Origin of the sequence: Bacillus cereus group sp. MYBK108-1 (genome assembly GCF_051917185.1) — a bacterium.
Lineage (GTDB): Bacteria > Bacillota > Bacilli > Bacillales > Bacillaceae_G > Bacillus_A > Bacillus_A cereus.
In genome coordinates, this window is sequence record NZ_JBQAHZ010000006.1 from 1 (window position 1) to 57,671 (window position 57,671).

Genomic DNA, 57,671 nt, shown 5'->3' on the forward strand with positions numbered 1-57,671 from the left:
CCATCTTGATAATGTATTACTGCATTTATTTTGTCTTCTGAAGTAAATTTAGTCATAAAAAAACTACACCTCCAATTGTTAGACTGTGTCTAACAATTGGGGTGCAGTTCAAAACTTAGTTTCTGTTTTTCATTTCACCTCACAACAGTAAGATTTTCCATACTGTTTGCATGATAAATAAATTCCTTGTAAAAAAACACCGCTCATTTATTTCTTATACTCGTAATAAAATAAATAGAATGATTCATAGCCAATAATCATGTTTAAATTTATGAAAAAGGGAGGTAACGGAATGGACCGAAACAATTCATATCATACATATAACGGACCTTCCAAAGCACTGCCTCTCTCCCTATTCGATGTAAAAAATGAATTAAAACAAAAAAGCAAACTTATTCCTTCTGATACCATGTATAAATTAACGAAAGAAGAGCAACTCATCATCAACAAAATAAAAATACAAACAGAACAGCTAAATAAAAATAATGTTACAAGAACACGCGCATACTACCAATTTTACATTCAATATCCAGAAATACATTGGGCACTGCTTGGACATATGGTATCACGTAACGGCGGTTGGAATATGACTGATTTAAAGGGGGATTTATATACGAGAATTTTATCAGAGAAAGATCAATTCATATTTTTTTCTTTTTTAGAAAAAGGGAATTGGCTTATTTTCCAAGATGTATACCCTCAATTTTTACTTTACGAACAAAGTGTAAAGAGATCACAAAAGTTATTTCACCTTCTCCCTCACCTAAATGTTTCTACATTTATGGAAACGATGTGGCACCATTTTTGGAAAACAGGTAACAAAAAAACATTAGCGATTGCCACTATTATTAATGAACAAAACTACTTAGAAAAAAGAGTGATTCAAAATGTACAATTTAAAAAGACTGTACTAAATAGTATTGGATTTAAACTCTTTGATTTCTTTCAGTTTAATCATATCCTTTTCCCATTCTACGAAAATGATAAAAAACAAAAAGTATTACTATTTGGTGATACAATGAAACATTTCACTTCCTTACATGAACGGATATTAATTGGAAAAAGATTGTACTCATTATTATTTCGAGATACACATGTTTTATCTCAAATAATAAGCTGGGCTCAACACCATCCACATACAGGATCAAGGAAAGATTACTGGCCCCATTTATTTTCAAGTGTAAATGAATCTTTTTCCCGTGAGTTTTATAAGCGCCGAATAAAGAAATGCCAGTTGCGAAGTGGCGCTTATCGTATATACAGTCCTTCACTCATCTATGCATGGCAAGATATGAAGCATGAAGAAATTGACAGTGAAGATTGGTTTACCGATTGGCAAGTTGTAAATTACTTAGTTGATAAGGAGGAAAATATAAATGGACAAATTACAGAAGACTACTGCAAAACACTCGAAAAAATTGAACTCGCCATTCTCGCAAAGAAAAATGTCCTCCTCCGAGAAGAAGAATGAGTTTCTAGCATTAGTAGTTACAATCTTTCTCTCTTCTATTATCGGAACTTGCTTAGATGCCTTTTTTGTTCATAAACAAATATATTCCTTTCCGGCTAGGCCCTTCTCATCCACATTTTCGGTTAATATAGCTTTTACATTGTTCGTACTGCCGATTTTAACAGTTATCTTTATACACATTTCAAAAAAATTATCTAAAGTTTCTAGAATTTTATTTATTATTTCAATTGGTATTTGTGCTAGCCTTTTTGAACAGATTGCTGAAAGTTTAGGTTTATTTGTACATAGTGCGAATTGGAACCATACATATTCTTTATTTGGTTATATGATTTTTCATTCTTTTATTTGGAACGTATATAATTGGATAAAAAAATAAAGAGACCATTATAGGTCCCTTCTTAAGCATACTCTTCCGTTATTGCTAATGGTGCCAATGTTTGAAGGCTTTTAGAGCGTAAACGATAGGCAACGACTTTCTTCTTATATTGCTTAATGACATCAACATGTTCTTCATAGCTATATAGCGAAAATCTAATCTCTTTATTCCCTTTCTTCGTATCAATGACTATGGGTGTCCCTTCTCCGTGCGGCGGGAAATAATGTTTATCTAAAAACAAAGCCTCATTAAATTCATGAATAACTTGTAGTTTCATTTCTCCCTCTATATTTTTTCCATCTATCGATATAGAAGTATTTTCCGCCTCAAGCTTTTGATGCAATTCAAATTTACTAATAATTGATTCTACAACAGAAGTGGGCATGCTAGAAACTAATACTTTAATAGCTCCAAAAACAAATAATGTAACTATAAACCATGTTGTCATTGTTATCATCTCCATTACATTTAAAAAATAAATTTCGTTCCATACGGTATTAGTATACTAATGAGTATTCCAGTTACAATCATCGTTACCGAACCGATTGTCGCCTCTTTCTCGCCTTCCTTCACGAGACGGCTCACACCGATAATATGTGATGCACAGCCCATTCCAACTCCTTTTCCAATCGTACTTGTTATACTGAAAAACTTAAGTACTGTTGGTCCGATCATAGCGCCTGTTATTCCTGCAACAACTACAAAACTAGAAGTCATAGATGGAATACCACCAATTTGATCCGCTAATGATAGGGCAATAGGCATCGTTGCTAACTGTGGTAAAGTAGTTAATATAAGTTCCTTATCTATATTTAAAATTCCGCCAATCACTACATTCATACTCGTTACAGCCACTATACCTATCACTACTCCAATAAGTATCGATAAAAAATTTTTCATAAGTATCTTTCGCTCTTTAAATAGAGGTATGGCTAATGCTACAATTGCAGGGCTCAATAAGCTTGAAAGAATGTCTCCTCCATTTTCCCTATACTCATGATGAGAAATACCAAAAATGAAAAATAAACAAATCATAATTGCCGTAACTGTTAACACCGGTAACGTAAATGCAAACGTAAATTTTTTATATAGCTTTGTCGCCAAGAAATAAATTGCTACAGTAATAATAATTAAGACCATTTGAATCGTGCACCTTGTCGATTTTATTTTTTTGTTGTTATTAATAATTGACTTATATACCCTGAAACAATCAAAGTTACTACAGTACTTGCAACTACTAAAAGGAATATAATACTCTCCTTACTGAAAAGAAAAGACCCGTATTCCATGAGCCCTGTTGTCGAAGGGATTAAAAATAACGGTAAAAATACGATTAACTTTTCCGCACCTAACTCAAACCATTTTAACGGTAAAACGCGAGTGGAAAGGAGCAGGAACAGTATTAACATCCCTATTAAACTTCCTGGCATTGATAGATGGAATACTCCTTGAATCCACGTACCCACTAGGCTAAATACATATAGCACGCCTACTTGAAGTAAAAGCGTCACGTACTTCATTTCTTTCCCTCATTTCACTATCACACATCCATATTATGAAATCTCATTTAGCGTGTCGGCAAACCGTTTAATTCCAAGTTGAATTTGTTCTATATTCGCTCTACCAAACGTAAATCGTATATATTCATTTTTCGAACCTAAAACACTGCCCGGAACAAATGCGACACCATTCTGTATAGATTCACCTAATAAGTGATATTCATCAAACTTTCCTTTCACTTTACACCATACATGTATTCCACCCTCTGGCACGAAACATTCAACTCGGTCTCCCAATGTTCCTTCAAGCTCTGCAATTAATACATCTCTTCTTTGCTTCAATTGTCCACGAAGTATCGTAATATGTTTATGGAAATCCTTTGATTCTAAAAATTGATTTGCTACCCACTGCGTAAATACACTATGGCCAAAATCAACTTGTTGCTTTGCATCTGCTAAACGCTCAATTACACGTGTAGGACCAATTATCCATCCAATACGTAATCCTGATGCAACAATTTTTGATAATGAACTTATATAAAGAACATTTCCATTTTGGTCCATTGATTTTAATGTCGGGTTCACTTCTCCATTAAAAGAGATTAAACTATACGGATCATCTTCTACAATTGGTATACCGAACTCAGAAGACAGTTCTAAAATTTTTTTACGTCTCGCTAATGAAAGCACAGTCCCCGTCGGATTCTGATAATCTGGATTCAAAAACACCATACGAATGCGATGCTTTTTGTGCAAATCGATTAAGTCATCTGGATTCATTCCATGCTCATCAACAGGTAAATGAAATATGTTTAAACCGGCCGATTTAAACATTGGAAGCGAAAAACAATACGAAGGATCTTCAATCGCGATCGCATCACCAGGTTTTAATAAACATTGAACGATAAGATTAAGCGCCTGTTGTGCTCCTGACGTAATAAGAATAGAGCTTGAATCTGCTTCAATTTGTTTATATTGCTGAACATGTGCTGCAATTGTTTTTCTCAACATCTCATTTCCAAGTGGATGATCATAACCGAGGTTTTCCATAAATGTTTTCTCCGACAAAATTGTTCGAAATCTATCACTTGGAATTAATTCTGGTGACAGTTCACCGCTTGCTAAATTAATTAAATCATCTTTTTGTGTTTCCGTTCGAATTTGTTGAACGAGTGGTACGTTAGGTAAGAACGATCCATCCTCCACGTACCTACCCCAGTTCGGTATTCGTTTATGTGAGACACCCCATATGTCTGTATTGACCCGTGTTCCGCTTCCCTTTTGCCGTTCTACTACTCCAAGTGATTTTAATTCTTCATACGCAGCTACTATTGTACTCCGGTTCACCTGTAATTCCTTTGCTAACATACGCTCAGAAGGTAACTTACTATCAGAAGGAAATTCACCTGAAGAAATGCCTCTTTCAATATAATCCGCAATTTGTTTATATACAGGTGTCTTATCTGCACGATTTGGTTTCCATTCCATCTAGTTTCCTCCTTTCAAAACGAACTATCCTCATTTTTTACTAACAGTATTCACCGTAAAAATAGTATTAATTAGTCACATTTTCTTATCCGTAAATGGATATATCCAAAATGGTTCTCTTTCTGATTACTCAATAGCTTCTGAAATTCCAACTTCATACTCTCATTTCAGTTCTTTTACAAACTATTAAATCATTACCGCGTACCATGTTACCCCGGCCAGTAGAACAAAAAGAAGAAGAATATAGATTGCAGATAAGTTTTTCACATTTCTTTTTGTAGACTTACCGTAATTCTCCTCCACGTTTCTTGCAACTAGTACAGTCCCAAATAGCGATACAATTACAATAATAACGACTAGTGAAATTGCAAAACTCATTGTCTTTTCACCTCTCTAAGACCCATCTATTTTAATTAAAGAACTTACATAAAAACCTTCCTCTTTAAAACGTCGATAACATACTACCTTTCTTCTCTTATCATAATAGATGTTTGCAAAAAGCGGACCAACCACTTTCATGTTTTTTTGCTCATCCACTTAAAAAATAAAAAGCAACTGATCACTTAGGACCAGTTGCTTTTTTCACACGATAATTTTTCATTTAAAATTAATTCGATTTAAAAGTTTCGCCTTTTCATAATGAAACATCGACTGAGATAACTCAAAAATTGTTCCATTTACAAGATACACTGTATTTTCAATAAGAAGCGCCGGATCACCTTCATTTAATTCTAAAAGCTGTGCATTTTCTTTATTTACTTTTTCACAACTAATAACTTTATCAGCAAAACCAATATTTAATCGTAAATCTTCAATGAAATAACTGTATACAGAGCTTAATGCTATTTCTTCGTTCAAATATGGAATAATATCCTTTTTGAAATAACTTACTTCAATAGAGAATGGTTTAGCATCTACAATTCTTAAGCGCTTCAAAAAATACAACCTAGTTCCAGCTTCGCATTGCATCCGCTTTGCTATCTCTTCGTCCGCATCTATTACTTCCAGCTCTAACACTTTCGTTTCAATATTTTGTGAAACAAGATTTTTCGTTAATCCACGTAAACTTCCTAAATTAATGTAATCTGTTACAGAAGTTTCGCGTAAAAACATGCCACTACCTTGCACTTGAAAAATATAACCTCTATTCACAAGCTGACTAATTACTTTACGTATCGTATTACGGCTTACTTCAAATCGATTCATCAACGCTTCTTCTGTAGGTAGTTTTTTCGTTTCATTAAAAAGCCCATCTCGAATGTTTTGCTCTAACACATCTGCAATTTGTTTATACTTTGCACTCATACACTTTCTCCTAAAATACGCTTTTATCTGTTATAACTCTTCCCCTCTCGTTTCGATCACACGTTTATACCAATGAAACGAAAGTTTCTTCTTACGTTTTAAGTTATCATTATGATCGACAAAAATAAAGCCATATTGCTTTTTATATCCATTTAACCAACTTAAAAGATCAATCACTGACCATGCATAATAACCTTTTAAGTTAATTCCCTCTTCAATTGCACGCTTCATTACTTTTAAATGCGCTTCAATAAATTTAATTCTCGGAACATCTACAATTTCTCCGTCAATGATTGGATCTTCATCACCAAGTCCATTTTCCGTTACATACATCTTTATGTCACCGTAACGCGCTTTCAACATATGCAATCCCTCTAAGAAACCTTCGGGAGATATTTCCCATCCCCATTTTGTATATGTTTTATCATCCATTTTAACTGTTCGATAAAAACCATCAAAAGAAGGGTTACCTGGAGCAAGCGTTGAGTTTTCTCGAGAGTGTTCCTCACTCTTTATATCCATATCGTATCTTTCTACTCGTATTGGTTGATAATAATTCAAGCCAATAAAATCATTTTCTTCTGCATTTTGTTTAATGATTTCTAATTCTTCAACCGTCCAATTAGGAGTCCATCCTTTTTCCTTTAATTGTTGTACAACATAAGACGGATACTCGCCTTTTAAAATTGGATCATAATACCAATACGTTTCATATTCATTCGCATGATTTGCTGCTTGTATATTTTCTTTTTGATCATCCACACTATAAGCTGGTAAGAAAACATGTGTAATCCCAATCTCACCATATTGTTTCAGCTGCTTGTACACCGCAACTGTTTTCGCGTGTGCATAAAATACATAATGAGTCGCTTGAAAATACTTTGGAACATCATTTTGTATTCCTGGTGGATGTGCACCTTTTAAATAACCTAATCCACAAAACATTACGGTCTCATTAAAAGTAATCCAATGCTTAACTCTGTCACCAAATGCCTTAAAACAAGTTTCTGCATATTTTACGAAAGCCTCTGCTGTTCTTTTATTCGTCCATCCACCATCTTTTTCTAACGGTAATGGTAAATCCCAATGATATAAAGTGACAAACGGCACAATCCCGTATTTTAAACATTCATCAATTAAGTTGTTATAAAATTCAATCCCTTTTTCATTTACCTTTCCATCTCCAGTCGGCAATATTCTCGCCCAAGAAATAGAAAAACGATACGATTCTAATCCCATCTCAGCCATTAAGCGAACATCTTCCTTATATCGATGATAATGATCAACAGCTACATCACCATTTGTTCCATTGTATGTTTTGCCAGGAATTTTTGAAAACTCGTCCCAATTCGTAACACCTTTTCCATCTTCATTCCATGCACCTTCTACTTGATAAGAAGCTGAAGCAGCTCCGAATAAAAAATCATGTGGAAACTTCATAGTATATACCTCCTCATTACAACAAATCAAATTCAATCATACATATAAAATTTATAGGTACAAATTTTATATGTATGATTATATCTTATGTTTTTATTTTTTTCTATTATAAAAGTACAATTTATATTGTTGGTTATTGGAAAAGAAATAAGAAGCGATATATTTTATCGCTTCTCACTCTCATCATCTTTATTCTTTTATTAATGACTTATTCGCTCTTATAACTTCTTGATACAATAATGGTGACCACTTTTCATTTATGTAGTCTTGAATTACCCAGCCTACTCTCGCAGGATTCTTTTGTTTTATATGGTTTGCAATTTCAGGATTTATATAAGAGGCATAGTAATATGGACTATTCCATGCTGTACCACCAGAAGACAAGCTTGTAAAATTTATATATAGATGATTTAAATCCTCGCTATTGTTCATCGTTTCATTCATTGTATCTTTAATAGATTTTACTTTCTCATCATAACTCACTTTATATTTATCTTGTACTGTTACATTTACATTTTGATTTACAGTTATGGTAAACGTCTCATTATCTGGCCAATAAAAATTATTATATCCTCCAGATTCATTACTACCACTATATCTTTTTAGTAGTACAATTTTCCCACGAGCATCTCCAAGTTTTATATTTCCTTCTGTTTTTAAAAAGATAGGATCAACAAAATAATTTTTTTCAAACGTACTACTAAATGAATCTTCTGCCCCTTTCATATCCTCATACTCTTTTTTTAAAGACATAATAATCGTTTCACTCGGGTTATCTCTTAAAAATTGTTTCGCTTCGTTTATGAATTCATGCAGTGTTACATAAAGATATAATGGCCCATGATGAAGAACTATCGTATTATCATCTGTTAAACGTCCTCTTATATCAAAAATGCGAGCTCCATGGTCCATTTGATAGCGAAAATCATATTCTTGCGTCATTCCCCATACTTGCTTAATCGGATTTTGCAACTTGAACGTCCCACTATCGTGTGTTCCTGGAATTGAAATTCGTGCTAACGGGATATTATCAGGTATAGGTTGCATCCATTTCGACCAATTTTCAAGCTCATTAACAGAGCTAGCTGCAACTACTCTCTTATCATGTAAAGCAAATACAAATGTGATAAATATTGTACTACATATGAATAATTTCAAAATTAACTTCTTATTGCTCATTATTATCCCTCTCTTTTTCTGTTTTTATATCAAACTTATTGAATATAATATAAGCTAGTTCAGAAAAAATAAATAACATTTCATCAATATGAAATATTGCATAGAAGTAAAGTTAAAAAATCATTCACATATACTAAATTAGAAAATTTAAAGGAACTTCATCTGAAGTTCCTTTTACTTATTTTATGTTCAATACGTATGAACCATCTTTATTCTCATATTTATAGACGTATAAATAATATTTACCTGGCTTTGCATTATAAGTTCCTTTAACTACATTGCCTTCATTTTCACCATATGCTACATAGTTATTTAAATCTGATTCATGATGAAGTACCCATGTCATTCCGATATTTTGTTCATTTAGTAGAGAAATATTAATATTTTCCGGCGAGTCAATTTGGAAAGTAAATACATCTACTCTATCACTATTATGTAGCATTCCTTTCACCGGTGTATGAAAGTTAACTTTATTTGCCTGTCTAGGCTCATTATTTGGTTCATTTTCTGTTACTTGTAATTCATTCCCACCGTTTGGTTTTCTTTGTTCATAGCCTAAGTTTACTAGTATAGACTTCAAATCTGGTAAAACACCAATTTTATCTGCATATGGATCTTTAGATTTTGTTCCTGTGCTCTGGTTGCTTAATATTGCTCTTAGTTCACTAGGTCTATATGGTTGTCCTAAATTTTCTTTAGCAATGCTTTGTACTAAAGTCGCTGCCCCAGCAATAATTGGCGAGGCACTAGATGTTCCGCTAAAGCTTGAAGTATAAAGATTTACAGCACTTCTACTTTGTTCAGCTGTAGTTGTATCTACATTTTCTCCCCATCCGTACACATCAATACGGCTTCCATAATTCGAAAACCACATACGTTCATGAGGGAAAGATGAAGAGCCAGCGCCTACCATAATTGCACCCGAATCTTTAAAATCTTTACTATTACGATTTAAGACTTGCTTACCTTTTCTATCTTTGAACTGGTCTAAATCATTCCACCCATTTGCTCCAGCCTCTATAATTACAATCCCTTTATCTGTACCAGCACGAATTGCATCAAAAATATCTGGTTGTACTTCAACAGGTAAATATTTATCACCATATCCATCAAAGGATGCTTGCGCCTCTAATAATAAAACATCCCCAGCTTCTAACTGATTTACAGCGCTTAATATTGCATCAGCCGTATTATACTGTCCGTTATCTCTTATTTGAGAGATAACCTTTGCTTTCGCTTTTGGCGCAATCCCAATATTCCCGACTTCATTGTCCTCAGAGGATACAATTCCTAGTACAGACGTCCCATGACCGACATGCTGATCTATATTTCTTCCAGACATTAATTCAATATTTTGATGTAATAAATCCTCATGATTTAATAGCCATCCGTATTCCATATCAACAAAAGTAATACCATTTCCATTACCGCCTTGAATTCCCCAGGCGAAAAGCGCATTAATACCGTATGGGGCTGCTTCAAGATAACCTTGTTTTTTAAATCTAGGATTGTTATTAGGATTAAGAGCTACACTTGATGATTGCACTTCAGGTGGCATTATTTTCTCTTGTTTCTTCATATACGCATCTTCTATTAAAGAAGATGCCTTTAACTTATCTACTATTTCTTCTTCATACCCACTATTTTGATTTTGAAGAATATAGTAGTTTAATAGACTTGTAGATACATGATTAGGTGCTTTCACTTCAAGGTTTTGTATTTGTTCCGGGCTTACAGATGTGAATAAACGAGTAAATGTTACATCTGGATATTCTGTCAAAAGATCTTTTATTATTTTATCATTCGTTTGAGATTGTATTTGTTTTTCAATACCATCTTCATATGGCAAATCCAAATCCGCTTTAAATTTTACAATGATTTGCTTATCTGTTTCTTGTTCTATCCCTAATTTACTCTGCTGTTCTATAGAATCAGCATATACACTATTGATAGTGCCTCCTGTTCCTAAAAGTGTTGTAATGATTACAGTTGACACACACATTTTTTGAAATATTTTCATTACATCAATCCTCCTATTAATAATTATTAATCATTATATTAATCTATAATGATTAATTCTATAACGTATTCCCTTTCTACTAAATAGATTATAGTAATCAGAAATATGAACTTCAATGTATTTTCATATGCAATATTTCATATTCTGACTCTACACTAAACGAATATGAAACTTATAGTGATTATTTATTTTATATGTGCTAATATACTTACATTAATATATTAAGCATATACACATTTCAAACTACATTACTTAATCGTTTTACCTTAATTTTTTCTTAGGAGGATTTACAATGAAATTACTAAAAATAAAACATATAATTCCTTTATCTGCGGCCGCAATTACATTCGTATGTAGTCAAAGTACAGCTGAAGCTTCTACCATTCATACAGTAAAAAAGAACGATACACTTTGGGGCATTAGTAAACAATACGGAGTTTCAATACAATCCATTAAACAGGCTAATAATAAAGGAAACGATAAAACCTTTATTGGCGAACAGTTACATATTCCAGGGTCCGTGAAATCAAATGAAATCACTGTTCCTCAAAATGCCAAGCCTGCGAACATTTCTGAACAAATTATTTATCAAGTACAACCGGGAGATTCATTAGAAACGATAGCAAAGCGTTACAATGTCACTGTCCAATCTATAAAACAAATGAACAATACAGTCGGAAACAAGCTTTATACAGGACAACATTTAAAAATCAACTCAAGTATTTCACAAAAAGAAAAAGACTTAATGGCACGCTTAGTTACCGCTGAAGCAGGTGGCGAATCCTATAAAGGAAAAGTAGCAGTAGCCAAAGTTATACTAAATCGTGTAAATGCAAAAGGTTTTCCAAATACAATAACAGGCGTTATTTATGAACCTATTAAATACGGATATGCATTTACTCCTGTTACAGATGGAAGAATTAATCAACCTGCAAGTGCAGAAGCAAAAATGGCTGTAGAAGAGGCTATCTCCACAAATGGAGTAGATTCAGACTGGATTTATTTCTACAATCCAAAAACATCAACGGACAAGTGGATTACGACACGTCAAACAGTAGCAGTAATTGGTAATCATGTGTTTGCTAAATAAGATTTAAAATCATTAACAGACCTCTTCACTTAAAAGGTCTGTTTTTTTCTATGTAAGATGTTATTAATCATATGACATAGTTATTTTTTAAACTGTTTCTTCTTTCAAATAAAAATTTTTGTATTTACTCCACCACTCGTAGAAATTAATAAAGCATCAAGTTCAAAAACTCCCACTTTATTAATAAAAGCTATTTCTTAACTTCATAAAATTGTTATACACTAGAAAAATAAAAAACAAACTATTCGTTAGCAGGTGGAAGAATATGTATGATGTTACGATTATCGGCGCTGGAGTAAGTAGCATTTTTATGGCTTATTCACTAGCTAAAAGTAACAAAAAAGTTTTAATTCTTGATAAAGGTAAAGCGCTAGAAGATCGCCATTGTCCTTTAGACGAAGGAAAAGTGTGTAATTGTACTACATGTGATAAATATTTCGGGTTTGGTGGTTTAGGCAAATCTGAAGGGAAATTTAATTATACAAACGGATTTGGCGGAGAACTTGAGAAAAAAGTCGGTAAAGAGGTTTTTTTACAACTCATGGCTGAAGTAGATGAAATTCTATGTCAGTTTGGTGGAAGTTCGGTTTCAAAATATTCTACTGAAAATTCAAGTCTCACTAAGAGAGCTGAAGCGTGTGGTTTACAAATGCTAACAACAGAAGTAAGACATCTTGGTACTACACTTTCCAGTAACATTTTTCAGCAGCTCTATGAATTTTTACTGACGAAAATAAAGATCCAATTTCATATAGATGTACAACATATTCTGAAACAGGAAGATCATTTTACAATAGATACAAATCAAGGAACAGTTCAAACTAAGCAACTAGTATTTGCAACTGGGCGCTCTGGGGCCGATTGGTTAAAAGAAATGTGCAGTTCCCTAAATATTTCTCAGGAGCAAACACGTGTAGATTTAGGAATTAGAGTAGAAATGAAAGAACATCAATTACGTTCTATATTAAAAGATACTTTTGAAACAAAACTTTCTTATCAAGGTGAGCATTTCACAGCAACTACTTACTGTATGAATCCAAAAGGACGCATCATTCGAAAGTACGAAGAAGGTTTAGTTATGCCTGACGGTCAAAATTTTCGAGAGCAAGGAACTGGCACTTCTAATTTAAATTTCACTTTATTTATTCCTAGCTATTTTCCAACTCTCAAAGAAGCAAATGTATACGCAAGTTCAATTATTAAAGGCATTAACCAAGGACGAGATCGGATTGTTATACAGCGCTTAGAGGACTTACTAAAGAAACAACCTACGGCGGAAAACAGCATGGAACATAGCCGTATACAGCCTACACTACAGGGGGATTATGGAGATTTGAATCAAGAAATTCCTCAATTATATATTGAAGGGCTCAAAGAATTTTTATTACGTTTAGAACAATTTATACAAGAACCTATTGATCAACATACTTTACTATATGGAATTGATGGAAAGTTCTATGCTCCTACGATAAAAATTAATAATCATTTTGAAACTAGTATACATGGGCTATTTTTAATTGGAGATTGTTCAGGCGTTACGCATTCATTATCTCAAGCAGCTGCAAGTGGTCTGTATGTTGGAAAGTACTTATCTGACATTTAATTTCTATCATTAAAATGTCAGTCAAATATTTTCAATTTCAAAACACTTTACTTACATATAGTAAAATTATATTAATAAACCCCCTATCCTTCCCTGCTAATAATTAACCGACAAAAAATCGGGATTTTACAAAATACATATGTAATATAACTGTATATTTAAAACGATTGACATTCAATTCTAATAAATTGAATGTCAACAGTTTTAAAAGTCTCTATCCATTTTCACTTCTATTTGTTCGATATTTTGTAACATCATCATAGTGTTTAATATGGTAGGATGTCTATAAGTCAATTTCACTACAACTATGACTTGTTCTGCCCGTTTCTCAAAAAGAGTTATATTTATGCTACTACGCTTTAAAAATCCCCATTGTATATATATGAATACTTCAAATTATTCCCTTTAGAAAACAAAGTCTAAATGGTTCATTACACTCTAATAGTTATAAAAACATAATATATAACTTTAGTTAAATAAATTATATAAAGAAGGTGTAAAAATGAAGAACAAAATAAATTTACAAATGCAAAATATAAGTTTTGTTATAATAATGGCTTTAGCGGTATGGTTAAAAACATATCTTATTACGCGATTCAGTTTTGATTTAAAAATCGAGTCTTCAACGCAAGAGCTCATTTTGTTTATTAGCCCTCTAGCCGCATCATTAGCATTTGTTGGATTAGCATTATTTGCAACTGGTGAAAAGCGAAATTATATAGCGCTCTGTATTAATTTCTTATTAACAATCGTGCTTGTTGGAAATGTAATGTTCTATGATTTTTATAGTGATTTCGTTACATTACCAGTACTTGGACAAACCTCAAACTTCGGCCAATTAGGCGGCAGTATTATAGAAATATTAAACTACAAAATTATACTCGCATTCGTAGACATTGTTTTCTTCTTTATTTTATTAAAAAAGAAATCATTGGTCTTTAAAACAGAACGTGTAACTCATTCTACGCGCTTGTTATACTTTCTTTTAACGATTGGTGTATTCTTTGCGAATCTACATCTTGCAGAAAAAGAGCGCCCTGAATTATTAACAAGATCATTCGACCGAGTCATGCTTGTCAAAAATTTAGGCTTATATACTCACCAAGTATATGACTTAACACTGCAAGTAAAAGCTGGGTCACAAAAAGCACTTGCTGATAGTAGTAAATTACAAGAAACTGAAAACTACGTAAAAGCAAATCAAAGCGAGCCAAACCCTAATATGTTTGGTGCAGCGAAAGGAAAAAACGTAATTGTCGTCACTCTTGAATCCTTGCAGACCTTCTTAATAGGCGCATCAGTAAACGGGCAAGAAGTTACACCATTCCTAAATGAATTCATAAATGAAAGTTATTACTTTGATAACTTTTTCCATCAAACTGGTCAAGGGAAAACATCTGATTCTGAATTTCTAATCGATACGTCGTTGTATCCATTAAATCGAGGAGCTGTATTCTTTACACACGGTAACAATGATTATACTGCAACTCCAGAAATTTTACGTCAGCAAGGTTATTTCACTTCTGTATTTCATGCGAATAACGCAACATTTTGGAATCGTAATATTATGTACTCTGCTCTTGGTTATGACCGTTACTATAATGAGCTTGATTACAAAATCACACCAGAAACAAATTTAAATTGGGGATTAAAAGATATCGAATACTTTGATCAATCAGTAGATATATTAAAAACTGTTAATCAACCATTCTATGCCCGTTTCCTTACTTTAACAAACCATTATCCATTTACGTATGATGAAGATACAAAATTCATTGAACCATACAACTCTGGTAATGGCGTATTTGATCGTTACATCGTAACAGCACGTTACTTAGACGAATCCATTAAAAAATTTATTGAACGTCTAAAGGCCGAGGGGCTTTACGATAATTCTATTATTGTGTTATACGGTGATCATTATGGCATTTCCGAAAAACATAATCGTGCAATGGCACAGTTTTTAGAAAAAGATCAAATAACAGAATTTGATACTTTAAATTTACAACGTACACCTTTATATATTCATATTCCTGGACAAACAGAAGGTCAAACTATTTCAAAGCCTACGGGACAAATCGATATGAAACCTACTATTCTAAATTTATTAGGTGTTGATTCTACGAATGATATCCGTTTTGGCCATGATATGTTTTCAGATGAATATACTGGCTTTGTTGTTTTACGTGATGGTAGCTTCGTTACAGATAAGTATGCATACAAAAACAACACTTTCTACGACCGTATAACAGGTGAAATTGTAGATTTACCAAAAAAAGAAGCTCAATCCCTCATTAAACGTGCACAAAATGAATTACGAATGTCTGACAAAATTATTGAAGGCGATTTATTACGTTTCTCAGAAAGTAATAAAATTAAAACTGGCGAAGTACAAACTAAAATTAAAGAAACAGAAAAATAATCTATATGAAAAAGGAGCAACTTATTACAGTTGCTCCTTTTTACTTTCTTATAACACATCAGATTTTTTATTCTACGCTTGTTTCTAAAACTACATCCGCAAAAGTATTATCATCACCTATATTTAAAATTACTTCACATTGACGCAATCTCAATTCAAAGAGCATGATAGAATCATGATAGATTTCAGGATTTGATTTCATCTTATGTAATATCTCTTGTTTTTCTTGTATTTCTAAATGCGTGTTTTCTACAGCTTGCTTTAAGGAGTTAAATGGATTCCTAAAGAATATATTAATATCTCGCTCTTGTGTGTTTTCAAACAGCTCAAATTGCAAGAAAAATTTCTTCATAATAGAAGCCGTTACTTCAGTATAATCTTCATTTTCTACATACTGTTTGTATTTGTTATATAGCATAGATTTATTTTTAGGAAGAACTCCAAACAATTTACCGGCACTTTTCAGTAAAAATTGTGCTGGCGTAAATCGACGTAAAATATTTACTTCATCCATTTGTATTCTAGTCGTCATCCTGTCAGTATCTCTGCGCCAGTCATCAAGCACTTTAAAGTCACATTCTAACTGTATTCTATTTTCTCCAAATAGTGAATTAAGCCCTTCACTAAGTTCTTCTAAATACGTTTGACTTTGAAGAAGCTCATTATTAGAAGTTGCAATCCAATTTTGCATAGAAAGAGCCAGATTAGGTAACACAGTTTGTTCTAAATATTTATGCACTCTTTCATTCATTGCTTTATTTAGTTCCGTATCCATGTGCCCGAAATCACTTTCTTCACTAATTAAATTAGAACAGCTCTTTAATATCTTCGGAATATTTTCAGTAAGATCATTTGTAATTTCAGTCTTCATTGAACGATATGATTGTGTAATGAAATGAATTTTTTCCCTCTCAAATGTAGTAAGGTTATTAATGCTACCGTTTAGTTTCACTAGCATATCTTCATTCCAATTAATAGCATCCACCAGATTATTTTCTTTCTCAACACGTTTATCCAAAAGATATGTAATTGTTTTTCGAATGAAAAATAATAACTTTTCAGTACGTTCTGCATCGATATTTTTATGATTAAAGTTAAAATGAATAAACTCAGTTAAATCATTTAATTGTTGACTACTTGTATATAACGAGGAATAAGGGAAAATTCTCGCATACGGGAAATATGTGTTTATTCTCGTTGCCGTATCATGTAATACCCTTTTCACTTCTGCTTCACTGTAAATGTTATCGATTTTATTTAATAAGAAATGAATTTGTAAATTTGGCGTATGTTCTTGAATACTTAATAGAATGTCACGTTCTTTATCAGTAAAAGGTGAATCCGCATTCAATACGAACAGTAATTCGTCTACAGAATTTAAATATTCGAATATCTCATCTCTAGTGTCGTTATTCCTATTAAAGCCAGGTGTCACTACAAATGTAAGTTTATTTTCATTTAAAAATCTGCATGGTAATTTAAATTCAACACACGCTCTATCTCTATATGTTTGATGGTGCTGAGACATCATATTATGGTAATCAGAGACATCTTCCGTTGTTGTAATTGCTGAGTCTGTTATAGCGTTTATTTCTATATGAGCATCATTTTTTAAAACTACTACATTTGAAATTGATTTTTCTAATATATTTTCTCCTAATATAGAGTTAATAAATGTAGTTTTTCCGTTCCCTGAAGTTCCCGTTACTAAAATACGATTTGTTCTTAAATCTGCGAGCTCGTCAACTAACCATTTAAATCGGTGACCTATTTCTATATTCTGCTTTTGTGCCCACTGTGTAATAGATTCAAAAAGGTGTAAGCTGTACTCTAAGCCATTTACATGATTAATAGAATGTGACAGTAAGTTTTCCGCATGTTCTATATTTGCTGAATCTATTTTGGAAGGGAAAATCTCATCCCATGCCAATACAGCTGCAGATGGAAATACAGCATAAGATGGATTGACTACCTTTAACCAATTTGCTAACAGATTTGGTATGATATCGTTTAATTGTCTAAGCGTATATTGACCTTGAATTAATGCAAAGTACGTTTCTTCGTAAAGAGCAGAAACTTTGTTCCATATATCAGACGAATGTATTTCAATATGTAAGAAAAATTCATTTATTGTGTTAAGCCACAATAAGTAATTTTTTTCATTTTTATAACTGTTCCAGAGTGATGAAACCATTTGCGTAAATTGTACTTGATCTACATTATTTAATGTAGCTAATGCATCATAAAAATAGTCTGGTGAAATATGTTTAGTAAACCCTTTATCGATATATCCTTTTAACACCTCAAACCAAGGATACGATTCTATGCGAATTAACTCATTCACAGCAAGCTCTACTGCACTATCAAAATCTTGCTGTTCCTCATAAAAGGAACGGGCAATTTTTGTGACATTCGGATAATCAGGATTTAAAGAAACTGCTTCTTTAATAACACCGAAAGCTGAGTCAAAATTATTTTGCTCAATGTAAAGAGAAAGTAATTGTAGTCTAATTTCGGTCATCAATATTTTATTATCAGTAGTAATAGAAGTATAAATATTTTCAGCAAATGATAACTGATTCAGTTCGAAATAAGCATCCGCAATATTTTTTTGTGCCCATGGTGCTAATTCATTACTAACCTTCTCCCATTTAAAAATAGCTGCTTCAAAATCTTGATGACGATAATAAAATTCACCTTGTGCAAAACGAATATAAGACCCATCAGAAATCTCATTTTTTTCTTCGTTTACATAAGCTTGTCCAAGTACGTCAAGAGTTGGTTTTGTTTCATTCTCCATTAGGAATGTTTCATAATACATCTTTTTTATTAATTGTTTTTCTAATCTCATCTTTTCCCCCACTATATCTTGAAAATACATTTTTAAGATATGTCAATACTTTTTGTATGTATACTTTTTATCTTAACAAAGAATATCTTTTGGAAAATTTCATTTTCCTTTCATTTTTCAAGTTAGATTGAATTTTTATGAGAAAAGTTTCAGTTTTTTTTCAATTACCTTTCAGTTATGAAACAGCATTAAATGTTCCTAATAACCTAATAACACTATAATATTCCACATTATATTATCAAGAAAACCCCATATAAACCATATTATAAAAACAATCTATATTGAATTTATATACATAATTAATTGTGCTGTCAAACAAAAAAAACAACAATAGGAGCCAACAGCTATTCATACCATTTCTTTCTCAAATTGTTTTCCTTTAAAATGTTTCAGTAGTTATGTAATTAAATTCCATTAACCTATATAAATAACTAGTCCAAAAAATATCTATATGCATATCATGTTATAGTAAAGAATTTAGGAGATCCTAAAAGGAGGCATTTTCATGTTTGAAGATAAATCTAAAATAAATTACCCATATGAATTTACTGAAACTACAACAGTTCCTCTAAAGAACCCCATTGATAAAAAATTCAAGAACGGCACAGGTACACATAACTTCCCAATTAAGAAGCACTATAAAGAGCAAGTTCTATACACTGAAAAAATTAATAATAATAAAAATAAGTAATTGTATAGATCTTTATAACAATTAGCTAAATAAGAAGCAACATTCAACCATGCATAGTTATTTAGTTAGTAATGATACAATTCATGCACATTTTAAAAAGTGCTGTATACAGCGCTTTTTTATACATAGATAAATTTAAGCTAACACAACCAAGAAATAAACGGTAAAATTACTCCACCATATTCTCGTTTAACTATTAAATCTACATATGAAAAGGGAGCAACAGTAAATGTTGCTCCCTTTTGAAATATAATTTATTCACTCTACATAACCCTCTTAAACATCTTCTCCAACTCATAAGTAGAATGATGCACAAGAATCGGTCTTCCGTGTGGGCATGTGTATGGGTTTGTTGTTGTACGTAATTCTTCCAGTAAGGCAAATATTTGATCGTTCGTTAAATATTGATTCGCTTTAATGGATGCTTTACAGCTCATCATGATGGCTGCTTCTTCACGTAACTTTTTAATATCCACTTTTTTTAGTTTGACAACTTGCTCCATCATTTCATCGATAATTTCTGTTTCTTGTCCTTTCGGGAACCATGTTGGATGCGAGCGGACGATAAAGGATTGATGGCCGAATTGTTCTAAAAATAGCCCAACTTTTTTTAGTTCTTCTAACTGTTCTTCGACACGTAAAAATTCAGTAAGAGATAGATCAATACGGTACGGTACAAGTAACTCTTGTACTTCTTGTGCTACCCTTCCTACTTTATCACGGAAGTATTCATAATTAATACGTTCCTGCGCGGCATGCTGGTCAATCATATATAAGCCTTTATCATTTTGAGCGAAAATATATGTTCCATGCATTTGTCCAATTGGATAAAGCGGTGGTAAGTCATTCCCGTTCATTTCAATCTCTTTTATTTCCCGAACTTCTTCTTCTAATTCCTCTAGTTCAAAATCCTCTTCATTACTATCCCACGATTTCTCTTCTTGAATTGGTTCTTCGATTATCGGTTTAGTGGATGGTTGCCAACTTTGTTCTTCTCTTATGAGCGACTGTGGTGGTTGCCATTCTTGTTTCGGCGGTTGCCACAGTTGTGGTGGCTGTTTCACAGCCTGCGGTTCTTCTTGTTTTGCATCCATGCCAGTTGGTAAAACAATGTCCGGCATAGATGGTTCTTTCGGCTTCGCATGCTCAAACTGGAACTGTTCTTGCACACTTTCGTCTTTTTCTTTTTTCTTCGTTGTTACGCCTGCATCTGGAATGAGCTGTATTTTTTTAAATGCAGCTTGCAATGTTTCTTCGATCAGCTTTAGCAATTCTTGTTCTTTACTAAAACGAACCTCTAACTTCGCTGGATGTACGTTAACGTCAACTAGCATTGGATCCATTTCAATCGATAAGAAGCCAATTGGATACCGGCCGACTGGCAGTAATGTATGGTATCCTTGCTGAATTGCTTTCATTAGTACAAAGTTTCGAACGTAACGACCATTTACGATCGTTGACATATAATTACGAGATGCTCTCGTTACTTCTGGTAATGTTACATAGCCTTTAATTGTAAAGTCTAAAGATTCAGCTTCAATTGGAACAAGCTTCTTCGCAACTTGAATACTGTAAATCGATGCAAGTACTTGTCTTACATCACCGTTACCTGATGTATGAAGCAATTTCTTTTCATTATGAAACAGTTTTAACGATACTTCTGGATGTGACATTGCAATACGATACACGATATCTGTAATATTCCCGAGCTCCGTATGAATGGTTTTCATATATTTAAGACGCGCTGGAGTATTAAAGAATAAGTTTTGTACTGTAATATCTGTTCCTTTTCGGCTCGCAGTTTTCTCTTGTTTTATAATGTCTCCACCTTTAATTATGAGGTGTGTACCAGGCGCATCACCTGTGCTAGTAATTAATTCTAATTCACTAACAGAGGCAATACTCGGCAATGCCTCACCGCGGAAACCGAGTGTTCTTATGCGAAACAGATCGTTTTCATCTTTAATTTTACTCGTCGCATGGCGTTCAAAAGCGACGATACAGTCTTCTTCTGCAATACCATCACCGTTATCAATGATACGAATTTTCGATAACCCAGCTTCTTCTAAGTGGATTTCAATAGATGTACTATTCGCATCGATAGAATTTTCCACAAGTTCTTTTACGACTGAAGCAGGGCGCTCTACTACTTCCCCTGCCGCAATTAAGTTAGAGAGTTGGTCATCGAGTTTGCGAATTTTCCCCATCTACTTACTCATCCTTTCTTTAACTTTTTCTGTAAGCGATACAATTCGTTCATCGCTTCTAAAGGTGTCATATCAAGTAAATCTATTTTTTTAATTTGCGCCAATACTGCTGTTTCTTTTTGATCTAGCAGAGGTTTGTCTTGTTTCTTCGAAGACTGTTCTCCTCCAAAGAAAGATAGTTGCGATTCTTCTTCAGTCTCTACTTTCGTTTCCTGTATTTCTGCTATTTCCTCTTTTACAACTACAGGTTCTGGAGCAGCTTCTTGTACTTTCACTTCTACTCGTTTTGGAATAATAATTTCTTCCTGTCCTTCTAGCTGTGCTAACACTTCTTTCGCGCGGGCGATTAAGCTATCTGGAAGCTCTGCAAGTTGCGCAACGTGAATTCCGTAACTTTTATCTGCTGCCCCGTCTTGAATTTTATGAAGGAATACTACTTTTCCATTCTCTTCAATTGCTGAAACGTGTACATTTTTCAGTTGATCTAAACTCTCTTCTAACACCGTTAATTCGTGATAATGCGTAGAGAATAACGTTTTTGCACCAATTTGGTCATGAATATGTTCAATAATTGCTTGTGCAAGTGCCATACCATCATAGGTAGATGTACCGCGTCCAATTTCATCGAATAAAATTAAACTTCTTTCTGATGCGTTTGCAATTGCATTTTTCGCTTCTAACATTTCGACCATAAATGTACTTTGACCTGATATTAAATCATCCGCTGCACCAATTCTCGTAAAGATTTGATCAAATACAGGTAATACTGCTTCTGTTGCTGGTACGAAACAACCGATTTGCGACATAACCGTTACAAGTGCTAATTGTCTCATATACGTACTTTTACCAGACATGTTCGGCCCTGTAATTAAAAAGACATCCATATTCTCTGGCATAATACAATCATTCGGTACATACAATTTCCCGTTCAATACTTTTTCAACGACAGGATGACGACCATCTTTAATAAAGATTTCGCGCTTCGTTGTCAGTACAGGTTTTACAAACTGTTCTTCTTCACTAACTGTCGCAAAACTTTGCAGTACGTCTAATTCACTAATTACTTTCGCTAAATGTTGTAATTTCGGAATAAATACTTTTACTTCTTCACGAAGTGCTGTAAATAAATCGTATTCTAGCTGTACAATTTTTTCTTCAGCTTCTAAGATTAACGTTTCTTTTTCTTTCAGTTCATCTGTAATGAAACGTTCAGCATTAGCAAGCGTCTGTTTACGTTCATAGCGACCTTCTGGAAGTGCTGCAAGATTCGCTTTCGTTACTTCAATGTAGTAACCGAAAATACGGTTGTATCCGATTTTTAACGATTTAATTCCAGTAATATCACGTTCTCTTTTTTCAAGCTCAGCAATCCACGTTTTCCCGTTTTTACTCACGTAACGATATTGATCAAGCTTGTCATTATACCCATCTTTAATAATATCTCCATCTTTAATTGAAAGCGGTGGGTTTTCTTGAATACTTCTTCCTAGTAATTCTGTTAAGATTTCACATGGATCTGCACCTTGAATTAATCTCGATGCATAAGCGTTATCTAACAAACTAATTGCTTCTAAAATAGCTGGCACTTGAAGTAATGAACGTCTTAATTGTAATAAGTCTCTTGCATTTACGTTACCAAATGCAACTTTTCCTGCTAAGCGTTCTAAATCATATACTTCTTTTAACTTTTCTTTTAAATCTTCACGTAAGAAGTAATCATTTACAAACGTTTCAACCATTTCTAAACGCTCTTCAATTCTTTCTTTCTGTATAAGTGGACGTTCCATCCACTGTTTTAACATACGACCACCCATAGCTGTTTTCGTCTTGTCCAATAACCATAATAGTGATCCTGTTTTTTCTTTCGTCCGAAGTGTTTCTGTCAGTTCTAAGTTTCGCTTTGAATGTACATCAATTTTCATAAATTGATTCGTATAATAAATTTCTACTGGTTGCAAATGATCTAAAGAACGTTTTTGCGTTCTTATTACATAGTTAAATAAACGTCCAACTGCTTTAATTAATTTTGCTTGTGAAACATTTTTCACAAGATGTTCTAATCCTTCCGGAATTGCCGTTGCATCTTCATACGAAATCGTCATTTTCAATGTTTCAGTTAACTTGTTTAGTTCATCTTTAGAAAATGAAGAATCAACAACAATTTCTTTCGAACCAGTTGCATACACTTCTAATAAAATATCTTCTACTGAACCAGTCAGTAACGTTACTGTATTTTGTCCAGTCGTTAAGTCGTTACAAGCTAATGCATATGATCCATCTTCAAAATGTGTTAATGCGGCTAAGAAGTTGTTTTCTTTCTCATCAATTGTACGCCCTTCCATCATCGTTCCTGGCGTAATTAATTGTACTACTTCACGACGTACTACACCTTTAGCTGTTTTCGGATCTTCTACTTGCTCACAAACAGCTACTTTATATCCTTTTTCAACAAGTTGTTCAATATAGTTTTTAGCCGCATGATATGGTACACCGCACATCGGTATACGTTCACTACTACCACCATCTCGGCTCGTTAATGTAATTTCAAGTTCATGGGCTGCTTTAACAGCATCCTCAAAGAACATTTCATAAAAATCGCCTAAGCGAAAAAATAAAAAGGCATCTTGATAATCTGCCTTAACCTTTAAATATTGCTGTATCATAGGCGTATATTGAGTCATACTTTTCCTCCATAATTCTTACATGATAATCTATTTTCATATATGTCGCATTTCACGGACACTCTTATCTCCTATTTCAGGAGTCTTTCTTCATTATAACATATTTCATAAAGAATCATGTTCATTCAGCGCCACTTATGTAAAGTAAAAAGCTAGGAAGAACTTCTCCCTAGCTTTCTATTACTCTTCTTCTGCATCAACGATAAAGTTCGGATCTAATTCTTCAAATTCATCATCAGCAATTTGGAAATCATCATCTGATTCTACGCAGCCTTCAGGATTTACACTTACACAAATTTTCGTTTCTCCAACTACTTCTGTTACAAATTCACGTTCTACAGTTACAACAATTTTATTACCATTTGGTGATACAAGTGCTTCTAAACAATTTGGCGGCTGAATAACACGAGCAATAATTTCTAAATCGTCACCAGAAAAGTTTTTATCACGATAACCAATACTTACTTCGTCCGTGTAGTTCACACGTTCTGTTACAACTTCAGTCTTTGTATTTCCATCAAATGAATACCAAGTGTTCACATCATAGAAACCTTCAATTTCCACATGTTTTCCATTCTTTCTTGCTTCGTACGAGTGGTTAATTACCCAGCACCCTAAAATACTTGTTGGCTCATTATTCGATTCACATGTATGCGTTGACTTTGTATACTTACGTCCTTTTCCAACCACTGCTTTTGTAATAATCTCTCTAAATTCGGACATTCGTAACCCTCCTCAATCACTATTCACTTAATCATATGCGTGACAATAGCGGAATGTGTCATTCTTTTTTTTGAGAAGACCTTACGTTTAATCCACAAAAAAAGAGATGTCAATATGACATCTCTTTAACAACCACAATTTCCTTTTTTACTTTCTACCGCCGCGCCAGTTTCACCCTTTAGTACATCGCCACCAGTTGAAATTAATATTTCATCTGTTACGTTGTTAGAAATTGTACTAGCAACTAACTGTAATAAGTCATTTACGTATGTTTGTGAAGATTTAAATTGTTGTACGACTGGAATACTGTCTAACTTATCTTGCAATGCATCAATTTCAGCTTCTACCTTTTTTAAAGCTTCCCATTTCCCGTAATGTTGCAAGTTTACTGCTTGTTTTTGCAGTGCTTTAATTTCATCGATTGCGCGCTTTACATTTTCATTTTTATGAATTTGCGCCTCTGCTTTCTTAAAAAAATCAACTTCTTCTGTTTCAGAAATCATTTTTGCTAATTCTTTCGCTTGTTCAACAATGTCATCTTTCGAATATACTTTCATCTATTATTTCACCTCAATCGGCTCTTCAACTAATTCCCCGTTAAGAGACCAAGTTTTTGCTTCCGTTATTTTTACTTTCACAAGCTGTCCAATTAAAGATTTTGAAGCGACGAAGTTTACAAGTTTATTCGTACGAGTATAACCTGCAAGTACTTCCGGATTATTTTTACTTTCCCCATCAACTAACACTTCTACAATTTGACCTTTGTAACGACTATTCTTTTCAATTGCCAACGTATTTACTAGTGTATTTAAGCGTTGAAGACGTTCTTTCTTTACTTCCATCGGTACATTATCTTTCATTTTTGCAGCTGGTGTACCTTCGCGAGGAGAGTAAATGAATGTAAAGGCAGTATCAAACCCTACTTCACGATATAACGACATCGTTTCTTCAAATTGCTCATCTGTTTCATTTGGAAAACCAACGATAATATCTGTTGTTAATACTGCATCTGGAATTGCTTCTTTAATTTTTCTTACAAGTTCTAAATAATGCTCACGCGAATATTTACGTGCCATAATTTTCAGCATATCCGTACTTCCAGATTGAACTGGTAAATGGATATGTTCTACTAGGTTGCCACCTTTGCCAAGCACTTCAATTAAGTGATCATCGAAATCACGTGGATGGCTCGTTGTAAAACGAATACGGGCAATATCAACTTTACGAAGTTCGTCCATTAAATCGCCAAGACCGTATTCTATATCTTCAAAGTCTTTACCATATGCATTTACGTTTTGACCAAGTAAAGTAATTTCTTTATAACCATTTGCAGCTAAATGACGAATCTCTTGGATAATATCTTCTGGACGTCTACTTCGCTCTTTTCCGCGTGTATACGGTACAATACAATACGTACAGAATTTATCACAGCCATACATAATATTTACCCAAGCTTTAATATCACCACGACGTACTTTCGGAAGGTTTTCAATTACGTCACCTTCTTTTGACCATACTTCAACTACCGTCTCTTTCGAGAACATCGCATCTTTTAGAATGTACGGTAATCTATGAATATTATGCGTTCCAAATACCATATCTACATGCTGATTTTTTTGCATAATTTTATTTACAACAGATTCCTCTTGAGACATACAACCACATACACCAATTAAAAGGTCTGGATTTCTTCGTTTGAGTGACTTTAAATGGCCTAGCTCACCAAACACCTTATTTTCAGCATTTTCACGAATTGCACAAGTGTTTAATAAAACTACATCTGCATCCTCAGTTGAAAAAGTTGGTTCATATCCAAGTGCGGTGAAAATGCCTGCCATTACTTCCGTATCATGCTCATTCATTTGACAACCATATGTACGAATATAGAACTTTCTTCCTGTACCAAAATTGCGAAACTCTTCAGGTAAGCCAAAATCCCGTTCAATTTTAACTTCTTCTTTCCCGCGCTTTTTCGCATCCTTTAAGGAAGGTGGTTGATATACACTTTCAAAGTATTTACTATAATCTTTCTCTTCTTTTTTCGTAGAGGAATTTGCTTGTTGACTTGCTAATCGTTGTTGCTCGTTCATCGGTAATCTCCTTTCACCCTTAACTATACATACTCTATAGTCCATTTTAATGCGCCTAGACTCACCTCAAAAATGGTTAGATAGCTTGAGAGATAACTTGTCCTTTGAAACTTGAGTAATCAATCTAATCATTCATAAGAATGAAGTCTTCCCCACGCAAATAGACATTCCCTTTTTATCATTTCTTGTTGTCCTACCAAAAAGCATATTGCTTTATCCCTATAAACATTACCATAGTATGATGTATTTCGCCAATTTTAACAATAAAGAGGCCCTTTATTATCTTACATTTCATAAGCAATGAACTTGCCATTTTCATACAACGATTTATATATTATTTTATCATTCTGAATTTTCTAAGTAAATAAGACTACCCTATATTTTTGTACATAAAAAAAGGTTACCAAATCGGCAACCTCCTCTTCTTACATTACATAAATTCAGCAACAAGCTCATCAAACATTTTCTGATCCATATTTAAATCAGATTTCACTAAAGGCTCTTCACTATAGCCTTTAACAAGTTCTTGATATGATGGTTGCTTAGTATTTTGATAAATTAACCCTGTTACTAAACCGTTATTTTCCATTAAAGTTTGCATAGCCATCATGCGATTAGATGGATCATATCCCTCTACTGTGCTTAGTTTCGTTAAATTCTCTTTAAACCAATCGTAAGTATTTACTTTATTGTAAGTAACACATGGGCTAAATACGTTAATTAATGAAAATCCTTTATGGTTAATACCAGCTTCAATAATTTGTGTTAATTCTTTTAAATCACTCGAAAAGCTTTGCGCCACAAATGTCGCACCAGCTGTTAAGGCCATTTCCATTACATTTAGTGATGGTTCAATTGAACCTTGTGGTGTGCTTTTCGTTTTAAATCCAGCTTCACTACGTGGTGAAGTTTGCCCTTTTGTTAATCCGTAAATTTGGTTATCCATTACGATGTACGTAATGTCGATATTACGACGAATAGAATGGATTGTATGACCCATACCAATCGCAAATCCATCACCGTCACCACCTGAAGCAATAACTGTTAAATCACGATTTGCCATTTTCACACCTTGCGCAATTGGAAGGGCACGACCATGAATACTATGCACACCATATGAATTAATATAACCTGAAATACGGCCTGAACAGCCGATACCAGAAATAACAGCAAGTTCATCTGGATTTAGGCCAACGTTAGCTGCCGCACGTTGAATTGCAGCTTGCACTGAGAAGTCTCCGCAACCTGGGCACCAGTTTGGCTTTACACTGTTACGAAAGTCCTTAAATGTTGCCATTTAATACAACCCCTTTTTTGCATTCGTTGTAAATCTCTTTCGGCAAGAATGGGTTTCCATCATATTTTAAAAGACTAGAAATTTTCTCACCATTACCAAGATTCATTTTCATAATGTTAGCAAGCTGACCTGTTGCATTGTTTTCTACTACTACAACACGCTTCGCCTTTTTCACAAGTGGATCGATTTCAGCTGTTGGGAACGGGTGAATTAAACGCACATGAGCATGGTTTACTTTCATACCCTCTTGTTCTAAACGCGTCATTGCCTCTTCGATCGCACCACGAGTTGAGTTAAATCCAACAAGCAATACGTCTGCTTCTTCATACTTAACATTTTTATAAACAGGGGTATTAAACTTCAAGTTCTCCATTTTACGGAAACGTTTGTCCATTTGATCTTTACGGTTTATTGCTGATTCCGATGGTTTTCCAGTTTCATCATGTTCTACACCTGTAACATGGTGAACACCATTTTTCATACCAGGTAAAACACGTGGTGAAACGCCGTCTTCTGTTACTTCATAACGCTTGAAGTATGCTTTATTTTCACGTTCTGGTAATTCTACTTCTAAATCAAGCTTACCACGACGAATTTCCACTTTATCTAATTTAAGTGGTTCTACTGTTTGTTTTCCTAAAGAAAGCTGTAAATCCGTTAAGAAAATAACAGGAACTTGATATTCTTCAGATAAGTTAAATGCTTCTACAATGTCATAGAAAGCTTCTTCAACTGTACTTGGCGCCATTACGATTTTTGGAATTTCACCATGCGTACCGTAAATCATCGCCATTAAGTCAGACTGTTCTTGCTTAGTTGGTAATCCTGTACTTGGGCCGCCACGTTGTGTATCAACAATTACTAATGGAGTTTCTGTAATACCTGCTAAACCGATTGCTTCCATCATTAATGAAAGACCTGGACCAGCAGATGCCGTTAATGTACGAACACCAGCATAGTTTGCACCGATTGCCATTGTACAAGCTGCGATTTCATCCTCAGTTTGGATTACTGTTCCGCCGACTTTCGGTAATTTTTTAATTAAGTATTCCATAATTTCTGATGCAGGTGTGATTGGGTATGCTGACATAAAACGAGCACCACCAGCTACCGCACCAAATGCGATTGCATCGTTCCCAATCATAAACATGCGTTTTTTACCATCAGCTTTTTCAAGCTGCATCATGTTTACTTTCTCACCTAGTAATTCTTTCATATATTGAGAGCCACGTTTAATTGCGTCCATATTCTTTTGAACGACTTGCTCTCCTTTACGACCAAAGATTTCTTCAACAACATCTAAATAAGCTGTTTCATCTAATCCTAATACTGCACTTGATGCTCCAACAGCAACCATGTTTTTCATTAATGATGTGCCTAATTCTGAAGCAATATCTGTAAACGGTATCACATATAGATTTACATCTGTATTGTCAGGTATTGTTGGATTAAATTTCGCATCCGCAACTACAATTCCACCTGGACGTAGTTCGTGGAAATTAAAATCAATTGTTTCTTGGTCAAAAGCAATTAAAATATCTAAATCATCTGAGATCGCTCGTACTTCTGTTGTACTTACACGAATTTTATTATTTGTATGGCCGCCTTTTATACGTGATGAGAAGTGGCGGTAACCGTATAGGTAATATCCTAATCGGTTTAATGCAATACAGAAGATTTCTCCTGTACTTTCAATTCCTTCACCTTGTTGGCCTCCAACTTTCCATGAAAGTTGACTAATCATCTCCTACACCCCTTTTGGCTGCATTCATTGTAGTGTATTTTTTTACAGTAATAGTTTAGCATTTTTTATGCAAATAAACTACAACGGACGCAAATTATGCCTCTTCTGATTTCCCTGAATCTTTAGTATAAAGCTATTTTGTTTTTCATTCTAGTATTAGGTCTTAAAAAAAGCAATAAAATCAAATGAATTAATTTTAATTTTTCTGAATTTTAAACCGAAACTTAAAAACTCATATGTTCTACAAAATTATCATATAAAAATCGTTCTACAGTAGATGTAGCATAGTGTTTACAAAGCTCATTCATTACATTTTCATAATCTCGATAAACTGATACATTTACAACTGTTTCTAAAATCCCATCAAAATCTGAACCAAATCCTATATTGTACTCTCCACCTAATGAACAAATATATTCGATATGTCTTACTATATCTGTTATATTTGCTTCATTTTCATTCGTTAGAAACTGCGGTACAAAAGTGACACCGATCATGCCATTTTTCTTTATAAGAGCTTTAAGTTGTTCATCGTTTAAATTACGTGGGTGCTCGCAAAGTTTCATACAATTTGAGTGGGAAGCAATAGGATTTTTTGCAATCTCTATAACATCCCAAAAACTTCTTTCATTCAGATGAGACACATCAGTCCATACATGTAGCGCATTCAGTTCTTGTACAACCTGTTTACCAAAATTCGTTAAACCCGCCCCACGTGTCTCTAGCGCACCATCAGCTAAGAGATTGGCATAATTCCATGTTAGTCCAAAAGAACGTACTCCTAGGCGATACAACAACCGTAATTTCATTGCTTCTTTTCCAATTGCTTCGCATCCTTCTAGTGTTAATATCGCTCCAACCTCGTCCTGTTTTAACATGTTAATATCATCTTTTGTCTGAATAAACTTTACACCTGGTAGGGATAAAATTTCATTATAAAAAATATCTACCATTTGTAATGCTGCTTCAAATCGGTTTTCATATGCCACTGTTTCTGGTACATATATAGCAAAACATTGTATACTTCCTTTTCTTCTCTTTAACTGTTCAAATGTAATATGTAATTGTGAATCATCGTTAAAATTCCTTTTCCCTTGTGCACTCCATAACTGAAGAAGCACGTCACAATGAGCATCAAAAATTTTCATTTTCATTCCTCCATTATAAAAACAACCTGTTTGCATACTGCAAACAGGTTGTTTAAAACTTAACGAGGTTCTACAATTAATTTTATTGCTGTACGCTCTTCGCCATCAATCATAATATCTGTAAACGCTGGGATACAAATCAGGTCCAAACCACTAGGCGCTACAAATCCTCTTGCAATTGCTACTGCCTTTACCGCTTGGTTCAATGCACCTGCACCAATAGCTTGAATTTCTGCTGTTCCGCGTTCGCGAATAACACCTGCAAGTGCACCAGCTACAGAATTAGGGACCGACGTTGCTTTAACTTTTAATATTTCCATTCCGCGTTTCCTCCTCGTTTCTTTAAAAAGTATTAGCAATTATTTCACTTTAACTTATATTCACGAGGAATGGCGCGTATTCCTGCTAAATTTTCGTAATTTTTCTAAAAAATTAAAATATAATAACTTATCTAAAATTTAACGGGAATTTACTCAAAAAATGGTTGATCGTCATTAATTAAAATACGTTCAATTTTCTTTGCTTTTCCTGTATTTGGATCCACATCAATTAACACTGCACTTAATTGCGTTCTACCATTTGTTACTTCAAATCGTACTGGTAAGTTTGTTAAAAACTTCTTCAATACTGCTTCTCTATCCATACCTAATATTCCATCATACGGCCCTGTCATTCCAACATCTGTAATGTATGCCGTTCCGCTTGGTAAAATACGGTTATCTGCTGTAGGGACATGCGTATGCGTACCTACTACTGCTGTAGCACGTCCATCTACATACCAACCTAGCGCTTGTTTTTCACTTGTAGTTTCCGCATGGAAGTCAACAAAGATAATATTCGTACGTTTTTTCGCAATATTAATTAATTCATCCACTTTACGGAATGGACAATCAATCGGAGGAAGGAAAGTACGTCCTTGTAAGTTAATAACTGCAACTTCTGTTCCATTACAGTTCACAAAGATAAGTCCTTTTCCTGGAGTTCCTTCTGGGAAGTTAGCTGGTCTTGCAAGATATTTTGCATCATCGATGAATTCAAATACTTCACGATTATCCCAAGCGTGGTTTCCAAGTGTAACTGCTTGCGCCCCACATTCTAAAAAGTTTCGATATATTTTTTCTGTAATCCCACGGCCACCTGCTGCGTTTTCTCCATTAATGATTGTTACTGTAGGTGTATATTTTTTCTTTAATGCCGGTACGTATTGTTGAATCATACCTCTACCAGGAGATCCTACTACATCCCCAACAAATAATATTCTCATATGTCTTACCCTTTCTATGTACTGCATTTTTTATTGCTATAGCATCAAGTAAATTCCTTATAATATGTTTATTATAAGTTTGTTTCACTTTTATACTATATAACTAACTGTCTTTATTTTATCCAATTCCAACACAAAAAAATAAAGTGGTGTTTCACCACTTTATTTTGCGTATTCCACTGCACGTGTTTCACGAATAACAGTTACTTTAATATGTCCTGGGTAATCCAGTTCATTTTCAATACGTTTTCGGATATCACGAGCTAAACGATGAGCTTCTAAGTCATCGATTGTATCTGGTTTTACCAAAATACGAACTTCACGTCCTGCTTGAATTGCAAATGACTTTTCAACGCCTTCATAAGACTCTGAAATCTCTTCTAACTTTTCAAGACGACGAATATAGTTTTCAAGTGTTTCACTACGAGCTCCCGGTCTTGCAGCTGATAAAGCATCTGCTGCTGCAACTAAAACTGCAATGATAGAAGTTGGTTCTGTGTCACCATGGTGAGATGCGATACTGTTTATAACTACAGGATGCTCTTTATATTTCGTTGCAAGTTCAACACCAATTTCAACGTGGCTTCCTTCTACTTCATGGTCAATCGCTTTTCCGATATCATGTAATAGACCTGCACGTCTTGCTAGTTTTTCATCCTCGCCAAGCTCTGCCGCCATAAGTCCAGTTAAATATGCAACTTCCATAGAGTGTTTTAAGACGTTTTGACCATAACTTGTACGGTATTTTAAACGACCTAAAATTTTAATTAAATCTGGATGTAATCCATGAACACCCACTTCAAACGTTGTTTGCTCTCCGACTTCGCGAATATACTCGTCCACTTCACGTCTTGATTTTTCGACCATCTCTTCAATACGCGCTGGGTGAATACGTCCGTCCTGTACTAGTTTATCAAGAGCGATACGAGCTGTTTCACGACGAATTGGGTCGAATCCAGAAAGGATTACTGCCTCTGGTGTATCATCGATAATTAAGTCAATACCCGTTAACGTTTCTAACGTACGAATATTACGACCTTCACGCCCGATAATACGTCCCTTCATTTCGTCATTTGGAAGATTTACAACCGAAACGGTTGTTTCAGCAACATGATCAGCTGCACATCTTTGCATTGCAAGAGATAAAATCTCTTTTGCTTTCTTATCCGCTTCTTCTTTCGCGCGAACTTCACTCTCTTTTACCATAACAGCGATTTCATGAGAAACTTCACTTTCTACTTTACCAAGAATAATTGCTTTCGCTTGTTCGCGTGTCAGATTGGAAATGCGCTCTAATTCTGTTTGTTGCTTTTGAACTAACTCTCCCACTTTGCTTTCCAACTCTTCAATCTGTTGTTGTCTCGCTACAAGAGATTCCTCTTTCTTCTCTAACTGTTGCTCGCGTTTATCGAGCGTTTCGTCTTTACGATCAAGGTTCTCTTCTTTTTGCATTAAACGATTTTCTTGTTTTTGTAATTCGCTTCTACGGTCACGAATTTCTAATTCAGCTTCTGTACGAAGTGTATGAATTTCATCCTTTGCTTCTAAAAGCGCTTCTTTCTTAAGTGCTTCAGCATCACGATTCGCTTCGTCTAAAATACGTCTCGCTTCATTAGCCGCACCATTAATCTTCGCTTCAGCAATAGACTTTCGAACAAAAAAGCCAACAACTGCACCGACTGTTGCAAGCAAAATGGAGATGAGTATCCAAACTGTACTCGTCATGATTTCACCTCCCCTTGCTATGAATGAAAAAAGACTGTCGGCATGTACATTGAATTACAACATACAGCAAAGACCGTCGTCCCGCTTTTTTAAGGGACTTTCTTCATTTCACAATTAAAATGTCATATTATTATTTCGGTAAGATTTAAACCTTACTCCGAATATTACTTCTCTTCTTGAGAAGAGTATATTGTATATAAGAAAAAATATACATTCTCATTGTATCTATCGTAATTTTCATTGTCAAGCGTTGTCTACTTTTACTTTCTTTGCCTTCAGCCTTGAATGTGACCTAAATTTTAAAAGTAAGGAGCCTACTATACTGGAAAACCTTAGTAATTCCCATTTCTTTTACTTAAAATATTTATATATCCCTCTTTACACAACGCATTTGAAGTAAAAAAATATTTTTTATCTATAGTATTATGCTCCTTAATAGTAGATAAAAAAATAAAAGACACGAGGCCGTGTCTTTTATTTTTTTAATCAAGAAGAGTTGAATCTTCTGCGCCCTCAGCACCAGAATCTTCACTAATTCCGTGATGCTCACGAATAAAGAAAGCAATTTCTTCTCTTAAATCTGTATTTTCTTTTAAGAACTGCTTCGAATTTTCACGACCTTGTCCTAGGCGTTCTTCATTATAAGAATACCAAGCACCGCTCTTTTGAACGATATCAAGCTCAGAAGCCATATCCAAGATTTCACCTTCTCTTGAAATACCTTCTCCGTACATAATATCAACTTCAGCAACACGGAATGGTGGTGCTACTTTATTTTTCACTACTTTTACTTTTGTTTTATTACCAACGATGTCGTTACCTTGCTTTAATTGCTCCGCACGACGCACTTCAAGACGAACAGTTGAATAGAATTTCAACGCACGACCACCTGGAGTTGTTTCTGGCACTATCTATAGATTTTCCATCTCTATAGTCTGGACTATCTCTTCATCTCTTTACAGAGAGCCTTGCACTTCCAGCAGTAGCCTATCATCTGCCGTACCCTACTCAGTTAACTAAAAGTCCTTTTCGGTAGTCTCTACACCTTCCCCATATCACTATGGAGCTTGGCACGGTATTACCCTAAATAATGGTGGGCTTCACCGTTAGCAACTATATGGATAGTTACACCCTTAGGCAATAAGGTTCACAAGGTTTTTTAACATGCTATCACTAGCAAGGGAAACCCATGGTAAACTCCTTAATCTTTTCGATTAAGCAACTTGTAGTTGATTTCCGAACATAACCCCAACTTTTTCACGAATTTGGTTAATAAAGATTGCAATTGTTTTTGATTTGTTGATTGCTCCTGAAAGCTTACGAAGTGCTTGTGACATTAAACGTGCTTGTAAACCTACGTGTGAGTCACCCATGTCGCCTTCAATCTCTGCTTTCGGTACAAGAGCTGCTACAGAGTCAATTACGATAATGTCAACCGCACCACTTCGTACAAGTGCTTCCGCGATTTCTAATCCTTGCTCCCCTGTATCAGGCTGTGATAATAGTAATTCATCTATGTTAACGCCTAATTTTTGTGCATATACAGGATCCATTGCGTGCTCCGCATCGATGAATGCTGCTTGTCCACCTTGACGTTGTACTTCTGCAATTGCATGTAATGAAACTGTCGTTTTACCTGAACTTTCAGGTCCGTAAATTTCGATAATACGGCCACGTGGATATCCGCCTACCCCTAGTGCCACATCAAGTGCTAAAGAACCACTAGAAACCGTAGAAACTCTACGCTCCGCTTGTTCTCCTAATTTCATAATTGAACCTTTACCGAATTGCTTCTCTATTTGTTTTAACGCCATATCTAACGCTGCTTGACGATCACTCATTCAAAATTCCTCCTTAACTGAATTGCTAATCTTATTATACCTATTTTCAATTCAATTTGCCAACAAAAATCGAACATTTATTCGATTTTTTTATTTTCTATCAAATAACATCTAAATTTAACCGTAAAAAAACTAGAAGAAACTTATATCTCTTCTAGCTTTTTATATAAATGATAAAATCCATATTTTGCTGTTCGTTCTCTAATTTGTTGACGACTTCCGCTTAAATTAAGAGAAAAGACTACAGTTGGTTCATCCTTAATCGAAAGCCCAACAAATACTGTTCCTGGTTCTTTCCGTTCTGAAGCATCTGGCCCTGCTACCCCAGTGAAACTAATTCCAATATCCGCTTTTAGTACATCCTTAACATTTTCAGCAAGATAACGAGCACATTCTTTACTAACTGCACCATCAGTATGCAACACTTCTTCAGGCACACGTAAAACAGATTGCTTCACATCATTATGATAACAAATGACACCGCCTTTAAACACAGAAGAAACACCAGCGTTTTCAGTTACTTGATTTCCAAAAAGACCACCTGTTAAACTTTCTGCACACGCTAAAGTTAACCCTTTTCTCTTCAATAACTCGATTGCCTTATAATGCAAAAATTCTTGGTCATATCCGTAGAAAAATTCTCCTACTCTTTCTAAAATCAAATCTTCCACATGTTGAATTAGTTTCTCCGCTTCGCTAACATTTTGATGCTTAGCGGTTAAACGTAATGTCACTTCTCCATCATTTGCTAACGGGGCAATTGTTGGGTTTGTTTGTCCATCAATTAAATCTTGAACTTTCACCTCTAATTGGGACTCCCCAATACCGAAGAAACGAAGCACACGAGAATAAATGTTTTCTCCTGTTGTAAAATTACGTAAAAAAGGCTCTACGTAACTTACATACATTGGTTTCATTTCTTTTGGCGGCCCTGGTAATAAAATATAAACTTTTCCGTTCTTATTTACCCCCATACCCGGCGCCATACCGTGATCATTTGCAAATACTGTTGCTCCATTTAAAACGAGCGCTTGCTTTTTATTATTCTCCGTAAATTCACGGCCTGTACGCTTAAAGTAATTACTTATTAAGGCTAATGCCTTTTCATCATACACAAGCTCTTCATCTAAACTAGCAGCTATCGTTTCTTTCGTTAAATCATCTTTTGTCGGTCCTAATCCACCTGTAAAAATAAGTATATCAGCACGTTCTTCCGCAGCTTCAATCGCCTTTTGCAATCGCTTATTATTATCACCAACAACAGTATGATAGTACACGTTAATTCCGATTGAAGCTAACTTTTCAGATAAAAACTGGGCATTTGTATTTGCAATTTGTCCAAGTAATAATTCAGTTCCAACCGCAATAATCTCAGCATTCATCCCAATTCCCCCATAAACTTCTATTTTGAGTTTACAAAAGCAGCTCTATTTTTCCAGAAATAATCCCATCCTGAAATAACAGTAAAGATTAATGCAATCCATATGAAGATATCCGCAACTGGAATATGGATTAAATTTAAAGGTACATCGTGTAATAAATATGCTGCAATCGCAATAATTTGTGTCCATGTCTTAATTTTTCCTAGCTGGTTTGCTGCAACTACTTCCCCTGTTCCAGCAAGTACAAGACGTAAACCAGTTACCGCAAACTCACGACTGATAATTACAATAACAATCCAAGCCGGTACATATTGCATCTCTACCAATGTAATAAGTGCTGCCGAAACAAGTAATTTATCAGCTAACGGGTCAAGAAACTTCCCTAAATTCGTTACAAGATTATATTTTCTTGCGTAATGTCCATCAATCCAATCTGTAGCTGAAGCAATGATAAAGATAAGTGCCCCCACTAAATGTTGAATCGGTAAATCAACATCACCAATTTTGTATGAACCCCAATCAAAGGGTGCTAACATAATTACCATAAAAATTGGAATTAAGAAGATTCTAGATATTGTAATTTTATTTGGTAAATTCACAGCTATTCCTCCATCATATCAAAAACATTTGTTCATCGAAAAAAAGTCATCGAAGCGATGACTGTTATTGTGCAGGTTGCTCTATCCCTTGGTTTTTTATCACCAATCTTTGGTGAAGTTCTTTTTCTGGATCCAATGGATAAGCGACCACTTGGCCATTCAGTTTAACTTCAACATTCGTTGCATTTCCAATATTAAGTCGCACTTCTTTTAATGTTGATACATCACGTTTTTCTATTTGGCCCTCTTGTACTGTAGCGTTTAGAATCACATTCCCAGCATCATCTTTAACATCTACATAACTCGCACCTTTACCCGATAATTCCAGTTCTAATGTTTTATTATTATGAATTTCCAAAGTAGATACTTTTCCAGTTGTTCCAACTACTTTCACTTCTTGCTGTCCAGTTGGTTGTGCTGGTTGCTCCTCTTTCTTTGGTTCTTCTTTCTTTGGTTCTTCTTTCTTTGGTTCCTCTTTTTTTGGCTCTTCCGCTTTCACTTCATCTTTCTTCGTATCTAACGGAGAATCTTTCGCTTTTTGAACTTCAATTTTCTCACTTTGAGCGCTCGGAACTTTTTCATCATCTTTTCCAGTTAACGCTTGAAACACAAACCAGATTACCACTCCAACTGCAATTACTAACAGCGCAACTAAGATTTTCGGCATGTGATCTGCAATTGGCCATGATGAAGATTTTTGCATTGTTTCTTGTGTTTTTTGTCCCGTTGATACTTGTGGAACTTCACGCTTTTCAGATTGTGGTATCGTACTCTGATGTTCTACGAGCAGTTCCTCTCCATTTAATCCAACCGCATCTGCGTATTGTTTAATGAATGCACGCGCATAAAAAGCTCCTGGCAATACATCATAATTGCCTTCTTCAATTGCCACTAAATGGCGTTTTTGAATTTTTGTAATCTCATGCAGCTGATCAATAGACAAGCCTTTCGCTTCTCTTGCTTCTTTCAGCTTTTGTCCCAATTCCGTCACTACTAACACCTCAATATTTCTTTAAAAGTCAAACATAGAGAAATTATTTTGCGTACCTTGCTCAATTTCATCTACTAAATTATATTGAATTTCTTCATCATAATCGTTACGCAACTCGATAATATAATCAAAATCATCCAATGTGTATTCTGACTGACTCACAAATACATCAGGATGTTCCACAACTTTCGTTGCAGGCAATCTCATAATTTCACGAACGAGCTGCCAATGTCTTTCGTTAGCACGCTTCGTTGACACAATTCCATCTAGGATGAAAATATTGTCATCGCTATACTCATCTTCAATTAATTGACTACGAACAGTTTGCTTAATAAGAGTAGATGATACAAATAACCACCTTTTATTTGCACAAACACTTGCAGCAACAATGGATTCTGTTTTTCCGACACGAGGCATTCCGCGTATCCCAATTAGTTTATGGCCTTCTTTTTTCATAATTTCTGCCATAAAGTCTACAAGTAAGCCTAATTCATCACGCACAAATCGAAATGTTTTCTTATCATCTGCATCTCGTTGTATGTACCTACCATGTCTAACCGCTAGCTTATCTCTTAGCTTGGGCGGACGATATTTCGTTACCGTTATGTTATCCATCGTATTTAAAATTGATTCAAGTCTAGAGATTTGCTCTTGATTATCACACATAAGAAGTAACCCACGTCGTGCATTATCTACACCATTAATTGTGACAATATTAATGCCGAGCATACCGATTAACGAAGAAACGTCACCAAGCAAGCCAGGTCGGTTTTTATGTATTTCATATTCAAAATACCATTCAATCATCCAAGATCACTCCCCTTGCTTACTTTACACCTACGTACTATATTATATGATTTCACCTTAATAGGGAAGCTAAATGTATAATCTACCCTTTGTAATTATTATACAAAAAAAGTAGAGAGGAGAATCTCCTCTCTACTTTTACTTATGTTGTACGAACTTAACCATTAAATTTGCAATTGTATGTTGCTCCTGTTCATCAGCAACTTTCCAAAGCTCAGCTAATAATTTCTCTTGGTCATTGCGTCCTTCTACCTCATTAGCAAGATAGTCGCCAACACGAAACGCCATATCTGATACCGCACCGCCATCTAAACCTTTGTCTTGCGCTTGCTCTAAACGTTCTCCTAAAAAGCTCTTCCACTGATCAAAATTATCTAATACTGACATAATTAAGCACCTCACTATTGAGTAATAAAATCATCCTTAATTTATGCAACTATTCATTTTTTATGTAAGAATTTTTTAGCAGTGCCAACCGCCATTCACTCCGATAATTTGTCCAGTTATGTAAGACGCTCCTGGTGATACGAGGAATGAAACTGTTTTCGCTACTTCTTCTGGTAATCCTATTCTACCTAATGGTATATCTTCAGCAATTCCCATTTTATCTTCTTCAGAAAAAACACTTAACATTTCCGTTTCAATTGCTCCTGGTGCTACTGCATTCACACGTAATCCACTTAAAGAAACTTCTTTCGCTAAAGCTTTCACATATGAATTTTGTGCCCCTTTTACCATTGAATAAAGCACTTCACAAGAAGCCCCTATTTGTCCCCATATAGATGAAACAATTACAATATTACCACTTCTTCTCCCGATCATAGGCGGAAGTGCCGTAGAAAGTAATTTATATACGTTCTTCACTTGAAGTTCTACCATATAATCCAATTCATCGTTTGTTACATCTGTTACTAGTCCAAAAATACTCTTCCCAGCTGCGTATACAATAACATCAATAGGATGTTCAATTTGTCCCCACAATTGCTCTGCTCCATCACTAGAAGCTAAATTCGCTTGAACAGGGATAACTTCTCCCCATGCCTTCTGCAATTCCAATACCTTTTCTTCACTGTTATTGTAATGAACATAAACTGTATATCCATCTTGAATTAATTGTTTCGAAATAGCAGAGCCAATTCCTCCGCTCCCTCCAGTTACTAACGCATACTTTTTCATAAAGTCCCTCTCTTATCTCTACAAGTTCAATTTTCACATAACTAAATAATACCCTCATCTTACAATTTTTCAATGATAAGATGAGGGTATCTTTTTAATTTTATTTTTTCGGTAACACCTGACAAATACTCATTTTGTCTTCTGATAACAATAATTTCGCTACTTCTTGTAAGTCTTGAACGGTTAGTCCTTCTAATACAGTCAATGCGTCAAATAGGCTAGATTCATTAAACGCGTATCGTGTAAATTGATTTGCAATATATTCTGGTGAATTCAACGAGCGTAAAAAACCACCAATTTTCTTTTTCTTCACTCGTTCTAATGCCGCCGCATCTAATTGATCATAATCTGTTTTTAATAAAATATCTTTTAAACGATTTGCCAATTCATCAGGTTGTTTCGTATCACCGCCAACCATTGCAAAACCGAAGTTATTTTCTTCTGTATAGTCATACGAGAATGAATCATCAATAAGCCCTTCATTATATAAAGTTTCGTAATGAACAGAACTTTTCCCAAATAAATAATCTAAGAGTAACGTAAGCGCAATTTCTTGTTTTAAAAGCGCTTGCCCCTTTTCCTTTAAATTAGTCGCTTTAATACCAACTAAACATTTCGGTGTTTGCACAGGCATTGAAATAATTTTTTTCTTTTCATTTACCTCATTTGGTTCTTCTTCAAATGAACGCACAATTTCTGGCTGGTTTTTATAATCTTTTTTCGCTTGATTTTCACGTACTAAATCCATTGTTTTCTCTGGATCAATTGCACCCACAACAAATAATAACATATTGCTCGGATGATAAAATGTTTCATAACATTCATACAATAAATCTTTCGTAATTTTACTAATAGATTCGATTGTCCCTGCAATATCAATTTTAATTGGGTGTTTTACAAACAAGCTATCAATTAACCCGAAGTACAAACGCCAATCTGGGTTATCTTGATACATTTGAATTTCTTGCCCAATTATCCCCTTCTCTTTTTCAACCGTTTTTTCAGAGAAATAAGGCTCTTGCACGAAGTTTAGCAATGTATTTAAATTTTGTTCTACGTTTGAAGTACATGAAAAAAGGTAAGCTGTTCGTGTAAAGGATGTAAAAGCATTTGCCGATGCTCCTTGTTTACTAAACAATTGGAAAGCATCGTGATCTTCTTTTTCAAATAATTTATGCTCAAGAAAATGTGCAATTCCATCAGGCACACGAATCATTTCTTCTTTCCCTAATGGTACAAATGTATTATCTACAGAACCATATTTCGTCGTAAACGTCGCAAATGTTTTATTAAATCCTTGTTTCGGTAAAACATATACATCTAATCCATTAGGAAGTTTTTCATAATAGAGTGTTTCTTTTAATTGCTCATAAACAATTTTCTCCATTTACTCTCCCTCCGTTCCTTGTAAAAAGTAAATTGTATCTAGTTCAATATTTTTAGCAACTTTTACAATTTCTTCTTTCGTCACACTTTCTATACCTGTAAGCCATTCTTCAACTGGACGTGTACGATCTGAAATAATACCATGATATAGCATTTCTACAAAGCCACGTGGTGTATCAATTGCCTCTAATATTTGATTTTGGATGACACTTTTTGTTTGATGTATTTCTTCTTCAGAAAACTCTCCGTTTTGCATCGCAAGCATTTGTTCTTTAATAATCTCAACTGCTTTTTCATAATTTTTCGCTTCGATTCCTGACATAACAAATAATAAACCTTTATGACTTTCAAAGCGCGATGCTGCATAGTACGCTAAACTATTTTTTTCACGCACATTTACGAATAACTTCGAATGAGAAAAGCCACCAAACAATCCATTGAACAATTGCAATGCAAAATAATCTTCATCTTTATATGTGACAAATGTACGATAACCGATGTGTAATTTACTTTGTTTTAATTCTTGTTTTTCAACAACTTCTTTTTCTTCATTATTTCGTCTATGAAGGAGTACATTTCTTTCTCTCACTGGACGAGTTGAAATAGAAAAATACTTACTTACAAGATCAACGGCGTTTTCTGAAATATCACCAATAATATATAGATCCATTTCATCTTCCGCTAACACCTTTTGATAATATTGATACAAACTTTCATTTGTAATAGACATAACACTCTCTTTTTTTCCATTTGCACTTAAACGATACGGTTCTACTTTGCACATTTCTTCAATTAAACGCTCGTTTGCATAACGCATTTTATCATCATAAGTAGCTTCAATTCTCTGTAACAGTGCTCTTTTTTCACTTTCTACGATAGAAGATAGGAAACCGTTCCCCTCCGTTGCTGGATGTAACACAATATCTGACAACATAGAAAGCGCTTTTTCAAATAACGGTGGTGCATCATGTAAATAAACTTCATTTGCAATGTCTACATAAATGGAGATAATATGGTCTTCCCCTTTTTTACTTACATCTACCGCTAAAGAAGATCCGTATAATTCTTCTAAATATTGACGAAGACGAATTACAGAAGGTAATTTTTCTGTCGCACTTTGCAATACGTATGGCAATAGGGCACGCTCTGTCACCGTCTCCTCATTTAAAGGCGCTTTAAAACGAAATACAAAGGTATTCGTTTTATATTTATCAGTCGGAATAATATGTACGCGCAAACCACCTAACTCATGTAGTTGTTGTTCCATTAGTTTCATTTATAGCCCTCCTTTACGTATATAGGAATATTCCTCTTCAATATACAGTTTTTAGAAATAAAAAATCAACTTTTCTCCCTTATTATGCTTACATATGATTCTTTCTAAAAACTTTAATATGTAAGGAACATAGTAAAATTCCGTATTAAATATATTCTATGTAAAAAAGCCCACACTAATGTGCGAGCTTTTTTATACTTATAAAATACTTATCGTTTTCCTTTTTCATAAGGAGTTCCTAAAGCTTTCGGAGCTTCAGAACGACCTACAAAACCGACAAGCGCTAATATTGTGAATATATATGGTAATATCGTTAATAAAACACTTGGAATTTGATCTAATACAGGGATTGTTCCGCCCGTTACACTTAGAGATTGCGCAAAACCAAAGAATAGAGCTGCACCTAGTGCGCCTAGTGGATTCCACTTTCCAAAAATCATAGCAGCTAAAGCTAAGAAACCTTGTCCTGTAATAGTTGCCCCTGAGAAGTTATTAGAAATTGACATTGCAAAAATCGCTCCACCAATTCCAGCAAACACTCCTGAAATACAGACTCCAATATAGCGCATTTTATATACGTTAATCCCCATCGTATCCGCTGCCATTGGGTGTTCACCAACAGCACGTAGACGAAGACCGAACGGTGTTTTATAAATAACATACCAAACAACGAATGCTAAAATAATGGCAATATATGACGTTATTGGTACGTTCGAGAAAAATATTTTCCCTAAAACCGGAATATCCGAAAGTCCTGGAATATCAATCTTTTCAATACGATACTGAATAAAGTCAGTCTGCCCTTTATCAAAAATCTTCTTAATTGCAAATACTGTTAAACCAAGAGATAAGAAGTTAATGGCTACACCACTTACAACTTGATCTGCTCGGAATGTAATAGAAGCTACCGCATGAAGTAATGCAAATAACCCACTACCAATTGCCGCAAATAGTAACGCAATCCACGGAGTCATCGTTCCCCAAGTATCACCCATTAATAAGTTTGTAACGACTCCAATAAATGCACCAAATAGCATTAGTCCTTCTAATCCGATGTTTACAACACCCGATCGTTCACTAAATACACCACCTAGTGCTGTGAAAATGATAGGTGCCGATGTATATAACGTACCCGTCACAAGAATGGCTAATATATCTAAAAAGCTCATTTATTTCCCCTCCTTGCTCATGCGTGTAAGCGCCCATCTTAACACATAACTACATGCAACAAAGAAGATGATACATGCAATAATTACATTAATAAGCTCTGACGGTACATCTGCCTCAAAGTTCATTTGAGGGGAAGCACTTTTCAAACCACCAAATAATAAAGCTGAAAGGATTATACCAAACGGATTATTCCCTCCAAGTAATGCTACGGCAATCCCATCAAATCCTACTCCTGTAAACGAAGACATCGCTGTCATACTCTGGAATGTCCCTAATCCTTCCATCGCTCCACCAATCCCCGCAAATGCACCAGCAATTGTCATGGAGAATACTACATTACGAGAAACTTTCATACCTGCATATTGAGAAGCATGCTGATTAAATCCTACTGACTTTAATTCGTAACCTAAAGTTGTTCGATCTAATAAGAACCACATTAAAATAGCGATTAAAATTGCTACAATAATTCCCCAGTGTAGACGTGAACCATCAGTAATAGAAGCAAGCCAGTCTGAAGATAGTGAAGCACTCTCTTTAATATCATACGTTTTGTCATTACCCGCATGTAAGAAACGCTTAATGATGTCATACGTTACATACAACGCGATATAGTTCATCATAATAGTTACAATAACTTCATTCACTTGAAACTTCCCTTTTAAGTATCCCGGAATGAAGCCCCAAATTCCGCCTACCAATGCTGCAAATAAAATAGATAATGGAATATGAAGGAAAGCTGGTAGTGAGACTGCATAACCGAACCAAACCGCTGCAAGCCAACCAACTAACAATTGACCCTCTACCCCGATATTAAATAAACCTGTACGAAATGCAAACGCCACCGATAAGCCAGCAAGAATAAGCGGTATCATTGTACGGAGCGTTTCACCAATCGCACTTGCGCTGCCGAACATTCCTGTCCAAAGTGCACTATAACCAACAATTGGATCATAGCCACTAACTAGCATTACAATCGCTCCTACAAGTAAGCCGAAAATAACGGATAGTACTGGGACTAAAATATTTATCGTTCGTTCTGTTAAAAGCTTTTTAGCCATTTGTACCCACCTGCTCCTTCTTTGTTCCTCCAGCCATTAACAATCCAAGCTGTTGTTCATTCGTTTCTTTCGCATCAACTATTGCTACAATTTCCCCTTCATAAATAACAGCAATTCGATCGCTAACATTTAAGATTTCATCTAATTCTAATGATAAAAGTAATACACCTTTTCCTTTATCCCTTTGCTCTATTAATCTCTTATGAATAAATTCAATTGCTCCTACATCTAAACCACGTGTTGGCTGTGCCGCAATTAATAAATCTGGATTTCGGTCTACTTCACGTGCAATAATTGCTTTTTGTTGATTCCCCCCAGATAGAGCGCGTGCTAACGTTTGCTCACCAGGTGTACGCACATCAAACTGTTCAATAAGAGCCTTTGCTTTTTCTGTAATTTTGCTGAAATTTAAAATCCCTTTCTTTGAAAATGGATTTTTATAATACGTTTGCAGAACTATATTATCTCTAACAGAAAAATCAAGAACGAGTCCGTGTTTATGACGATCTTCTGGAATATGACCAATTCCTTCTTCTGTTATTCTTCTAACAGGCCAATTTGTTATTTCTTTTCCTTTAATTGCAATAGAACCTGACTCAACTTTTCGTAAACCAGTAATTGCTTCTATTAATTCACTTTGTCCGTTTCCATCAATCCCTGCAATCCCAACAATTTCCCCCGCACGAACAGTTAAGTCAAGGCCTTTTACAGCAGGTAGTTGACGTGCATCGTGAACAACAAGGTTTGCAATTGAAAGTACCTCTTCTTTTGGCTTCGCGTCTATTTTTTCTGTTTTAAAATTCACTTGACGTCCGACCATTAATTCTGCAAGTTTATTTTCATCCGTATTTGCAACGTCAACCGTTCCAATCCCTTTTCCTTTACGAATAATCGTACAACGATCGCAAACTTCCATAATTTCTTTCAACTTATGTGTAATAAGAACAATAGATTTTCCTTCTTGCACAAGCTTTTTCATAATTTGAATTAGCTCATGAATTTCTTGCGGTGTTAACACAGCTGTTGGTTCATCAAATATTAAAATTTCTGCACCGCGGTAAAGAGTTTTCAAAATCTCAACACGCTGCTGCATACCAACTGAAATATCCTGTATTTTCGCATATGGATCTACAGATAAACCGTATTGTTCAGACAGTTTTTGAATTTCTTTAGCAGCTTCCTCAACAGCAATTTTCCCTTTTTTCTTCGGTTCATTTCCGAGAATAATATTCTCTGTAACTGTAAAATTATGAACAAGCATAAAGTGTTGATGGACCATTCCAATACCAAGGTCATTTGCTATATTCGGATTTGTGATTTTTACAGGTTTACCTTTAATTTTAATTTCACCCTGCTCTGGTTGGTACAAACCAAATAGTACATTCATCAATGTGGATTTCCCTGCACCATTTTCTCCAAGTAAAGCATGTATCTCACCCTGCTTTACTTGCAGCGTAATATCATCATTCGCTACAATGCCTGGGAATACTTTCGTAATGTTATTCATCTCAATTACGTATTCCATTGTGTTCCTCCTTTTAACAGGGAACATTCCCTATTACACTATTAACTTATTAAGCAATTCGGAAGTTTTATACATACAAAGGTTAGTTCTATGAACTAACCTTTGCTATTTCTCTATTTATTTTTTTAGAGAAGTTTCATATTCTTTATACTCTTTATCTGTAGCTGGCACTTTAATTTCACCGGCTGTAATTTTCTTTTCAAGCTCTTCTACTTTTGTTAAAATTTCAGGGTTAACTTTTTTCACGTTATCAGTTGTTTTTGAAATACCAATACCGTCATCTTTTAAGCCAAACTCTTCAATTTTCCCGCCTTTTAAATTCCCATCTTTTGCTTCTTTAGCTACTTTTTCTACTGCTACATCAACACGTTTAATCATTGAAGTTAATGTTACATTTTCAGGCATACCTTCTTGATGTTGGTCACGGTCAACACCGATTACCCAAACATTTTCACCTTTTTTCTTACGGTTTTTCGCTTCTGTGAACACACCGTTACCTGTACCACCAGCAGCATGATAAATTACGTCTACGCCTTGACCATACATTGCTGAAGCAAGAACTGTACCTTTTTCAGGCTTATCGAATGCTTCTGCATATTCAGATACGATTTCAATGTTTGGATTTACTGCCTTTGCACCAGCTTTAAATCCATTTTCAAATTTACTAATTAAATCACTTTTCATTCCACCAACAAATCCTACTTTATTCGATTTTGTTGACATAGCTGCTACCGCACCTACAAGGAATGATCCTTCATGATCTTTAAACGTAATACTCGTTACGTTCGGTGCATCTACAACAGTATCTACGATTGCAAATTGTTGTTTTGAAGATTCTTTTGCTACTTCTTTAATTGCACCTTCTAATTTATAACCAATTCCGAATGTTAAATCATATTTATCTTTTGAGAATTTTTTTAAATTCGGAATATAATCAGCTTCTTTTTCAGACTGAAGGTAACGATAATTTGTCTTTTCTTTTAAACCATTATCTTTACCAAACTTTTGTAACCCTTCCCAAGAAGATTGGTTAAATGACTTATCATCAACGCCCCCAACATCCGTTACGAGACCAACCTTGAAGTCTTTATTGTCTTTCGTGTCTTTCTTGTCACTGCTCGCCTTATCCGAGTTACCACATGCACCTAAAACTGTACTTGCTGCTAAAGTTAATGATAATAAAAGGCCTGCTTTTTTCTTCATACTAGAAACCCCTCCAAAAATGATATATATTTATTTATTCTTACGCTGCTGTTCCTTACTTCTTGCTGTCACCTCCCTAAAAAGGAATTTACCTACATACGCTTTCTTAATACGTGGAAGCTAAATTTATCAGCTCTAAAGTAATTGATAGAATATAAGATTGGCTCATCATTTTGATCATAGTGCATTTGTTTTAATACAAGCAGTGCTGTTTCAGGCTCACATTCTAAAATTGGTGAGATTTTAGGGTGATAGCCAATTGGCTCAATGTGAGCAACCGCATATGTTATGCGCTTATGCGTGTTATTATGTATCACCGTTAATAATGATTCCTCATTGTAACCCGATAAGTCTGGCAATATTTCTTTTGCAAGTTTATCGATACAATACACAACAGGTTCCCCATCTGCTGTACGCACGCGTTCAATCATCACTGCATTAAAACCATCTTCACTATTAAACTTCTCTTTTTCCTCTTCTGTTAAAGTTGTAGTAGATGATGATAAAAAGATTGTTCCTGGTGTTTTCCCCACACTAGAAATCATATCTGTAATACTAGAAAGTTGTTCTATTCCAGAAGAAAATAATGGCTTTGCATTTACAAATGTCCCTACACCATGTCTACGAATGACAACATTTTCTTCTTCTAAAATACGCAACGCTTCCCTTAAAGTCGCTCTACTTACGCCAAGTTCTTTCGCTAAATCAAACTCTGATGGTAACTTTTGTCGTTCTTTATAAGCGCCATCTTTAATTTTTTCTTTGATGTGATCAATCACCCGTAGATATAGGTGACGACTATCAGATTTTACTGACATAAGACTCCCCCGCATTTCAATTATTCGACCTCTGATGTAAGACTTCTTTTCTCTTTTTTCAACTTACAACATAGTACAAATGACTAAACACCAAAATAAGTGTAATTGTCGAATAAATAATAATAATTTTTTAAAATAAAATTTTCACTCTTTATTGCATAAAAAAAACTTTGCACCATAAACATTCCTCATTTCGAGAAAAAGTTCGGCACAAAGATCCTTTACATCCTTTGTTACACACTTTTCCCCTCATAGTCTAGCAATTCATGGTTGCCAGGTAGAAACTTATGGACCTTATCTCCAAGATTATATGAGGCAGTGATTCTTTTCGAAGTAATCTTACCACTTGCTCTCATACGTGTCAACAAAATCTAACATTTTTCTACATTAAATATCGAACATTTACATAAAACATACTCAAAGTATTCGTATTCTAAAGGGCACCCCTAAATGTAAGCCCTTTCTTTATCGCTGAGTATAGTATATAACAAAAACACTATATAAAAAAGCCTAATTGTAAAAACAATTAGGCTTTTTTTAAGAACTTTTTTCTTGTACATCATTAATGAGTACTTCTCTCGGTTTACTCCCTTCATACGGACCTACTACACCATTCATTTCCATTGCATCAATTAGGCGAGCAGCTCGCGTATAACCTACTCTAAACCTACGTTGTAACATAGAAACAGATGCTGTTTGCATTTCCACTACAAGTTGAACCGCTTCATCATATAATTCATCTTCTACTTCCTGCTTCGTATCAGGAACATCTTGCGGAATCATATCTTCTTGATATTGTGCTTTTTGCTGTCCAATAACATATTCTACAACTCTCTCAACTTCATCATCTGATAAAAATGCGCCTTGTACACGTACAGGTTTCGATGCACCAATTGGTATAAACAGCATGTCTCCACGACCTAGTAGCTTCTCTGCACCACCACCGTCAAGAATTGTACGAGAATCTGTTTGAGAAGATACAGCGAATGCAATACGTGATGGAATATTTGCTTTAATAACACCCGTAATAACGTCAACTGACGGACGTTGCGTTGCAATAATTAAATGAATACCAGCAGCACGAGCCATTTGCGCTAGACGCATAATCGCATCCTCTACATCAGACGAAGCAACCATCATTAAATCTGCTAACTCGTCCACAATTACTACAATATAAGGTAATTCGGGTTGTTTCGCTTCTGATTGACTATTATGCTCTTTTATATAATCGTTGTATCCTTCAATGTTACGTGTACCACTATGAGCAAACAATTCATAACGACGTTCCATTTCACTCACAACTTTTTTCAATGCTTGCGATGCTTTTTTCGGATCAGTTACAACTGGCGTTAACAAATGAGGTACACCGTTATATACATTTAGCTCTACCATTTTCGGGTCAATCATCATTAATTTTACTTCATGTGGTTTTGCACGCATTAAAATACTAACAATAATACCGTTAATACATACACTTTTCCCGCTACCTGTCGCACCAGCTACGAGTAAATGAGGCATTTTATTTAGACGGGCTAATACAGCTTCACCTGTAATATCTCGGCCAAGACCAATTAACAACTTCTCTTCCGGATGATTATTAGCCTTAGAGTCAAGAACTTCCCTCAGCGTTACCATCGAAACTTCTGAGTTTGGAACTTCGATCCCTACAGCTGATTTCCCGGGAATTGGCGCTTCAATACGAATGTCCTTTGCGGCTAAAGCAAGGGCTAAATCATCACTTAAACTGACAATTTTGCTTACCTTTACCCCCATATCAGGATACACTTCATATTTTGTAACTGCAGGACCTCTATGCACTTTTGTTACTTTCGCTTTCACTCCAAAACTTTGGAATGTACGTTCTAATTTACGAGCATTCTCATAAATTTCCGCATTTTCATTTGTAACTTGCTTATTCTTTGGAAATTTTAATATATCAAGTGAAGGAAGCTTGTAATCTTTATTTTCTACATTTGAAAATTGCATAGGAGGTGCTTGCGCTTCACTCTCTAACGATTCAACAATTTTTTCTCCACGCTTTTTCTTTGGTTCTTCAATTGGCGGAGTCTCTTCAATAAACGGTGAAGTGATCAACTCTTCTTGCTCTACTTCGATTCGTTTATCCTCTTCTTCATTTACAGGATAATTCTCAGTGAAATTCGAAATAATCGGAGGATCAATTGAGATTTCTTCCATCGGCTCAATAATTTCTTCTTGTTCTGCAGCACGTTTGCTTCTTGTGCTTCTTGTTGTTTTTTTCTTTTCTGTTTGTTCAGCCGTTCTTTTGGCTCTCCAATCTTTATAATCCCCTTGCATCACTTGAAACTGACTTCTAAGAATTCTACCAACTGGAGCTAACACTTCTCCAATATGCTTATTTGTTATACAAAGTATACCGAGAATAACTAGAATAATACCAATGATATAAGCTCCTACTTCGTCAAATAAGAAGTAACATGTTGCGAACATAAGCGCACCAAACATACCACCACCTAAATGAACGCTATCTGGCCCCTTTTTCATTTCAAGAAAGAAGTTATCTTTCGTACTCACAATAACAGAAGTATTTTGCACTGCTCCATCTTTTGTAAGGAGGTTAAATAATGTAATATGACTAAACATTAATATCGCCAATACAATTAAATAAAATCCAATTAATCGTTTATTTAAAAGGTTCGGCCATCCGCGTTTTATAACAAAGGAAACCGATAAAGCTATTACACCTAACACACCAATTATGTACCACTCACCAAAGAAGAAGCGAAAAAATAACACAAACGATTTCCCTACAACGCCTAGCTGTAAAATCGTAATGATTGAAAGTGCAAAAAGAGTTAAACCGACGATTTCATAATACAAAGTTGGCTTTATCGTACGTCTTGCCTTTGCCTTCGTCCCTCTTTGCTTTTGTTTTGCCATTTCTTCACCTCGTGTTCTACATATAAGTAAAGCTCCCTTCAAAATGCTCTATTTATATGTCTGTTTTCTCTATTTTTCAGGTCTTTATATCTTCTATTTTTACACTTCTTGTAAAATGCTAAATAAACAGAAGAAAGCAGCCTACTCATGGCTGCTCAACCGTCTTGTTTTTTATATTATACCATAGCTTCTAAACAAAATCCTTCTTTTTGCTAAAAGGTTATTTTCTGACCGGGCTCAAACTCTAAATAGTGAAGTGGGTCCGTACTTAGCACACGTACAATAGAATAACATCCATGTTCCTCTTCAGAAACCATTAATTCCACACCATTTATATTTACAACTTTTTGACTTTCACATTGTGAATAATCGACCGGATACACAAGTTGCTCTGGCATAATTGTATATAAAATCATTGTAGCATTGTCCCTTCTGTACTATCTTCCGCACGAACATCTATTAATTCGTTTAATTTTCGAATCGCATTTCCAATACCGCCGACATCATCTATAAGACCGTACTTTACTGCATCCCCACCAATTACATTCGTCCCAATATCTCGCGTTAAATTTCCTTTCGCAAACATAAGCTCTTTAAAACGATCTTCTGTTACTTTCGAGTGCTTCGTCACAAAACGAATGACTCTTTCTTGCATCTTATCCAAATACTCAAATGTTTGTGGCACACCTATGACAAGACCTGTTAAACGAATTGGATGAATTGTCATCGTCGCAGTTTCCGCAATAAACGAATAGTCAGTAGAAACAGCAATCGGTACACCGATGGAATGTCCCCCACCTAAAACTAGAGATACTGTTGGTTTTGAAAGTGAAGCTACCATTTCAGAAATTGCTAGCCCAGCTTCAACGTCACCTCCAACTGTATTTAATATTAAAAGCAAACCTTCAATTTTCGGATTTTGTTCAATCGCAACAATTTGCGGAATGATATGCTCATATTTTGTTGTTTTATTTTGCGGTGGTAATTGAACATGACCTTCCACTTGTCCGATAATCGTTAAACAATGAATACGTGATTCATTCATCTGTGGTACATTTGTCTGTCCAAGCTGTTGAATTTTTTCAACTATTGAAGCCTCTTTTCCAGCTTCTTTTGGCTCAGCTTCTTTTTCTTCATTTGTATATCGATCACGTTCTGTCATTTCGCATCCCCTTTCACTCGTATATAACTATTATTTCTTAAGTTATAAATTTCATTCGATAGGGTTAAAAAGAAAAAAGATCACCCATAAGGGTGATCTTTTTATACTTCCATAATAATCGGTAAAATCATAGGTTTTCTCTTTGTCTCTTCGTACAAGAACTGTCCTAATAATTCACGAATATTTTGTTTTAACATTGACCATTCAATTGAATATTCTTTAATTGACTGCTCAACAATCATACGTACAATCTCTGTAGATCGTTCAATTAACGCTTCTGATTCACGAACATATACGAAACCACGTGAAATGATTTCTGGGCCAGAGATAATTTTCTTTTCATCTTTACCAAGCGTTACAACAACTACTAGTATTCCATCTTGAGATAACATCTTTCTATCTCGAAGAACGATATTACCAACGTCACCTACACCTAATCCATCAATTAAAACATTACCAGCTTGTACTTTACCGACTAAGTTTGCTTCATCGTCACCAAAAGCAATTACATCGCCTTTTTCTACGATAAAGATATTTTCTCTTGTAATACCTACATCTTCAGCTAAATATGCATGTGCTTTTTGCATACGGAACTCACCATGTACGGGTACAAAGTACTTTGGTTTCATTAAATTTAACATTAATTTTAATTCTTCTTGGCTACCGTGACCTGACACGTGAACTTTTCGTTCGCCGTAATAAACAACTTCAGCTCCAGCTCTAAATAACAAATCAATAATTTTTGATACAGATATTTCATTACCCGGAATTGGCGAAGCAGCAATGATAACAGTATCACCTTTACGAATTGAAATTTGTTTATGTGCTTGTTTTGCCATTCTAGATAGAGCAGCCATCGGTTCACCTTGACTACCTGTCGTTAAAATAGCTACCTTTTTCTCTGGGAAGTTGTCTACTTCTTGTAATGAAATAACCATACCTTCTGGAACATCTAAATAACCAAGACGTCTTGCAATGTCTACTACTTTCACCATACTACGTCCTACTACCGCTACTTTTCGCCCTGTTTCAGCAGCTGCATCAAATACTTGTTGAATACGATGTACATTCGATGCAAATGAAGCAACGATAATACGACCTTCTGCACCGTAGAACACTTTAGAGATTTCTACACCAACTTCTTTTTCTGAACCTGTATAGCCTGGGCGCTCTGCGTTTGTACTATCAGATAATAAGCAAAGTACGCCTTCATTTCCGATTTGCGCCATTTTCCCAAGGTCTGCTCCACTATTTCCAATTGGAGTTTGATCGAATTTAAAGTCTCCCGTATATACGACTGCACCTTTTGATGTATGGAAACAAACGCCAACAGAATCCGGAATACTATGTGTCGTTCCGAAGAATGACACCGTTGTAGTGTTAAATTCTACTGTTGAATTTGAATCGATTGTTTTTAGGTCTACACGGCCTAACATGCCCGCTTCACCAAGTTTTTCTTGTATAAGTCCTACTGTTAATTTCGTTGCATAGACTGGAATAGATAATTTACGAAGCACATACACAATTCCACCAATATGATCTTCATGACCGTGAGTAATAAATAAACCTTTTACTCGCTCTTGATTTTCCACTAAATATGTAATATCAGGAATAACGATATCAATTCCAAACATTTCATCTCCCGGGAACATTAACCCTGCATCTACGATAAAGATTTCAGAATCAATTTCAACACAGTACATGTTTTTCCCGATTTCACCTACTCCACCAAGAGCAAATACTTTAACAGACTCATTCTCTTTTCTCTTCATGTTGTTGCCTGGTTTAAAAATCTTGCAAACACTGATTTCACTAAAATTGCAGAGACACCAGGGGAAACTCTACAACCACCATATTTTCACCGTCCAAGACGAATGTCCTTACCGTTATGCGATATCATGTCCTTGTTTATTTTTTAAACCAGGTTTCACCTCTCTTTCATTATATAAATCAAATATCTTATTCGATATGATATGAAAATTTAATTAAATTATAATTTTTCCCAATTTTGCTAAGCATACCCGTACTAAGCTACTTAGCCATATTATACCTGATACAAGAAATAGAACACAAGTTAAATCGTGCGAAAGAAAGAGGAAAAGAACGGAATGACAACAAAAGTATCGAACGTATTTCCTTTATATTTACTCCGATTTTATACTCCATATTATTTTGAAGAACTAGCCATACATATGCTAAATTCATTTCATAATAGGGAGTTTCAAGATTTATTTTTCTAGAATCCAACAAAAACACTTACAAAATGGAGTTTTTTTATGAATTACGTTACATTTGAGGGGATTTCTCTAAAAACAGACACCGTAGTTTATTACGTTTATGCCATAATATCTATCATTTTTTGACTCAGTTAAAGGGGTTCGATTATTTTCTTATACACATAATGAAGAAGCGATTAATATTCTTATAAGAACACATATAAGTAAGAAAAAGAGGAAAAGATTTGCATATAATAAAAAATGACCTAGTTCTACACTAGGTCATTTTTTATTAACGAGGGATAGATTGCATTACAGATTGTAACGTTACTCTTTCTTCTTCTGTTAATGGAAGAAGTGGTAAACGTACAGAACCTACATCTAATCCAACCATTTGTAACGCTGTTTTTACTGGAGTTGGACTTGGCGCCATAAATAATGAATCAGTTACTCTTACAAGTAATTGATGTAATTTTTGTGCCTTCTTAAATTCTCCTGCTTGAAATGCTGTAATCATTTCTTGCATTTCGTTTCCGATAACATGAGAGGCTACCGAAACGATACCTTTCGCTCCAACTGCCATAGCTGGTAACGTTAAACCGTCATCACCGCTGTATACCGCAAAGTCGTCCGCTGTTTTTTCAATGATTTCTGTCATTGTTAACACATCGCCGCCGGCATCTTTAATAGCAACAATGTTTTCTATTTCTGATAAACGAACAACTGTATCAACGGAGATTTGTACAATAGATCGTCCTGGAACGTTATATAGCATAACCGGAAGCGGCGTGCTTTCAGCAATTGCTTTAAAATGCTGATACATTCCTTCTTGACTCGGTTTGTTATAATACGGTGCTACTAGCATTACTGCATCCACACCAACTTCTGTTGCCTTTTTAGTTAAGTCAATAGAAGCATGCGTATTATTGCTACCTGTTCCAGCGATTACGGGCACTCTTTTATCGACAACAGATACGACATGGCGATATAACGCTACTTTCTCTTCTGAAGTTAATGTAGGAGATTCTCCTGTCGTTCCTCCTACCACGATTGCTGTTGTACCGTTATCAATTAAATAATTTACCAATTTCGTTGTCTTTGCAAAATCGATATTCCCGTTTATATCAAACGGTGTTACCATCGCGGTTGCAATTGTCCCAAAATCTATCATGGTCTCACTCCTTATTGTTCCAGTTGCTTTTCTTTTGAAAGCTCAAACGCACTATGTAATGCATTTACAGCCTCCACTAAATCAGTTTCTTTTACAAGAACCCAAATTGTTGTATGACTATCTGCCGATTGCAGGATTTGAATACCTTTTTCCGCTAAAGCTGTAACGATTTTCGCAGTAACCCCTGGGTATCCTGCCATTCCAGCCCCAACGATAGATACTTTCGCACAATGTTCTGTCACAATTGGCTCATATCCAAGGTTCTGTAATAATTTAACTGCATGACTTGATACATTATCACTCACCGTATATGCTACGCCAGTAGGTGAAATATTAATTAAATCAACACTTATTCCTTCGTTCGCCATCTCTTTAAACACATGTTGTTGCAAATCATATGCCGTTTCTTTTGCAAGCACTTTAATTTGCGTTACGTTTGATACGTGGGCAATGCCTGTAACAGGACGTTCTTCTACATCACGACCTCTTGTAGCACCGTCATATGCTGAAATAAGCGTACCTTCACTATCAGAATACGTAGAACGTACACGAAGTGGCACTTTTGCATGCATCGCAATTTCAACTGCACGTGGATGAACGACTTTCGCACCTTGATAAGCCATGTTACAAATTTCGTTATACGTTACAGTTTGAAGA

At 35.0% G+C, this 57,671-nt stretch carries 46 protein-coding genes, 2 pseudogenes and 1 riboswitch (1 of these 49 running past the window's edge); of the genes and pseudogenes, 6 read left to right on the forward strand and 42 right to left on the reverse strand.

The window, feature by feature from the left end; translation table 11 throughout:
• Nucleotides 1–292: 292 nt before the first annotated feature.
• Together ACTFSL_RS11055 and ACTFSL_RS11060 are read left to right on the forward strand one after the other, a co-directional pair.
• Nucleotides 293–1,471, forward strand: coding sequence for a DUF2515 domain-containing protein (locus ACTFSL_RS11055; RefSeq protein WP_440041732.1), 1,179 nt, complete (start codon nt 293–295; stop codon nt 1,469–1,471).
• Nucleotides 1,446–1,847 (forward strand): CBO0543 family protein, encoded by a 402-nt coding sequence (locus ACTFSL_RS11060; protein WP_033683151.1) that lies wholly within the window; start codon nt 1,446–1,448, stop codon nt 1,845–1,847. The genes ACTFSL_RS11055 and ACTFSL_RS11060 overlap by 26 nt, the downstream gene beginning before the upstream one ends.
• A gap of 22 nt (nt 1,848–1,869) precedes the next feature.
• Here the strand turns inward: ACTFSL_RS11060 and ACTFSL_RS11065 are convergent, their stop codons facing one another.
• The 9 genes from ACTFSL_RS11065 to ACTFSL_RS11105 all read right to left on the reverse strand — a co-directional run bounded on the left by ACTFSL_RS11065 (nt 1,870) and on the right by ACTFSL_RS11105 (nt 10,778).
• On the reverse strand, nt 1,870–2,295 hold the full coding sequence (locus ACTFSL_RS11065) for a YfmQ family protein (protein ID WP_000214634.1): 426 nt from the start codon (nt 2,293–2,295) through the stop codon (nt 1,870–1,872).
• Between the two features lie 20 nt (nt 2,296–2,315).
• Nucleotides 2,316–2,987, reverse strand: coding sequence for an LrgB family protein (locus ACTFSL_RS11070; RefSeq protein ID WP_000242940.1), 672 nt, complete (start codon nt 2,985–2,987; stop codon nt 2,316–2,318).
• A 23-nt stretch (nt 2,988–3,010) separates the two neighbouring features.
• Nucleotides 3,011–3,367 carry a CidA/LrgA family holin-like protein gene (locus ACTFSL_RS11075; protein WP_000878488.1) on the reverse strand — a complete coding sequence of 119 codons (357 nt, stop codon included), beginning with the start codon at nt 3,365–3,367 and terminating at the stop codon, nt 3,011–3,013.
• A 33-nt stretch (nt 3,368–3,400) separates the two neighbouring features.
• Nucleotides 3,401–4,834: a MocR-like pyridoxine biosynthesis transcription factor PdxR gene (pdxR, locus tag ACTFSL_RS11080; RefSeq protein WP_000454965.1), complete on the reverse strand. Its 1,434-nt coding sequence runs from the start codon at nt 4,832–4,834 to the stop codon at nt 3,401–3,403.
• Between the two features lie 186 nt (nt 4,835–5,020).
• Nucleotides 5,021–5,212 carry a hypothetical protein gene (locus ACTFSL_RS11085; RefSeq protein WP_000006458.1) on the reverse strand — a complete coding sequence of 64 codons (192 nt, stop codon included), beginning with the start codon at nt 5,210–5,212 and terminating at the stop codon, nt 5,021–5,023.
• 219 nt (nt 5,213–5,431) lie between these two features.
• Entirely contained in the window at nt 5,432–6,139 is a 708-nt protein-coding gene (locus ACTFSL_RS11090; protein ID WP_001274912.1) for a GntR family transcriptional regulator, read from the reverse strand.
• Between the two features lie 30 nt (nt 6,140–6,169).
• The gene (locus tag ACTFSL_RS11095) at nt 6,170–7,579 is read right to left on the reverse strand and encodes a glycoside hydrolase family 1 protein (RefSeq protein ID WP_000671628.1); all 1,410 of its coding nucleotides are present in this window, start codon (nt 7,577–7,579) and stop codon (nt 6,170–6,172) included.
• 189 nt (nt 7,580–7,768) lie between these two features.
• Complete coding sequence (gene plcA, locus ACTFSL_RS11100; RefSeq protein WP_017672881.1) at nt 7,769–8,758, reverse strand: phosphatidylinositol diacylglycerol-lyase; 990 nt, start codon at nt 8,756–8,758, stop codon at nt 7,769–7,771.
• 178 nt (nt 8,759–8,936) lie between these two features.
• Nucleotides 8,937–10,778 (reverse strand): S8 family peptidase, encoded by a 1,842-nt coding sequence (locus ACTFSL_RS11105; RefSeq protein WP_440041735.1) that lies wholly within the window; start codon nt 10,776–10,778, stop codon nt 8,937–8,939.
• A gap of 292 nt (nt 10,779–11,070) precedes the next feature.
• On the opposite strand from ACTFSL_RS11105, the gene ACTFSL_RS11110 reads away from it, so the two are divergent.
• The 3 genes from ACTFSL_RS11110 (at nt 11,071) to ACTFSL_RS11120 (ending at nt 15,893) form a co-directional block, all read left to right on the forward strand.
• Nucleotides 11,071–11,868: a cell wall hydrolase gene (locus ACTFSL_RS11110; RefSeq protein ID WP_000771005.1), complete on the forward strand. Its 798-nt coding sequence runs from the start codon at nt 11,071–11,073 to the stop codon at nt 11,866–11,868.
• Between the two features lie 265 nt (nt 11,869–12,133).
• Nucleotides 12,134–13,471, forward strand: a complete 1,338-nt coding sequence (locus ACTFSL_RS11115) for an NAD(P)/FAD-dependent oxidoreductase (RefSeq protein WP_000272407.1) — start codon at nt 12,134–12,136, stop codon at nt 13,469–13,471.
• Nucleotides 13,472–13,973: 502 nt separating this feature from the next.
• On the forward strand, nt 13,974–15,893 hold the full coding sequence (locus tag ACTFSL_RS11120) for an LTA synthase family protein (RefSeq protein ID WP_103622088.1): 1,920 nt from the start codon (nt 13,974–13,976) through the stop codon (nt 15,891–15,893).
• A gap of 67 nt (nt 15,894–15,960) precedes the next feature.
• Here ACTFSL_RS11120 and ACTFSL_RS11125 read toward each other — a convergent pair whose 3' ends face one another.
• The gene (locus tag ACTFSL_RS11125; RefSeq protein ID WP_001235307.1) at nt 15,961–18,744 is read right to left on the reverse strand and encodes a dynamin family protein; all 2,784 of its coding nucleotides are present in this window, start codon (nt 18,742–18,744) and stop codon (nt 15,961–15,963) included.
• A 505-nt stretch (nt 18,745–19,249) separates the two neighbouring features.
• Here ACTFSL_RS11125 and ACTFSL_RS11130 point away from each other — a divergent pair.
• Complete coding sequence (locus tag ACTFSL_RS11130; protein WP_000461138.1) at nt 19,250–19,435, forward strand: hypothetical protein; 186 nt, start codon at nt 19,250–19,252, stop codon at nt 19,433–19,435.
• A 263-nt stretch (nt 19,436–19,698) separates the two neighbouring features.
• Here ACTFSL_RS11130 and mutL read toward each other — a convergent pair whose 3' ends face one another.
• The 32 genes and pseudogenes from mutL to dapG all read right to left on the reverse strand — a co-directional run.
• The gene (mutL, locus tag ACTFSL_RS11135) at nt 19,699–21,642 is read right to left on the reverse strand and encodes a DNA mismatch repair endonuclease MutL (RefSeq protein WP_000516465.1); all 1,944 of its coding nucleotides are present in this window, start codon (nt 21,640–21,642) and stop codon (nt 19,699–19,701) included.
• Nucleotides 21,643–21,650: 8 nt separating this feature from the next.
• Nucleotides 21,651–24,323: a DNA mismatch repair protein MutS gene (gene mutS / locus ACTFSL_RS11140; protein ID WP_440041737.1), complete on the reverse strand. Its 2,673-nt coding sequence runs from the start codon at nt 24,321–24,323 to the stop codon at nt 21,651–21,653.
• A gap of 180 nt (nt 24,324–24,503) precedes the next feature.
• Nucleotides 24,504–25,046: an outer spore coat protein CotE gene (gene cotE, locus ACTFSL_RS11145; protein ID WP_001288799.1), complete on the reverse strand. Its 543-nt coding sequence runs from the start codon at nt 25,044–25,046 to the stop codon at nt 24,504–24,506.
• A gap of 125 nt (nt 25,047–25,171) precedes the next feature.
• Nucleotides 25,172–25,603 (reverse strand): RicAFT regulatory complex protein RicA family protein, encoded by a 432-nt coding sequence (locus ACTFSL_RS11150; RefSeq protein ID WP_000870461.1) that lies wholly within the window; start codon nt 25,601–25,603, stop codon nt 25,172–25,174.
• Nucleotides 25,604–25,606: 3 nt separating this feature from the next.
• A complete protein-coding gene (gene miaB / locus ACTFSL_RS11155) occupies nt 25,607–27,136 on the reverse strand; it encodes a tRNA (N6-isopentenyl adenosine(37)-C2)-methylthiotransferase MiaB (protein ID WP_001005386.1) in 1,530 nt (509 codons plus the stop codon).
• Between the two features lie 430 nt (nt 27,137–27,566).
• Nucleotides 27,567–28,433 carry a 2-oxoacid:ferredoxin oxidoreductase subunit beta gene (locus ACTFSL_RS11160; RefSeq protein ID WP_000190155.1) on the reverse strand — a complete coding sequence of 289 codons (867 nt, stop codon included), beginning with the start codon at nt 28,431–28,433 and terminating at the stop codon, nt 27,567–27,569.
• The gene (locus tag ACTFSL_RS11165) at nt 28,420–30,177 is read right to left on the reverse strand and encodes a 2-oxoacid:acceptor oxidoreductase subunit alpha (RefSeq protein ID WP_440041739.1); all 1,758 of its coding nucleotides are present in this window, start codon (nt 30,175–30,177) and stop codon (nt 28,420–28,422) included. The genes ACTFSL_RS11160 and ACTFSL_RS11165 overlap by 14 nt, the downstream gene beginning before the upstream one ends.
• Before the next feature lie 224 nt (nt 30,178–30,401).
• A complete protein-coding gene (locus ACTFSL_RS11170) occupies nt 30,402–31,325 on the reverse strand; it encodes a dipeptidase (RefSeq protein WP_000688046.1) in 924 nt (307 codons plus the stop codon).
• Between the two features lie 59 nt (nt 31,326–31,384).
• Nucleotides 31,385–31,645 (reverse strand): stage V sporulation protein SpoVS, encoded by a 261-nt coding sequence (gene spoVS / locus ACTFSL_RS11175; protein ID WP_000404341.1) that lies wholly within the window; start codon nt 31,643–31,645, stop codon nt 31,385–31,387.
• A 149-nt stretch (nt 31,646–31,794) separates the two neighbouring features.
• Nucleotides 31,795–32,589 (reverse strand): TIGR00282 family metallophosphoesterase, encoded by a 795-nt coding sequence (locus tag ACTFSL_RS11180; RefSeq protein WP_001221095.1) that lies wholly within the window; start codon nt 32,587–32,589, stop codon nt 31,795–31,797.
• 162 nt (nt 32,590–32,751) lie between these two features.
• A complete protein-coding gene (gene rny, locus ACTFSL_RS11185; protein WP_000204911.1) occupies nt 32,752–34,314 on the reverse strand; it encodes a ribonuclease Y in 1,563 nt (520 codons plus the stop codon).
• Nucleotides 34,315–34,796: 482 nt separating this feature from the next.
• Nucleotides 34,797–35,219 (reverse strand): annotated as a pseudogene (locus ACTFSL_RS11190) (recombinase RecA); the annotation flags it as partial.
• A 327-nt stretch (nt 35,220–35,546) separates the two neighbouring features.
• Nucleotides 35,547–36,155: pseudogene (gene recA, locus ACTFSL_RS11195) on the reverse strand (recombinase RecA); the annotation flags it as partial.
• 143 nt (nt 36,156–36,298) lie between these two features.
• Nucleotides 36,299–37,537: a competence/damage-inducible protein A gene (locus ACTFSL_RS11200; protein ID WP_135277281.1), complete on the reverse strand. Its 1,239-nt coding sequence runs from the start codon at nt 37,535–37,537 to the stop codon at nt 36,299–36,301.
• A gap of 20 nt (nt 37,538–37,557) precedes the next feature.
• Nucleotides 37,558–38,136, reverse strand: coding sequence for a CDP-diacylglycerol--glycerol-3-phosphate 3-phosphatidyltransferase (pgsA, locus tag ACTFSL_RS11205; protein WP_001052967.1), 579 nt, complete (start codon nt 38,134–38,136; stop codon nt 37,558–37,560).
• A gap of 64 nt (nt 38,137–38,200) precedes the next feature.
• Nucleotides 38,201–39,127, reverse strand: a complete 927-nt coding sequence (locus tag ACTFSL_RS11210; RefSeq protein ID WP_000137459.1) for a helix-turn-helix domain-containing protein — start codon at nt 39,125–39,127, stop codon at nt 38,201–38,203.
• A 21-nt stretch (nt 39,128–39,148) separates the two neighbouring features.
• Entirely contained in the window at nt 39,149–39,934 is a 786-nt protein-coding gene (locus ACTFSL_RS11215) for a DUF3388 domain-containing protein (protein ID WP_000574107.1), read from the reverse strand.
• A 138-nt stretch (nt 39,935–40,072) separates the two neighbouring features.
• Nucleotides 40,073–40,321 carry a DUF3243 domain-containing protein gene (locus ACTFSL_RS11220; protein ID WP_000114450.1) on the reverse strand — a complete coding sequence of 83 codons (249 nt, stop codon included), beginning with the start codon at nt 40,319–40,321 and terminating at the stop codon, nt 40,073–40,075.
• A 75-nt stretch (nt 40,322–40,396) separates the two neighbouring features.
• Nucleotides 40,397–41,110, reverse strand: coding sequence for an elongation factor P 5-aminopentanone reductase (gene ymfI / locus ACTFSL_RS11225; RefSeq protein WP_440041740.1), 714 nt, complete (start codon nt 41,108–41,110; stop codon nt 40,397–40,399).
• Between the two features lie 100 nt (nt 41,111–41,210).
• Nucleotides 41,211–42,497: an EF-P 5-aminopentanol modification-associated protein YfmH gene (gene yfmH / locus ACTFSL_RS11230; RefSeq protein ID WP_000411976.1), complete on the reverse strand. Its 1,287-nt coding sequence runs from the start codon at nt 42,495–42,497 to the stop codon at nt 41,211–41,213.
• Nucleotides 42,498–43,772, reverse strand: coding sequence for an EF-P 5-aminopentanol modification-associated protein YfmF (yfmF, locus tag ACTFSL_RS11235; protein WP_000772418.1), 1,275 nt, complete (start codon nt 43,770–43,772; stop codon nt 42,498–42,500). It lies immediately after the preceding gene.
• A gap of 209 nt (nt 43,773–43,981) precedes the next feature.
• Nucleotides 43,982–44,941: an ABC transporter permease gene (locus tag ACTFSL_RS11240; protein ID WP_000008856.1), complete on the reverse strand. Its 960-nt coding sequence runs from the start codon at nt 44,939–44,941 to the stop codon at nt 43,982–43,984.
• A complete protein-coding gene (locus ACTFSL_RS11245) occupies nt 44,942–46,000 on the reverse strand; it encodes an ABC transporter permease (protein WP_001085254.1) in 1,059 nt (352 codons plus the stop codon).
• Nucleotides 45,993–47,525 carry an ABC transporter ATP-binding protein gene (locus tag ACTFSL_RS11250; RefSeq protein WP_000456913.1) on the reverse strand — a complete coding sequence of 511 codons (1,533 nt, stop codon included), beginning with the start codon at nt 47,523–47,525 and terminating at the stop codon, nt 45,993–45,995. The genes ACTFSL_RS11245 and ACTFSL_RS11250 overlap by 8 nt, the downstream gene beginning before the upstream one ends.
• A gap of 117 nt (nt 47,526–47,642) precedes the next feature.
• Complete coding sequence (locus ACTFSL_RS11255; protein WP_440041741.1) at nt 47,643–48,728, reverse strand: BMP family lipoprotein; 1,086 nt, start codon at nt 48,726–48,728, stop codon at nt 47,643–47,645.
• A gap of 92 nt (nt 48,729–48,820) precedes the next feature.
• Nucleotides 48,821–49,546 (reverse strand): GntR family transcriptional regulator, encoded by a 726-nt coding sequence (locus ACTFSL_RS11260; protein ID WP_000114182.1) that lies wholly within the window; start codon nt 49,544–49,546, stop codon nt 48,821–48,823.
• A gap of 232 nt (nt 49,547–49,778) precedes the next feature.
• Nucleotides 49,779–49,880: riboswitch (purine riboswitch) on the reverse strand.
• 203 nt (nt 49,881–50,083) lie between these two features.
• Nucleotides 50,084–52,465, reverse strand: coding sequence for a DNA translocase FtsK (locus ACTFSL_RS11265; RefSeq protein ID WP_001118782.1), 2,382 nt, complete (start codon nt 52,463–52,465; stop codon nt 50,084–50,086).
• Nucleotides 52,466–52,677: 212 nt separating this feature from the next.
• Entirely contained in the window at nt 52,678–52,881 is a 204-nt protein-coding gene (locus ACTFSL_RS11270; RefSeq protein ID WP_000605036.1) for a YlzJ-like family protein, read from the reverse strand.
• Nucleotides 52,878–53,627 carry a translocation-enhancing protein TepA gene (tepA, locus tag ACTFSL_RS11275; protein WP_000139806.1) on the reverse strand — a complete coding sequence of 250 codons (750 nt, stop codon included), beginning with the start codon at nt 53,625–53,627 and terminating at the stop codon, nt 52,878–52,880. The genes ACTFSL_RS11270 and tepA overlap by 4 nt, the downstream gene beginning before the upstream one ends.
• Before the next feature lie 101 nt (nt 53,628–53,728).
• Nucleotides 53,729–55,399 carry a ribonuclease J gene (locus ACTFSL_RS11280; protein ID WP_000823096.1) on the reverse strand — a complete coding sequence of 557 codons (1,671 nt, stop codon included), beginning with the start codon at nt 55,397–55,399 and terminating at the stop codon, nt 53,729–53,731.
• A gap of 736 nt (nt 55,400–56,135) precedes the next feature.
• Nucleotides 56,136–57,014 carry a 4-hydroxy-tetrahydrodipicolinate synthase gene (gene dapA / locus ACTFSL_RS11285; RefSeq protein WP_000564763.1) on the reverse strand — a complete coding sequence of 293 codons (879 nt, stop codon included), beginning with the start codon at nt 57,012–57,014 and terminating at the stop codon, nt 56,136–56,138.
• A gap of 11 nt (nt 57,015–57,025) precedes the next feature.
• A protein-coding gene (gene dapG, locus ACTFSL_RS11290) for an aspartate kinase (RefSeq protein WP_000692451.1) crosses the window boundary here: on the reverse strand, nt 57,026–57,671 show its 3' portion. 587 nt of this gene lie beyond the right edge of the window; the window shows 646 of its 1,233 coding nt (coding positions 588–1,233); the start codon falls outside the window, past its right edge — the gene reads right to left on this strand; the stop codon is at nt 57,026–57,028.

What these genes read in the sequence shown, in the direction of transcription:
- ACTFSL_RS11125 (WP_001235307.1), bottom strand. Translation starts at nt 18,744, where the DNA reads ATGAGATTAGAAAAACAATTAATAAAAAAGATGTATTATGAAACATTC.
- ACTFSL_RS11245 (WP_001085254.1), bottom strand. Translation starts at nt 46,000, where the DNA reads ATGGCTAAAAAGCTTTTAACAGAACGAACGATAAATATTTTAGTCCCA.
- ACTFSL_RS11160 (WP_000190155.1), bottom strand. Translation starts at nt 28,433, where the DNA reads ATGGCAACATTTAAGGACTTTCGTAACAGTGTAAAGCCAAACTGGTGC.
- ACTFSL_RS11115 (WP_000272407.1), top strand. Translation starts at nt 12,134, where the DNA reads ATGTATGATGTTACGATTATCGGCGCTGGAGTAAGTAGCATTTTTATG.
- ACTFSL_RS11165 (WP_440041739.1), bottom strand. Translation starts at nt 30,177, where the DNA reads ATGATTAGTCAACTTTCATGGAAAGTTGGAGGCCAACAAGGTGAAGGA.
- ACTFSL_RS11200 (WP_135277281.1), bottom strand. Translation starts at nt 37,537, where the DNA reads ATGAATGCTGAGATTATTGCGGTTGGAACTGAATTATTACTTGGACAA.
- ACTFSL_RS11075 (WP_000878488.1), bottom strand. Translation starts at nt 3,367, where the DNA reads ATGAAGTACGTGACGCTTTTACTTCAAGTAGGCGTGCTATATGTATTT.
- ACTFSL_RS11120 (WP_103622088.1), top strand. Translation starts at nt 13,974, where the DNA reads ATGAAGAACAAAATAAATTTACAAATGCAAAATATAAGTTTTGTTATA.
- ACTFSL_RS11055 (WP_440041732.1), top strand. Translation starts at nt 293, where the DNA reads ATGGACCGAAACAATTCATATCATACATATAACGGACCTTCCAAAGCA.
- ACTFSL_RS11180 (WP_001221095.1), bottom strand. Translation starts at nt 32,589, where the DNA reads ATGAGAATATTATTTGTTGGGGATGTAGTAGGATCTCCTGGTAGAGGT.
- ACTFSL_RS11095 (WP_000671628.1), bottom strand. Translation starts at nt 7,579, where the DNA reads ATGAAGTTTCCACATGATTTTTTATTCGGAGCTGCTTCAGCTTCTTAT.
- rny (WP_000204911.1), bottom strand. Translation starts at nt 34,314, where the DNA reads ATGACGAGTACAGTTTGGATACTCATCTCCATTTTGCTTGCAACAGTC.
- ACTFSL_RS11240 (WP_000008856.1), bottom strand. Translation starts at nt 44,941, where the DNA reads ATGAGCTTTTTAGATATATTAGCCATTCTTGTGACGGGTACGTTATAT.
- ACTFSL_RS11170 (WP_000688046.1), bottom strand. Translation starts at nt 31,325, where the DNA reads ATGAAAATTTTTGATGCTCATTGTGACGTGCTTCTTCAGTTATGGAGT.
- spoVS (WP_000404341.1), bottom strand. Translation starts at nt 31,645, where the DNA reads ATGGAAATATTAAAAGTTAAAGCAACGTCGGTCCCTAATTCTGTAGCT.
- ACTFSL_RS11060 (WP_033683151.1), top strand. Translation starts at nt 1,446, where the DNA reads ATGTCCTCCTCCGAGAAGAAGAATGAGTTTCTAGCATTAGTAGTTACA.
- ACTFSL_RS11070 (WP_000242940.1), bottom strand. Translation starts at nt 2,987, where the DNA reads ATGGTCTTAATTATTATTACTGTAGCAATTTATTTCTTGGCGACAAAG.
- ACTFSL_RS11280 (WP_000823096.1), bottom strand. Translation starts at nt 55,399, where the DNA reads ATGAAGAGAAAAGAGAATGAGTCTGTTAAAGTATTTGCTCTTGGTGGA.
- yfmH (WP_000411976.1), bottom strand. Translation starts at nt 42,497, where the DNA reads ATGGAGAAAATTGTTTATGAGCAATTAAAAGAAACACTCTATTATGAA.
- ACTFSL_RS11105 (WP_440041735.1), bottom strand. Translation starts at nt 10,778, where the DNA reads ATGAAAATATTTCAAAAAATGTGTGTGTCAACTGTAATCATTACAACA.
- yfmF (WP_000772418.1), bottom strand. Translation starts at nt 43,772, where the DNA reads ATGAAACTAATGGAACAACAACTACATGAGTTAGGTGGTTTGCGCGTA.
- dapA (WP_000564763.1), bottom strand. Translation starts at nt 57,014, where the DNA reads ATGATAGATTTTGGGACAATTGCAACCGCGATGGTAACACCGTTTGAT.
- ACTFSL_RS11065 (WP_000214634.1), bottom strand. Translation starts at nt 2,295, where the DNA reads ATGACAACATGGTTTATAGTTACATTATTTGTTTTTGGAGCTATTAAA.
- tepA (WP_000139806.1), bottom strand. Translation starts at nt 53,627, where the DNA reads ATGACAGAACGTGATCGATATACAAATGAAGAAAAAGAAGCTGAGCCA.
- ymfI (WP_440041740.1), bottom strand. Translation starts at nt 41,110, where the DNA reads ATGAAAAAGTATGCGTTAGTAACTGGAGGGAGCGGAGGAATTGGCTCT.
- ACTFSL_RS11250 (WP_000456913.1), bottom strand. Translation starts at nt 47,525, where the DNA reads ATGGAATACGTAATTGAGATGAATAACATTACGAAAGTATTCCCAGGC.
- ACTFSL_RS11265 (WP_001118782.1), bottom strand. Translation starts at nt 52,465, where the DNA reads ATGGCAAAACAAAAGCAAAGAGGGACGAAGGCAAAGGCAAGACGTACG.
- ACTFSL_RS11215 (WP_000574107.1), bottom strand. Translation starts at nt 39,934, where the DNA reads ATGATTGAATGGTATTTTGAATATGAAATACATAAAAACCGACCTGGC.
- cotE (WP_001288799.1), bottom strand. Translation starts at nt 25,046, where the DNA reads ATGTCCGAATTTAGAGAGATTATTACAAAAGCAGTGGTTGGAAAAGGA.
- ACTFSL_RS11260 (WP_000114182.1), bottom strand. Translation starts at nt 49,546, where the DNA reads ATGTCAGTAAAATCTGATAGTCGTCACCTATATCTACGGGTGATTGAT.
- ACTFSL_RS11090 (WP_001274912.1), bottom strand. Translation starts at nt 6,139, where the DNA reads ATGAGTGCAAAGTATAAACAAATTGCAGATGTGTTAGAGCAAAACATT.
- ACTFSL_RS11110 (WP_000771005.1), top strand. Translation starts at nt 11,071, where the DNA reads ATGAAATTACTAAAAATAAAACATATAATTCCTTTATCTGCGGCCGCA.
- miaB (WP_001005386.1), bottom strand. Translation starts at nt 27,136, where the DNA reads ATGAACGAGCAACAACGATTAGCAAGTCAACAAGCAAATTCCTCTACG.
- mutL (WP_000516465.1), bottom strand. Translation starts at nt 21,642, where the DNA reads ATGGGGAAAATTCGCAAACTCGATGACCAACTCTCTAACTTAATTGCG.
- ACTFSL_RS11130 (WP_000461138.1), top strand. Translation starts at nt 19,250, where the DNA reads ATGTTTGAAGATAAATCTAAAATAAATTACCCATATGAATTTACTGAA.
- ACTFSL_RS11270 (WP_000605036.1), bottom strand. Translation starts at nt 52,881, where the DNA reads ATGATTTTATATACAATTATGCCAGAGCAACTTGTGTATCCGGTCGAT.
- pdxR (WP_000454965.1), bottom strand. Translation starts at nt 4,834, where the DNA reads ATGGAATGGAAACCAAATCGTGCAGATAAGACACCTGTATATAAACAA.
- ACTFSL_RS11150 (WP_000870461.1), bottom strand. Translation starts at nt 25,603, where the DNA reads ATGAAAGTATATTCGAAAGATGACATTGTTGAACAAGCGAAAGAATTA.
- ACTFSL_RS11085 (WP_000006458.1), bottom strand. Translation starts at nt 5,212, where the DNA reads ATGAGTTTTGCAATTTCACTAGTCGTTATTATTGTAATTGTATCGCTA.
- ACTFSL_RS11255 (WP_440041741.1), bottom strand. Translation starts at nt 48,728, where the DNA reads ATGAAGAAAAAAGCAGGCCTTTTATTATCATTAACTTTAGCAGCAAGT.
- ACTFSL_RS11220 (WP_000114450.1), bottom strand. Translation starts at nt 40,321, where the DNA reads ATGTCAGTATTAGATAATTTTGATCAGTGGAAGAGCTTTTTAGGAGAA.
- plcA (WP_017672881.1), bottom strand. Translation starts at nt 8,758, where the DNA reads ATGAGCAATAAGAAGTTAATTTTGAAATTATTCATATGTAGTACAATA.
- mutS (WP_440041737.1), bottom strand. Translation starts at nt 24,323, where the DNA reads ATGACTCAATATACGCCTATGATACAGCAATATTTAAAGGTTAAGGCA.